A 57,671-nucleotide genomic window follows, 5' to 3' on the forward strand; every position below is an offset into this window, starting at 1 on the left:
CCAAATGATCCTAAGACCATTATCTAGGAATATCTCGGAACGTCCAAGTCGATTGACATAAAAGCAGGTTAATAAGTAAGGAATTAATGGGCGGAAAGTAACGCCTAAACATAATATACGAGGAGGATCTGTATGAAAATTATGAAGTTTGAATCGTGGGTAGTGAAGCGAGATGAGCAGTTTTTTGATCAAAGTCGAACGGGTAATAGCCAAATGCCTTGGGATATTGTTGTTATCAAAATTACAACAGACACTGGTACAGAAGGAGTAGGTACGGCGCTCGCTGCTAGATCAGGGACGATTACGGAAGCGTATTTGCAAGAAACGATTGCTCCTGTTGTATTAGGAAGAGATCCGTATGAGCGAGAAGTGATTTGGCATGAACTATGGAATTTGGATCGTCACCTTACTTTTTTTCCGATTTATGTATGTGGTCCAGTCGATGTATCATTATGGGATATAGCAGCGAAAGAAGCGAATTTGCCACTTTACAAATATATGGGAGCTTACCGCAATCAATTACCTGTGTATGCAAGCGGGTTATTTCATAGCGGAGTAGATGACTATGTCAAAGAAGCGTTACACTACAAGTCGTTAGGTATTCAAGCGTACAAAGCACATCCACCTGGACCATATCGGCTAGATATGCAAATACATGAAGCATTGCGAGCAGCCGTTGGTGACAAATTTGTACTAATGAGTGATCCGGTAGCGGAATATAGTTTGGATGAAGCGATTAAAGTAGGTAGACATTTGGAAAAGTTGCAGTTCCTTTGGTTCGAAGAGCCGTTTCGAGATTTTGAATTGTACAAGTATGAGGAATTGTGTCGAACGCTTGATATTCCGATAGCAGCAACAGAAACGACAAGAGGATGTCATTGGGGAGTAGCACAAGCGATTCATCAAAAAGCAGCGGATATCGTTAGAGCAGATGTGTCGTGGAAAAATGGGATTACGGGGACGTTGAAAATTGCTCATTTGGCAGAAGCGTTTGGTTTGCGCTGTGAAATTCATACGACGACGATGAACTATATGGATATTGTTAATTTACATGTTTCTTGTGCCATTCGTAATTGTGAGTACTTTGAATATTTTGTGCCGGAGCATAACTTTCAATTTCCAATGATTGAGCAATTACCGATTGACGAATTTGGCATGATTACCGTACCGGAGCAGCCAGGGATTGGTGTGGAACTAGACTGGGAGCGGATCAAAGAGCAGTGTACTTCTTATCAAATAAAAAGTTTGTAATAAGTAGACACATAAGAACAGATTAATTGGCAAATACTAGTTGCATAATAAGATATAGTTTGGAGGTTCTTATAGTGCAGCAAAATAAAAAGGTATCTAAATTACTGTTCGTTTGTATGAGTATGGCGCTGAGTGTAACGTTACTGTTCGAGAGTGGAGTAGTTAATGGTGCAAGCAATATAACGAACGAATTAGAATTAAGCGACCAGTCAAAGCGAGCACCGGTAGATGGTGAAATACAGCTTCCCGCTGGTGTTACTGTTATTAAAGTATTGGAAGATGTTACGCTACAGCATCAGTTGCGCAAACGAGAAGAATTACTTTCAGATGGCGGAAAACGTGTGATGATTACGAGAAATAACGGTACTGTTATTGTGTATTATATTGAGTATGAAGGGCTGATTACTGCTGTCAACGGCAGACAGGTAACGGTGCAAGTAAAATACGGACCTCCACAAACGATAACGATACCAGATCAAATCATCATAGAAGATGACGATCAGTTAGGGCTCAAACCAGGCGTGCAGATCGAATGGGAAATTGATCGGTTTGGTCAACTTATTAGTGTGGAGTTGGACGACTAAGTATTACTATTTCAAATAGAAAATAATTAGTATAGTATGAACATCATAAAAAAATCGAAAATATTCTAAATCGAGAGAAAGCTCTCGATTTTTTCTTTGCAATCGTAACTTCAAATCGTGTATATGGCAGAACTTGGTAAAGAAACGATGCCAATGCCTCGTGTATCTCATGCTTAATCGTTGAAAACTGGCAAGGATAATCGTACGTTCAGAAAAATGTCAAACTTTTGTTACATGCTTGCTCATATTTGTATAGCCAAACCGGATTTGTTTCTATATAATAGCTAAAGAAGTTACTTACAAAATAATAGCAACAAACAAAAAACAATGAATCGGGAGATATTATAATGAACGTTTTAGTAGTAAAAGCAAACAACCGTCCGGCAGATCAGGCTATCTCAAGCAAAATGTATGAAACATTTATGGAAAACTTTACAGGAGTAGAGCCAGTTGTTTATGACTTGTTCGCTGAAGACACACCATACTTTGGTCAACAATACATGGAAGTATTCGGTAAGCTAGCAACAGGTGGAGTGTTAAACGAAGAAGAGCAACGTCTAATGGCTGCTAAGCAAAAAGCAATGGATGTTATATCAGCAGCAGATTTGATCGTCTTCGCATTTCCACTATGGAATTTATCGATTCCAGCAAAATTACAAACTTTTATTGACTACATTTATCAATCAGGATTTACATTTAAATATAATGAACAAGGGCAACAAGTTAGTCTTATGAACGATAAAAAAGTTATTTTGCTTAATGCACGTGGTGGTATTTATTCTACGCCAGAAGGCGCTGGTTTAGAAATGGCAGTAAACTATATGCGTAACGTAGTAACAGGTGTATTCGGTATGCAAATTGTGGATGAAGTTATTATCGAAGGTCACAATGCAATGCCAGCACAAGCAGCTGATCTGATTGCTGCAGGACTGGAAAAAGTAAAAGAAGTAGCAATTCGACATTCCAAAGCGCTTGTGACACAGTAAGAAAAAAAGTGCAGTAGCAGCAAATAAGTACAAACAGCTAAAATAGAAGCGATATTACGATCGATCATACGATTGTAATTTCGCTTTTTTTAATAATTATAAAAATTCGTACTAAAAACTAGGAATTGGTTGTGGTTTCGTCTATAATATCATTTAAATCGCTTTCAAAATAATGTTAAAACAGCACAGGAGAATCATGGAGAAATAAAAAAGTGGGGGACTAAGGACATTTGTGGTATCTAGGCATATGATGTGTTATCACGTAATGGAAGGATTGACCTCTATGTATTATGTACCGTCTTATTACAACTATTACTATGCGCCGAATATGGCATCTCGCAGTGGCTGTGGCGGCTGTCGTTCGCAAGGAAACAGTTATTATGTTAACTACCCAAATTACTTTAGCTACCCATTTACATTGCCATCTTTAACCTCTGCTTACTCTTATTATTCAACACCTATGGCAACTGATTATTATAATGAAATACAATTTGACACGCCTCATTTGGCTGAAGAGAGAACGGATGAGTTGGAAGAAGCGCGCGTTATACTACAGGACTATGGACCTCAACCGTTAGTGATTGATATAGAAGATGCTACAGAAGATAACAGAAATTATAGAACGACACTGTGGACGGGGAAACATTTTCAAGTAACATTAATGAGTATTCCGGTTGGTGGTGACATTGGGCTGGAACTTCATCCAACGAATGATCAGTTTATTCGAATCGAAGAAGGAAAAGCATTAGTACAAATGGGACCACAGCAGCATCAACTGAACTATGAGCGGCAGGCAGATGATGGAGATGCCATTATTGTACCAGCGGGCACATGGCATAATGTTATCAATATCGGGCACAAACCACTCAAAGTATATGTCATCTACGCTCCACCTCACCATCCACACGGCACAGTACACCGCACCAAAGCAGAAGCAATGGCGGCTGAAGCGTAATGCTATTATAAGATAAGTAAATTAAGGCAATAAGTCAAAATTAGTAAAACACATACAAGGTTGGATGAAACTGTAGTAGGCTGTTACAAGCTGCTACAGTTTTTTTGAGTTGAGTGTCGCTTGCGTGCAAGGTATAATTTGAGCAGAGACGTTGGCTGACGATAGGTCGTCGACAAGAATGGAGCGGGTAGTGTGAAAGATAAACAAACTGCAAAGGCACATATTGCAAAAACGAGAAGTACGGAAAAGCATGAAGGGAAACAAAAAACGAAAGCAGGCAAAGTTGCAGCTTCTATAGAAGGAACAAGGCGTTCACATACAAAAACAAATACGAATACCTATCCACAAAAGCAGTCAAATAGTAAAGCTGGTGGACAAGTAGATGCGGAAACTATTCGCAGTGGCGACCGAGTTGTTATTACGATCAAACGGATTGGTATCAACGGCGAAGGTGTAGGCTATTACAAACGAAAAGCTATTTTTATTAATGGGACATTGCCCGGTGAAGTAGTTAAAGCTGTTATTACCCAAGTAGCGGCGACTTATTTGCAAGCAGAGCTTTTGGAAATAGAGAAACCGTCGAAAGAGCGTCAAACCCCGCCATGCCCGGTCTACGAAAAATGTGGTGGCTGTCAGTTGCAGCATATGACTTATAAAGCGCAATTGCAAGCGAAAGAAGAGATGGTAAAAGAAGCGTTTCGTCGCTATACCGGTATGGAACAGCTACCTATTCTACCGATTATCGGGATGGATGATCCGTGGCATTATCGCAACAAAGCGCAATTACAGCTGGGACAGCAAGGAAATCAAGTGATAGCAGGGCTTTATGAAGCGGAATCACGTACATTAGTCGATATTGGCGACTGTCCCATTCAACATCCGATAGTTAACGAGGTTATTAATAAAGTTAAAGAAATATTAATGCAGTTAAATATACCGGTCTATCATACGAGGACGCGCAAAGGAATCGTAAAAACCGTTGTTGCACGAGTCGGATATGATAGTGGACAAGTCCAGTTAACGTTAGTGACAGTGGAAGAGAAATTACCTGCTGTGAAGCAATTAATAGAAGCGATTCGTGAGCAATTACCGATGGTTGTGACGATAGCACAAAATATAAATACAGGATCTACTCCGCTAATATTTGGTCCAAAAACGAAAATATTGTGGGGCGAAGAGCGCTTGTCAGAACGATTAGGCGAACTACATTTTTCATTGTCTCCAAGAGCGTTTTTTCAACTAAATCCGAAGCAAACGGTCAAATTATACGATGCGGCTCTACAAGCTGCTCAATTGACAGGTAAAGAGCTAGTTATTGACGGTTATTGTGGCACTGGAACGATAGGACTGTGGATGGCTCCTTATGCGAAAGAAGTGCGTGGCATAGAAATTATCGAAGAAGCGGTACATGACGCTAGAGAAAATGCCAAAACGAGCGGTATAACGAATGCATCTTTTCATACTGGACGGGCAGAAAAACTATTGCCTGAATGGGTAGCGTCTGGAGTGAAACCAGATGTAGTCGTAGTCGATCCACCACGTACTGGCTGCGATATGCCACTACTACAAGCTATCGCAAAAGCGAAGCCGAAGCGAGTCGTTTATGTCTCCTGCAATCCATCAACACTTGCGAAAGACTGCAAATATTTGCTGGACAATGGATATAGCTTGAAATCTGTGCAACCAGTGGATATGTTTGCGCAGACGGGGCACGTGGAGGTTGTAGTAGGGCTTGAAAGAAAAAAGACAGCCGGTTAGAGTGTAGTTTAGTTAGTGGTGTAAAGATTGGAATGGTTATAGTTAATATTAATCCTTTCACTTTCGAACACTTCGATTGTGTGGACTAATCTATGTAGGAATTGTTTCATTATTTGCTTGTCGCTGGAGTCAAGTGTAATGAAACGTGCTACTTTTTTTTATACGTACAGTTGTTGGTCGAAACTCTGTTTCGATTTCAACGCAAATATTGTCTCTACTCAAACACTGTAAAACCATATTCCTTGGTGATATTTTTCGCTAAGGCTATTTGGTTTGGTAAGCAGTTTTTCTGTTCTTCTCTCTTTGTGCTAACTCGTGGGTATATTGCGCATTTGATTGGTTAGTTGCTTCTTCCGAATAAAAAGGAAGGGGATGTTCGTAACTATCGGGAATCAAGCTGCCAATTTAAAGGCATTGGTGACGGCGGAAACAAAGATAGATCAAAGGGGACTTTATCCAATAGAAATGAGTTATAATAAGCAAAAATATGAATGGGATAATAAGGAGGTGAGATATAGATTATAGTAAATATTTTGGCAGGATGAGAAGGTTAGATTGTGTGCAATACATGCAGAAGATTGGGAACGACATTATATAAATCGATTGATTCTCTTGTTAGATAAGAAGTAGAATTACCGCATACTATTACAGTGAAAATTTGGTTGGGCATAATGGGGGGATTAATTTAAACAGCATTGACGAGAGGAGAATAAACCAAGAGTTTTACCAGCCCCACATAGATTCGCAGTGTGTGCATCGGATGATATGCTGATTAAGTCATATTATCAAGGGGTATTTAACGAAGTATTTATATATTTTTATCCCTTCATAAGACCCAAATCAATAGACTATGAACTGTTTGAGCCAGAAACGTACCCAGGTAAAAATGAAATGATTGAAAAGTGTGAATTAGTTACTTGGAAAGATTTTTTATGCATATCCGGTATAGAGAGCTATCATAAACTAGATGTAGGGTTACGCACGCGGATTTTAGGATTGAAGAAACAATATGCCGATGAACTTACAGCCCGATTAATCCAAGATGTTTGCGAAAAAAATAATCGTACCGACTGAAGGTTTTTCCCAGAGTTACTAATCAATAAAAATTCTAATGTGCATGAAACAGCAAGGTGATGATTGGATTTGGTGTGGCGATGAATTTTGTTCAGAACGCAAGCTGGAATACATTGAGGATATAATCAAGCTTTGCGTAATCAACACCTTAATTTATTTACCTACGACAACAGACTCCTACTGTCCACTCATTGGGATAGTCACTTTTCCTTGTTATGTTCAAATAAAGAAACAGTGGAACAAATCGTTCAGTCCTGTGACCTTGAAGGATTTTACTGCAATGATGAAACCGAGATTTTTTTGGAGTTTGCAAAAAAATAAACCGGAGATATGATACGGACTGATATTAATCAGATGAAGTGAGAAACTTATTGAAGAGTTGCTTTGAAGAATATGGGTTCAGTTTCAATGGAGAGAATAACAAGAAGTTCAGAAAGAACTAGTTAACTATGCTTTTAATTTTATTGAAATAACAGTAAGTTATGTTCACAAGTAAGATAATTAGGAGGATGACGATTTGGCTATTGTACGATTAGCAACATTAGATGATATAGATGAACTTATTCAGATGCGTTGGGACTTTTCTACAGAGGATTATGGGGATAGTACGGTTAGTTATGAGGAACTCCATCAAGTTTGTGGCGATTTTTTGAATAAAGCAATTGAAAGTGGAAATTGTTATGTTTGGGTGGCAGAAGTGCAAAGAAGTATCGTTTCACATATGTATTTACAGTTGATACATAAAGTACCTAGACCAGGTAAAATACGAGACCCTTATTACGGATATGTTACCAATGTCTATACTCGTCCAGCATTTAGAAGTCAAGGTATAGGAACCGAGATTTATGTCGCCATGGAAAAATGGTCAAAAGAAAATGAAGTTGAATTTCTTATCCTGTGGCCGAGTAGAACCAGTGTCCAGTTTTATGAGAAAAATGGATTTGCTCAATAGCTGGTTGGCCACGCACGAAAGGAAAGGTGGAAACGCAAATGAAAATCCTAGATGAAATCCACGCCTACCAAGGGAAGTTCAGCTTACCTGAGCTACAACATGACATCCAAAGGTTGTGCGATCGTGTCAATCAATCGTTCCATCAAGGAACGGGGAAAATCCCTATACTCGCGCTAGAAAAAGAAAAGAACTCCTTACACCCATTACCAACGGAGCGTGTAAGAAGTTCCTATCGCATAGCTCATAAACCTGTAAAGATCCATGCATCCAACATGATCTCCTACCAATCCTTGATACTCAGTACCAGCTGGGTATCAAGGAAAAACAGTAGGCACACAAGTCTATGATCATCATCTGTATGTGTATTATAACACGAAACTTCTCGTACGACATCCAATTAGTCATGCCATGTTAAACTATATGGAAGAGCATTATCGGGAAAATATCAGTTTGTCTATGCCTAGGAAGATTTAGGAAATTTAGTTATTTCACTCTAAACGAGGTAGCGGGTAAAAAACAAGATCTAATTACATTAACTGATTTAAGAACCATCGTGTTACATTCATTAGGTTATTTGTGCTTAATCGAGTATTTTATGAAAGTAGTACTGCTTTTGTTTTGAATGTAGTAAAATCTTATGTTATGGTAGAGTTAATAGTGGATTAAATTGCGCAAACCGCATTTTAAAAAAATGCTGAAGCACCACAATGTTCCAAAGTTTATCTCAGAAATTAACACAGCCTCCCTTCACCAGAAGATACAATCTTTGAGATAGATAAAGGTCTATAGACTCGGTTAGATTGGGAGAGAAAATATTTACTGAGAAGAATAATGAAGTTATAGCAGAGATCAATTTTGGCGACTAATCTATTAATGATGGATGAATTGTTATAAAAGGATCATATTATCTGTCAAATGTATTGAAAAGGAATGAAATATATTGAACGGTGCAATTTTATCATTAGATAAATATGGGCAATGGTTTGAAAATATAAAAAAAAATAAAGAAAATTTAATGTATGTTAATTATTGGACAAAAAATTGGATACCCGACAAAGTTAGACTTAGAGAGGGAGATCTAATTTACTTTAGAATGCACGGATTTGATGTAGCAGAGGGTAAATACTATACATCAAAAAAGTGTGCTATAGAAAAAGCATTTATTGAATTTGGATTATCAAATGGGTTGAAAAACAGTTCAGCTAGTTTAAACGAGTTTATATATCTAATCAATCAATCAGTTAATGAAGTTAATATTGACACGAAAATTGGATGTATACTAGTGAGAGATATTATTATCTATAATGATCCTAAAAAGACGCTTCTACCTAATAAAACAGGAGCTAGAATTGTTTATTTATAAGATTAAAATTAGTTAGTAGTAATTTTATTTAATATGTATATAGTGAGAGGAGAGGTGAATTGAATATCTTAATTGCTCATTTAATTAGAGAAATTAGGAGTCAAATATCTACGAAACAGTTTGAGAAATCACAATGTCTTAAATGGAATAAAAGTAATAATTTAATTAACAGATACCATAGGTAATAATATACAAGAATGGTTAGTTCAATGGTTTACTGCTAATAATATATATTTTAGATTTCCAGATAACGTCCAAAATTTACTTGATATCATTTATCTACAAGTATTACTGCAGTTTGCTGGAAATTAAATAATATTTTGCTTCTCGAAGGCAGGCCTGCTTTTGATGTAACTAACTTTAATTCTTATTGGAAACGAAGAAAAAAATTATTGCAGCACTCGTTCAACCGACGGATATATTTCAGAAGATTATATACTGGGATATGTTTCCTAAATTCGAACATTTATCCGGCTATTAAGGCAGGTAAAAGGAATGATTCGATTTTCGGTAAGCATCAAGAGTCAAACAGATAGTAATGTTTATAAATTGCTACAAGATGATTTGTTTCAATTGGCTATTGAAAAGTTGACCGCCTTTCCTGTCGATAAGCTAGGTTTTAAAGTCAATCAGTCAGTTGTACATGAAACAGATGTTTTAGGAGCAGTTACGGAAAGAGAAATTATATAAGCCAGCTGAGGATAGCATTCTGTTCAACTCAGCAAATATCGGATATTAATAACCAAATAATTGATTACTATCGGAATTGCCGTTTGACGATGCCCTAGACTGTACAACTAATTCAATCTATTAAAAGTTAAAGTTTTATGATAGGGTATTATTGTTTTCAACTTTAAGAGTATAGAATCTTATATTTGCTGGGGGGGGAGGGATACAAGTGATTAAATTAGGATCATTATTAGATATTGAAGTAAATGATCATGTTGATAAAATCGATCCTTTGATTGCTTTTCAAAAAAACAATTTTAAAGAGTGGAAAGAGCCTCAAAACAAAAATAGTTTCGAACGGGAGTTCATTATTTCACTAATCTATTATAAGAATAATAAATGGCTCTTTGCTGGTGTTTATAAAAGCAATGAGTGTCAGAAAAATGGGGAAAAGTATTTATATGAAACTGAGTTAACGAATATTCAAAACGATATGTTAGGAAGGATTATTATTGATCTTACGAAGGGATTTAGGCATTCTTATTCTTTTGGGGAGAATTATATAGACCATCTTTATGTTTCTGAGATTTTCGAAAAACCCTTGATGATTGAAGACTTCCCAGAATACAATAATGTGAATGCTGAATTCGAAAAGTTAAAGTTGATAGTAGAAGCAGAAATAGATACATGGAAGAGTGCCTTGTCAATCACTAAAGGTGTGTATTTAATAGTAGACCAAATTAGTGGTAAGCAGTATGTAGGAAGTGCTACAGGGGATAATGCATTTGGAGTCGTTGATCAGAATATATTTATAATGGGCATGGAGGAAATATAGCTCTTAAAAGAACATTTAAAGAATATGGCTTAGAATATGTGAAAGATTTTAAATTCTCAATTTTATAGACAGCAGGAATGAGTTCCTTATATGAAACAATTCTCTAAAGAGAAGCATTTTGGAAAGATATTTTATTGCCAAGAGAATTTGGATACAACAAGAACTAGACTTAGAAAAATGCTTAGCCTATACCTATTCGGTAAAGGTTTTTTTGTGTGTTCGCAATCCAATATGCAATTAACAAAAACACTAATCTTACAATGTCTAAATGAACACAATTAAGCTGCATAAACCAAACAATCCCATTCAAACTAATACAATTTCTAACTGATTTATAGATACATTGTTATCAAAAACATACAATTAAGTTTGCAAATATAAAAAGGAAAAGTTATCGTTGCTTCCGAATTTGTAAGTATCCAGCAGACCATAAGGAGAGATAACCGATGACCTACCCTCATTTCAATGGAAATTTAGAACAGTGCTATTGCAATTTATGTCTGAGCAGAATCCGATGTTGTCGATGCTTCAGTGGCTTTGTGAGCAAGCCGAAGTACAAGATCAAAAATCAGAGCGTACCGACCAGCCATGAAGCCTATTGTTCAGGCTATCCTGTAATATTGGTAGATGCTTTGTACGAAAAGACTCTTGATGGACATCACGTCGTTAACATGGCGGTAGAGGTAGTGATTGGTATGGATCTAGAAGGAAAACGTAAGATTTTAGCAATTGAGCCCATGCTTGAAGAATCGGAAGCGACCTACAAAACGTTGTTTGAGGGATTAAAATCTAGAGGCCTTCAAGACGTTTGGCTTGTCATAAACGATGCTCACAAATGGCTTGTTAAAGCGAATCGTGAATCCCTTCTTGGCTGCTCCTGGCAACTTTGTAAGGTTCATATGATGCGAAATGTACTGGCACATATTCCAAGTCGTGACAAAGAGGGATTTGCTGCTAGACTCAAACAGATCTGGCTGCAACCTGACTACCAATCGGCTCTATCTTATGCCGAACACTTCATGGATATCGAAGAAAAACAGCATCCTGCTGCGATTCAAACGCTAGAAGAATGGCTTGAGGATACCCTTCAATTCTTCCACTTGAAGAGATGGATAAGATATCCTCTATGAACCTACTTGAACGCTTAAACAAAGAGATACGAAGATGTACTCGTGTAGTAGGTGTATTCCCTAATCAGGACTCTTACATCCGTCTATTCACCAGCTATCTCATCGAGTATAACGAGGAATGGTATAGTGGACGTTGATGTTTCAAAATAATTTGCTCAATTTATAGTAGCCATCAGGGAAGCCACGATGGAGTGGTTCTAAGAACAGACCACGCAATTTCTTCAAATGCTCTCATAAAAAAGAAGGTGTTTCGAAATTGATCACTCATATACGTTCATTGGTTTTAGGGGAACTTGAATTAAAGATTTGACTTTTCAAGAATGCTAATATATCCTAATAATAGATTAGACTGAAAGGAAATTCTTTTATGCAGAAAACTGAAAATGCAATATCTTGGGGTGGATTTCGTAATGGTGCAGGAAGAAAATCTCTATTAAACAAGAAAAAGGCAGCTCAGGTGTATCTTGACCCTGACTTAAAAGAAATAATAGATTCCATTGAAATTGATGAATATATCAGCTTTTCACAAAAATGTGCTTATCTTATAGAGAAAGGGTTAGAATCGATGTCCAATACCGTTATTACAAAACCTAATGATATATCAAAATTAAATAATAATATAAATACTTTAACAACAAAAGTTAGATTTATCGATCTATTTGCCGGTTTAGGGGGAATGAGAATTGGATTTCAAAGCGCCCTCAAAAATATGGGGCTAGAAGGGGAATCTGTATTTGTTTCAGAGATAAAAAAACACGCTATCGAATCTTATTCTAAAAACTTCACTGATAATCAAATTTATGGGGATATTACAATAATAGATGCTAAAGACATTCCGGATTTCGATTTTTTACTAGGGGGGTTTCCCTGCCAAGCTTTTTCTTCTGCAGGAATTGGTTTAGGATTTGAAGATACTAGAGGTACTTTGTTTTTTGATATAGCAAGAATTATTAAGGAAAAACAACCAAAAGGATTTCTATTAGAAAATGTTGAGGGTTTGGTTACACATGATAAAGGAAAAACATTTACTGTTATTATCAACACACTGGAAGAATTAGGTTACCAAGTTTCTTATAGAGTTTTGGATGGAAAAGATTTTGGTTTAGCGCAATCTCGTAAACGTATTTATATAGTTGGAACAAAGAATGGAGTTGTTGATTTAGAAAACTTCCCTATTAAAAATCAACAACTAGATTCGATTATTGAAAAAGATGTCCCGCCAGAAAACTCAGACTTTGCAAAAAAACTATTGACTCATTATTCTTTAGGGGAAGTTATTGGCAAACAAATCAAAGATAAACGTGGTGGAAATAATAATATCCATAGTTGGGACTTTGAATTAAAAGGCGAAATTTCTGAAGAACAAAAAGTATTGCTAGAGTTATTATTAAAACAACGTAGAAATAAAAAATGGGCCTCACTCATTGGAATTGAATGGATGGATGGAATGCCGTTAACTGTAGAAATGATAAAGACATTTTATAGTCATGTGAATTTAGAGGAAATGCTCAATGATTTAGTAACTAAAGGCTATCTAGTTTACGAATATCCAAAGCAAAAGGTAGGAAATCGTAGATTACACGATGAAACATTAGAAAAAGGATATAATATTGTTACTGGAAAGTTATCATTTAAATATAGTAAAATATTAGATCCAAATGATGTTGCACCTACTTTAGTAGCAACTGATATTTCGAGATTAGCTATTCCTGTTCAGAATGGAATCCGTTCTTTAACAATTCGAGAAGGTTTACGTCTTTTTGGTTTTCCAAAAGATTATCAATTAAATCATATCGATACATCTAAAGCGTATGATTTACTTGGAAACACTGTATGTGTGCCAGTAATTGAAGCAATTACCGAAAGATTATTAGAATCATCTGATATTTAAAATAGTCTTCACAACTGTAGAAGTTTTATCTAAAGTTTGATACTCTTAATATAATTTGAAATTAGGAGTTATTAAAATGAAAAAAAAGAAACTTAATTCACTTGAGGATGTTTTTGATTTCGCTATTAATAACATAAAAGACCAAATGGGGCATATAACTATTGCCATAGGTGGCATACCAAAAATTAGTAGTTCAAACGATATTATTGGTAACTGTATCCAAGAGTGGATTCCCCAATGGTTAGAAGATAATGGTTTGGAAATGATAGCGAATCCCAATTCACAACAATTTCCAGACTTTATAGCTACTCTAGATGGTAAAGAATACGCCATGGAAGTAAAATGTTGGAATGGTGAAAATTCGCCGGCTTTTGATTTAGCTAACTTTGACGGGTTTTATAGAGCTGTATATGATAATCCGGAAATGTTAAATGCTAAATATTTAATATTCAGTTATAAACCAACTACCCATGGATTTCAAATTACGAATATATTTCTGAAAAATGTTTGGGAAATAACAAAAGCTTCAAAAAATTATCCGATTGGTCTTCAAGTAAAACAAGGGAGTCCTTATGCTATTAGGCCATTTCCTTTTCATAAGCACCCGTCCACTTCCTTTTCAAGTAGGAGAGAATTTGTAGAAGCAATCCAATCTACCAGGGAAATGTTTCCGTTGGATAATATGATCGATCCAATTGAATGGTTAATAAACATTGAAGAAAGATTTGAAATCCTTACTGGCGAAATATTATAAGTGATTAAAGATAACCTCACTGCTTTATATAAACTGTAATCTGAAGGATGGGCGCTTTGTAAAAAGTGTCTCTATTCAGCTACAGTTCTTTGACGGATGCTGCTTTTATATTTAACATCTCTTTCGCAATACTAAAAAAGCTGAAAATTGGTGTAATACACATTCAGGGGGCGGATTAGGATGATCCCCCACATGTGTGAATAATTTAGTTTGCTTCTTCAGGTGAGGGAAATGCGGTGCAAAAAGGATGTTAGCTTAGGAATGAATTCTTCTTTATTTTGCTTAACGACATTACAAAACAGCTGCTTTACTTGGTCATCTTCGGCACGGTGAACCGCACTATAAGTTAAACCAACTACAAGTTTTGCAATGGTTAAGTTTGTAAACACCACTACATCATATATCTGCCATCACCACTCAAGCCATGTATAGGCTATAGTATTGATACATAGTGGAGATAATAATCGAAAATACTTAAATCAATTTCTAAACCTGAATTTTATTAAAAATAGCTCATGCTGATTAGCGTGGGCTATTTTTAATAACTTGCAGTTTTATATTAGCAAAAATGGTCAAATGAAAAATTATTGCATCTGCTATTCTAAGATCAAAGGAGGTTGTGAGATGCATAGTGAAGATTCTATCCAACGCGCTATTCAATATATGGAGAATCGACTAGCTTATAAAATGACTTTGGAGGAGATTGCAGCTCATGTTGGATTTTCTCCCTTTCATTTTCATCGTCTGTTTCGTAGTAGAGTCGGTATGAATATTGCAGATTATTTGAGAAGTCGTCGCTTATGCCAAGCCTCTCGAATGCTTTTGCATACAGAGGAATCCATCCTTCATATATCATTGGATTGTCACTTTGAAAGTCAGGAAGCTTTTACGCGAGCATTCAAAAAAATGTATGGGATGCCGCCGGGACGATACCGCAATGTTTTTCGTCTACACAATGACATTATAAAAGGAGAGAAAGTTATGAATACAGGTTCACCTATAAAGGATTGGTTTTTGAGTGGCAGCCATCCTCATGAGTATGAAATAGGTATTGATCGAGACAATGTTCATCTAGGCAATGCTTCTGGTTTTTTGAGAGCTATATGCCCGCAAGATGTGGATTCATTTGCTACGTTAATGCAGCAATTCAACGCAGAAAAATTTAGAGGACGTAGAATGAAATTCTCTGGTTTTGTGAGGACAAGCGATGTAACGGAGTTTTGTGGTCTTTGGATGCGTGTGGATAATAATCATTCTGATGTGCTTCAGTTTGATAATATGAATAATCGAAAAATTATTGGTGATACGAATTGGAATCACTATGCGATTGTGCTGGATATTCCTGAGCAAAGCGCAACTATTTCTATTGGAGTTTTATTAATGGGATTCGGAAAAGTATGGGTAGATAGTCTTCAATTTGAAGAAGTTGATGAGAGTGTTCCTACAACTAACTTGGAGTTTGATTATAAAATACTTGACGAACCATCGAACTTGTCATTTGAAGAATAGAAGTTAGAAAGGGGATAGGTGGGTGAATCACTATATGAAAGCAGTGCTTGGAGGCATCGTTATAGCCCTTATTGTAACAGGGGGTAATGTATTTGTAGGTATGCTTTTAAAATGGTTAAACGGAAATCCTATCGATCAATTCACTCAATTGGTTTCAATAAAACATTTGTTCTCATTTTTGATTATCCTCCTGTTATCTGCTGGTTATTTATCTATTAGAGAAACGGATGGAGACTGAAATCAGTTATATATGCTAGGTGATTTATAACATGGAGGAAGTATTCAATAATGGACGTGAAAATAAATGAGTTGTTTGCTCTTTAATAGAGTGGATAACTTTTTTCATGTATAAACCCTTGCAACCGTATTTAAAAATGTAATTTCTTAAAATTAACGAATCAATTGTTTGCATTTTGAAAATAGTTTGATACGATGCAAGTAATATTAGAAAGTTAACTTTAGAATGGCACGGATTTAGCTGGTAAAATAATAAAAAGTGACAATGTTCTTAGATTTTGGTGTAAAATACACTGGATAATGTAACTAAGCTATGGTTTCCTGGATTTACTGAGGTCTGGAAACGGTGTAGACTAGAACACTTGCAACAACAGAAGAAAGCATTGTTTCAATAAATGTTTGTTTGACGGGAGGATAAAGTTATGGTATTAGAAAACAAGTTAGCGATTACCGATTCTTTGGAGCTTGCTCGTGTTGAGGAAAAAATGAGTAAGAAAAAAGCTCTTGAAATGTTTGAAACGGGTTTGTTAGATACATTTGAAGTCGGAACATTTAAAGCATTGTCTGACATTCATAAGTGTTTGTTTGCAGAAATATATAGTTTCGCTGGAAAAGTGCGTAATGTAAATATTGCAAAGGGCGGTTTTCGTTTCGTACCCGTTATGTACCTTGAAGCTGCGCTTGATAATATCGCGAAAATGCCGCAATCAACTTTCAACGAAATCATAGAAAAATATGTCGAGATGAATGTAGCACATCCTTTCAGAGAAGGTAATGGAAGAAGCAGTAGAATATGGCTTGATACTATATTAAAAAAAGAAATAAGACGAGTTGTTGATTGGAGCAAGGTTGACAAAGAGGATTATCTCCTCGCAATGGAAAGAAGTCCTGTGAAGGATGTTGAAATTAAAGTTCTTCTTAAAGAGGCGCTTACAGATAAGATCAATGACCGAGAAGTATATATGAAAGGTATCGATGCGAGCTATCATTATGAGGGCTACAATGTATACAAGACCGAAAATATCAACAACGAGAAGTGAAAATAGCATAACTACATTAAATAAATATCTAAGAGCAAAATTGCATTGTACTTAAAAATAAGCACTCTATCTATAATGTTATCATCTTTATAAATTTAAATGAATGATGTTTAATTGTTGAGCGATGGGAAAGACTATCCAGCATAAATTTACTATATTATTCTTATAGTACAGGAGGAAAAAACGGCAGTTAAGTACTCGCAATCCGAGCCCTAACTGCCGTTTTTTTTATTTTGTCATCCATTCCGGTTTTGAGAAGCCTTGGAATTGCTCGTCCATCGTTTTCTCGAATGCTGCGGATGCAATAACTTCTTTCAGATCCTTTGCCAGTTGGCTTTCAGCATCTTTTGTTCTAACAGCTGCTACAACGTTACGATAATTTTCTGCCATGTTTTCAAGCTGCAAAGCAGTTGTTAGATCCATACCCGCTGCAAGGGCAAAGTTACCAGCAACAACGGATAGATCAGAGCTATCCAGTGTCCGCGGAAGTTGGGCAGCTTCAAGTGATGTTATTTTAAGATTTTTCACATTTGTCTCTATATCCTTATCGGAGATTGTAGCTGGATCTGCATCCGCTTTGATTGTAACAAGCCCGATATCTTGAAGTAGCAACAGTGAGCGTGCTAGGTTGGCAGGGTCATTGGCAATTGTAAGTGTACTACCTTCTTTAATATCATCAATGGATTTGATTGTATTCGAGTAAAGACCCATAGGTGCCGTTGGAACGCTGCTAACAGCACTTAGCTCAAGCTTGTTATCCTCAGAAAACTTGTTCAAATAAATAATATGTTGGAATAGATTGGCATCAATCGATCCGTTATCAAGCGATTTGTTCGGCTGAACATAGTCGTTGAACTCAATAATCTCGATCTTGTAGCCTTTCTCTTCCATCAAAGGTTTGATCGCTTTGTTCACCATGTCACTATATGGACCAGCAGTTGCTCCAATTTTTATCGACTTGTTCTGCTCATCATTTCCTTTGTTAGTACCGGTTCCTTCTTCTGTTTTGCCACCGCATGCGGCTAGTAGTGACATCAACACGATGCACAGCATAACGATCATTACTTGCTTTTTCATTACAATAATCCCCTTTTTTATGTTCAATACATTATTTATCTTAACGTTTATCTACTTTTCGAGATGCCCACGTGATCGACGCCAACGACATTGCCTTTATTCGTTTTGTACACTTTGTGTAAATCAATGAGTTTAATCAATCTAGACCCTCCTGATGCAATAGTTGCCTAGTGCAAATCTATCTCTCTATATATGAAGCTATTTATTTCCGAGTAAATAAATACGAATTAGTAAAGCAAATAATTTAGAGGCATGACAAGCTATATTTTCATTTTAAATTAGGTAATAATTACTTGTATCCATTTACTTTCTATTTGTTTCTTTTCGTTTTAAGAAGTAGATCGTTTGATGTTCAATTAATAATTTCAAAATAACTGGATAAGTCCAGTGTTAGTGATGATTGATGCACATTTATTAAAAAAGAGTGGAATACGACACGTTGAATATCATTAAAGGAAAAAGAACTTGACACTAAAGTAACGCTGCTGTATGTTATAAATAACAAAATGTTAATTGTTAATTATTATTTGGAAACGAAGTGAATGGAATGTCTAATGAACAAGCACTAGCACAATATGATGTTAAAAAGTATCGAACACCAGATGGCTATACTGCTGATATTGCAGTCTTTACGATCCTTTCGACAAAAGAGGAAGAGTATAAACCGCCGACAATGGCATTGAAAATTATGTTAATCAGACGTAGTTTAATCGATAGTGAAGGTCGTCCCAACCTTGAAGCTGGAAAGTGGGCATTACCGGGCGGGTTTGTTGATCCGAAGGAGACTGCATTCCAAGCTGCACAGCGTGAATTGAAAGAAGAAACGGGAGTAGGCAGTCTTCATTTGCAACATTTCGGGGTGTATGATGCTCCTGGTCGTGATCCGCGCGGTTGGATTATTACCAATGCTCATTATGCAATCGTACCGGAGTATCTTTTGGCGGATCGTCAAGCAAACGATGATGCTGTGGAAGTAGCGTTATTTTCCATAGACGAGGCATTGAAACTGGAACTTGCATTTGATCATTTTGAAATAATTAGCGATGCGATTGCGGTCATTACGAAACAGCTTTTGGAAACAACAGTAGCCAAAGAGTTTCTTCCAGAGGAATTTACCTATTCTGAATTGCAGTCCGTATTACTTACGATAACGAACGATTCCGCTATTGCTAGTGGTCCTTCTTTCGCTAGAAAAATAAAAACATTACCTTTTATAGAAGAAGTGGAAGGGAAGAAAACGACAAGAACATCGAAAAAACCTACACAGTTGTATCGTTTTATCGAAACGAATTTAAGCACATCTATTTATACTTCAAGCTATTAAATAGTTTACACTCGATGCCGAATTCTAATTGTAAAGTTAGGATATATTTTTTCAAGATTAATAATTAACAATTATTTAATTGTTATAAATAAGAGGAGGAGTTTTCAATGCAAGAAAAAAGAGCATTAATAAACGTAGATTACACAAATGATTTTGTCGCAGATAATGGGGCATTAACATGTGGTGTTCCCGGGCAAGAAATTGAAGGAGCAATTACAGCTATTACAAAAGAATTTATCGCAAATGGGGAATTTGTAATTTTCGCCATCGATATTCACCAAGCCGGAGATACGTTACATCCCGAAACAAAGTTGTTTCCACCACATAATATTGCTGGTACAGCAGGTCGTGAACTATATGGGGAACTAGCGGAAGTTTTTCAAGAGCATAAAAATAAGGAACAAGTATATTGGATGGATAAAACTCGCTACTCTGTATTTGCTGGAACTGATCTGGAAATGAAACTGCGGGCGAGAGGAATTACTGAGCTGCATTTGGTCGGAGTTTGTACTGATATTTGCGTACTTCATACAGCTGTAGATGCTTACAATAAAGGTTTCAACATTGTCATTCACGAACAAGCAGTAGCAAGTTTTGATGCACAGGGGCATGAATGGGCGCTCCGTCATTTTAAAAATACACTTGGGGCAACAATTGTCTAAAGAGGAGGGGTAACAGATGATAGATAAACAATATATAGACGATGGGTTAGCACTTCATACGGATAAATATCAAATAAATATGGCGCAAGTATATTGGGCAGACAATATGCACAACAGAAAGGCAGTATTTGAAATGTACTTTCGGAAAATGCCATTCGGCAATGGCTACGCCATTTTTGCAGGGCTGGAGCGGGTCGTTCAATATTTGCAGCAATTCCGGTTTACCGATAGCGATTTGGACTTTTTGAAAAGTGAAGGATATAGTGCAGATTATCTTGCTTTTCTTAAAGACTTGCGTTTTACCGGCACGGTGACATCGATGAAGGAAGGCGAATTGGTATTTGCTAATGAAGGAATGATGCAAATCGAAGCTCCGCTCGTCGAAGGACAATTAATTGAAACAGCGTTACTTAATATCGTTAACTATCAAACGTTAATTGCGACGAAAGCAGCCCGAATTAAACAGGTTATTGGCGATGATGTGGCGATGGAATTTGGTACGAGACGAGCGCAGGAAATGGATGCAGCCATTTGGGGAACACGAGCAGCATATATTGCCGGATTTGCCGGGACTTCTAATGTTAGAGCGGGGAAGTTGTTCGGAATACCTACGGTAGGAACTCACGCCCATTCCATGGTTCAAGCCTATCGAGATGAATATACGGCATTTTCTAAATATGCTAGTGAGCATAAAGATTGTGTATTTCTTGTCGATACCTATGACACATTACGATCAGGTGTACCAACTGCCATTAAAGTAGCGCAAGCGTTTGGAGAAAAAATCAACTTCAAAGGGATACGATTAGATAGTGGAGATCTTGCTTACTTTTCAAAAGAAGCTAGAAAAATGCTGGATGCAGCTGGATTTACAGAGACTAAAATTTACGCAACGAATGATTTGGATGAAAACACGATTATGAACTTGAAAGCACAAGGAGCTAAAATCGATAATTGGGGCATTGGTACAAAGCTAATTACCGCATACGATCAACCAGCCTTAGGTGCAGTTTATAAGCTAATATCTATTGAAGATGAACATGGACAGATGGTAGATACAATCAAAATTAGTTCTAACCCTGAGAAAATATCGACACCGGGATTGAAGCGAGTCTACCGCATTATTAATAGAGAAAACCAAAAAGCCGAAGGCGATTATATTACGCTGAAAGATGAAGTGCCCGAGAACGAGCAACGATTAAAGATGTTCCACCCTGTTCATACTCATATCGCTAAATTTGTAACTAACTTCGAAGCAAGAAATTTGCATCATACTATTTTTGAAAATGGTCAGCTTGTCTATGATCTTCCGAATATAAATGAAATTCAAGCGGATGTGACAGAAAATTTGGAGCTGTTATGGGATGAGTATAAACGAATTTTGAACCCGGTAGAGTATCCTGTCGATTTAAGCCAAGCTTGCTGGGATAATAAAATGAAAATGATTCATGACATTATGGACAAAGTACAACGCGAGGAAGGTGCTTGAAATGGCTAAAATCGGTATATACGGTTCTTCTTTTGACCCGATTACAGATGCACATTTATTCACAGCCAATACGGTAGCAAAGCGGTGTAAGTTGGACAAAGTAATATTTCTACCCTGTTCAAGTAAACGGCAAGACAAAAAACTGTATGCATCCGATGAACAACGCGTGAAGATGATTGAATTAGCGATAGAGGATAATGAAAAATTTGAAATTAGTGACTATGAGCTAAACCAGCTTGCTTGGGAAATCGCAACGTATAAGACGATGAAATATTTTCGCCAGCAATATCGGGAAGATGAAGTGTATTTTATTATGGGAGCTGATTTATTAGTTGATATTGGTGCGGGAAAATGGCAAAGAGCCGATGAATTGATTCAAGAAAACAAGTTTATCGTGATGGCTCGGGATGGGATTGATATGTTAACAGCAATTAGCAGGTCTCCTATTCTTCGAAACGCCGATGATGGGCAAACCTTTCACCTTATAGACAAAGGGATTGCGCTGGAAATCAGCTCTACATTTATACGGGAGGAATTCCACGTGGGCGGCGATCCGAGGTATTTGCTTCCGAATGCAGCTTACAATTATATCAAAGAGAATGATTTGTATGGTTACAATAGGAAGAAGTAGGTAGCAACAAAGTTAATGATGAGACGTAGATATTTATGTAATATAACACTGAGCAAGCTTAACCTATGTTGACTGAAACAGGAGGAGGGGATGAACGATGAATTTGCAACAGGAAATAATCAAAGAGTTGCATGTGAAACCTGTGATTGAACCGGCAATTGAAATTCGGAATCGCATGAACTTCCTCAAAAATTATTGCAAACAAACATCAGCTAAGGGGTTTGTACTTGGTATAAGTGGTGGTATAGATTCGACGCTTGCTGGTCGGTTAAGTCAGATGGCGGTTGAAGAGCTGCGGGCGGAAGGATATGAAGCGAAATTTATTTCCGTACGATTACCTTATGCCACGCAAAAGGATGAAGCAGACGCTCAAGCAGCATTAGATTTTATCCGTCCTGATGAAACGGTAGTTTTTAATATCGAACAGGTAGTCAACGGCTTTACCGACACATACAACGGGCAGCTCCAAGAGAAATTAACCGATTTTAATAAAGGAAATGTGAAAGCTCGAGTTAGAATGATGGCGCAATATGCACTCGCTGGACAATATGGATGCCTTGTCGTTGGTGCTGATCATGCCGCCGAAGCAGTTACTGGTTTCTTCACCAAATTTGGTGATGGCGGAGTAGATATACTGCCGCTTGCAGGTTTAACGAAACGTCAAGTGCGTCAGCTACTCATTAGCTTACATGCCCCAAAACAGCTTTATCTTAAAATCCCGACTGCCGATCTCCTAGACGAAAAACCAGCGCAATCCGATGAAGTGGAGCTGGGCATGTCTTACGACGTTATCGATGATTTCCTAGAAGGTAAACCAGTAGCTGCTGCCGCAAAGGAAGCGATTATACATCGATACAATCTTACAGAACATAAGCGAAAACCTCCTGTAACAGTGCATGATGAATGGTGGACATGAGGCACATAGAAAAGAGAGTGTGAGAAGAGCAGAGTTAACAAGGAGACAGCAATAATGATAAAAAATATTTATGTTGTGCGACATTGCGAAGCTAATGGACAGGAACCAGAAGCTAGTCTAACTGAATTAGGTATGCAACAAGCTGGAAAACTTGCTAATTTTCTCTTAGATAAAGATATAGATTTTATCATTTCAAGTCCTTTTGAAAGGGCTTACCAGACTATAGCTTCATTGGCTGAACAAATAAGTATAGAAGTTGTTATTGATGATAGATTGGCGGAGCGGATTTTATCAAGTGAGAAACATCCGGATTGGCGCGAGATGCTGAGTAAGACGTACGATGATTTAGATATATGTTTTGCGGGTGGAGAATCCAGTAATATGGCGATGAGTCGTGCCAGTAGTGTCGTTATGGAAGTTCTGAATAGTGAGTACAAAAACATTGTGTTAGTTTCTCATGGAAATTTGATATCATTACTTCTTAAATATTTTGATAACCGATTTGGATTTAAAGAATGGGAAACTTTGTCCAATCCAGATGTATTTCTCCTCGTATTCTCTGTAGGGAATCAGCCTAACATACATCGAATATGGACGGAGTCAATTTATAATTAGAGTGAATCTAGAGAATATTGTGCAGATTATTGTATGATAGATATTAAAGAGACTACTTTAATAGATAGTTATTACTATAGAATAAGGTGGAGTACATGTCCTGGAGTAAATTGAAACAAACTTTGGAGAGTTTTCTTTGTCCTGATTTATATGGAAGGGTCGGATACAGTGCCAGCAGCTATCGTTATTTACCTGATAAAGCGGGAACTTGTTATATTACGGTAGATAAAAAGAACGTACTTAATATGAGAGATGTAACTAGTTTAGTGAGATGGTATCAGACGGAGCAAGAGATTAAGAGTGATCCGGATATTCGAATCCCGATTAGTGATGAAACAATTGAAGCAGTTAGAAAAGAAACAAAAGGGGCGGTTCCAGAGGATCGACTTAAAGTAATTGCCAGAAGTAGAAAGATAACAGTGTATGCAAAAGAGATTTTATTGGCACAGACAGCACTAAGCAAATCAAACTTTATTGTTGCAGCTAATACGTTTTTATCGACTTCGATAGAAAAGAGTATGGAAAGCGATGAAATTTTATTAAATATTTTGGCATTGGTAGATAGACGGGTTGGAAAGAAGCGAATTTTAAACATGTCCGAGAAAATGAAGTTAAAACATCCAATTGTACAATATTTTTATGAACTACGGCGCAATACGTTGTGAGAACAGGAAGAATAAAAGCATTGGAACTAGCTGTTCAAGCGATGGACGATTATAGTAATGCATAACTTATAAGGAGTGGGATGAAATGGACGATTTTACTAAGAAGCGAATTATAAAAGTGATGGGCAACTACACAGAGAATAAGATACCAGAACACATTCGAAACCAAGTTAGAATGAATTACAAGATGCGAGGAAATAACGTTACCTTAGTGGAAGAAAGACCGGCATTTAGGAGTGATGAATGGGTAGAAATTAATATTGCGCAGTTTCGATTAACAGAAGGAATGTGGAACGTCTATTGGAATGATAGTAAAGGAAAATGGCACTATGTTGAAGAAATAGAACCAGCAGAAGATTTTGAACAACAATTAAAGAAAGTGGATCAAAATAATACCGGGATATTTTGGGGTTAATGAATGTTACATTCCTAATGCAAGAGAGTGTCTTTTAGTAGATGCTCTTTTTTTATTTGGGTAGGTTGTGTGCAATATGCCTCGAGGGCTAGAACAAATTGATGACGCATGCTAGAATGGCATGGAGAGGAGGTATCGTTCATGGCGATCCAAATTAATGTGCAAGAGACACCGAATCCGAATGCGGTTAAAATTAATACAAGTGAGTCTATATTCACAGGCTCCGCGAGCATCTCGCTTAAGAAGGGTGCTACTACAGACCATCCATTAGCTCAAGCCCTGCTAAATATAGAAGGGGTTGATAATATTTTTGGAATTAATAATTTTGTGACAATTACCAAAGAAGCCAACGCCGATTGGGACCAAATCCTTCCTGCTGTGGAAGCAGCGTTTGAAGCCGTATAAATGTAAGACAACACAAGCAACTTAAGTAGTAAGATTTGGAAGGCTACCAAATAAGCTAGTGAAATCTAACTTATGGCAGCCTTTTTACCCCTAATGCTTTTCAATGATTGAACGCAAGAGAGTGTCCTTTAGTGGATGCTCTCTTTTTATGTGGATACTCTGCGAAAGTCTATGTTGGTAGCGAAAGTTAGGTCGTGATATATTGAAGTTACGATTATAATTGATCAGATTTTGTCTAGCAATGATGAGATAGGCTGGAGTAGTCATTACTATCAGGAGGCTTAACGATGAGAAGGAATATAAGCTTGATTGCAGTGATTACTATACTATTTGCGATTGTCTTTTTTCTTGGTAATCAAAACTATTTTCATAAAGAACGTAACTCCGTTGTCCACCATGGTATTGTCACCATTGATAGTGAACAATTAGATAAGCAGTCCATTATAAAGTTGGATGGAGAGTGGGCATTTTATCCGAATGTGTTGATTCCGCCGAGCAGAGCAGTGAGTGAGTTTGAAGAACAACGAATAGCTATAGAAGTACCATCTAAGTGGAATAGTTTTGTTAAACCAAATGAGGAAGGGCTGTCTGTTGGAACGTATCATCTCGTTGTCGAAGTACCTGTTGAAGGACAATACGGCTTATACATTCGTACGATACGGCAAGCCAATCGTATATTTATAAATGGAGAAGAAGTCGGTGCAAAAGGAAATCCAAGTCATACGTTTGAAACGTTTCGTGTGGAAAACGCCGATAAGTACACTGTTTTTTCAGCAAGTGAAAATAAGTTACTTGATATCGTTATTCATGTAGCCAATTACAATTATTCAAAGGCAGGTATTCTGTTTCAAATAGATTTTGGTACAAAGAGCTCCATCGACAATCATTATCATAAGAAACTATTATTGGATGCATTAGTATCTATCGGCTATATGATATTTGGTCTTATTTATTTAATTTCATATAATCAAAATCGAAAACGAAAAGAAGAATTATTTTTTGGACTATTCATTTTGTTGTTAGGTCTCTACATGTCATTTATTAATCAGAAAATATTTTTTCAATTTATGCCTTTTCTAAGGGTTTCAGAGCAAATACGTTTACAACTAGGCATTATCCCTCTTGTAGCTGCTAGCTTAACCTACTTTGTCCATGCGATGTATCCTGAATTTATGAAGAAGCGCGCAATCATTAGAATTAGCGTTTTACTGGGCATTGTTTTCTTTCTATATGCGATTACAGATCCGTTTAGCAATAATGGAACGGGAGCTGTCGTATTATTTCAGATCATTTATGTAAGTGCCATTATTCCGGTAGTACTCTATAATTTATTTGTTTTATTTCGTGTACTTATGAAAGAAGTAGAGGGTGCGCATTATATTTTAATATTTTTAGTATCGCTTTGTTGCTACTCTATTTTAATGGTTGGTAAATTTTTATTAGATCTGCCTATGGATTATAGTGAATTATTGTTATTTGTACTTGTACTTTATAGTTTTGCGTCACTACTTAGCTTCAGAGCAAATGCCTCCTATAGTAAAACACAAAAATTATCAGAAGAATTATACATAAATAGTAAATTAAAAGATGAGTTTTTAGTAAAAACATCACATGAGCTACGGACACCGTTGAACAGAATATTACATGTATCGAAATCTTTGATGGAAGGCACGAAGGGTCCGTTAAAGCGTGAGCAACAAGAAAATATCATCGCTATTCATAATGACATGCAACGTTTAGGTTTTTTAGTGGAAGATTTGTTGTTCTCATCCAATCAGATGGCTAGTGAAGTGAGTGTTACACCACGTGCTGTGCCAGTCGCAGTTATTCATGAAGTCATTGATGAAATCAGAAGCTTGCAGTCAGATCAAATGTCGATAAAACTGATTAGTGTTGTTGATGATCCATTGCCAGCGATGTATACAGATGAATTGCGTTTCAAGCAGGTGCTTTATAATTTATTATATAATGCACTGCAACATACTACGGAAGGGTTTATTAAAGTCACTGCAGAGGTTCGTGAAGCACAGATGGTCATTCAAGTTAGCGACACAGGAACGGGGATACCTTCGCAAGAACTAGAATATATTTTCGACTCGTTTTATAGAGTGAGGAATGAAAGTGAGGGCTTTGGATTAGGGCTTAGTATTGCCAAAAATATCGTTGAAAAGCTAAACGGTCAGATCGAAGTTACAAGTACAATTGGAGTCGGTTCCATCTTCACCTTTACGATGCCGCTTGCCAAAAGTGATGAGATGATTGATTCTACAACAGACAGCACAGTAGATATTCTCGAACTACCTCTCTTTTATAAGGGGAATGAACAGACTATTTTAGTAGTGGATGATGATCATGCCAGTATTAAGCTGCTTGCAGACGCTTTAACCGAAAGTGGATATACGTTTATTGTAGTTGATAATGGTTATGAGGCGTTAGAAATTTTAAAGACGCATAAGGTAGACTGTATGTTAATCGACTACATGATGTCAGGTATGTCGGGCTATGAGTTATGTAAGAAGGTACGAAAGCATCACGATATTTTGGAGCTACCAATTATTGTGTTAACGTCGATTATGCAGCATTCAGACTTGATGTTGTCTTTGCATAGTGGAGCAAATGATTATTTGTTAAAACCGATAGTGATCGAGGATTTGTTAGTACGTATTCAGTCATTACTGGCTGTTCGTCAATCATCTATTGATGCGATAGAGGAGGAAATGAATTATTTATACGCTCAAGTAACACCTCATTTCGTATACAATACACTCAATACAATTATTGCGTTAAGTTATAAAGATATTAAAAATACGAGAAATGCACTCTACTATTTGTCTACTTATTTTCGTGCCAAATTAAACGTTCACTATCGTGACAGTATGGTTTCTATTTCCGAGGAGATGGAACTTGTGAAAGCATATCTCAATATAGAAAAAATGCGTTTAGATGATCGACTGACTGTTATTTATGATATCGATGAATCTATTGCTCTACAAATTCCAGCCTTGTCCCTGCAGCCATTAGTTGAAAATGCTGTCTTTCATGGCATATCCAAGAGAAAAGAAGGAGGAACGGTTGAAATTAGTGTGAAGCGAGATGGACAGCTCATCCGTATTAAAATTGATGATAATGGCATAGGGATTCCCAAAAATAAATTGCAGCAAATAGAAGGTGGAGAACATTCTCGCATTGGTTTAAAAAACCCATTGAAAAAGTTCAAGCTAATCAAAAACGCAAGTTTACGTTTATATAGCGAAGAGGGTAAAGGCACGACGGTCATTATTTTATTGCCAGGAGATGATCGAATTGAACGTAGTCATCATTGATGATGAAAAGCTAGCCATTGATGTATTGGCGATTGTATTAGAAGAGTTAACACCATTCTCGATTTGTATAAAAGGGACTTTTACTGATGCGATGGATGCATTTGAGCTTTTGGCACGGGAACAGATAGATCTTGTTTTTCTAGATATGGAGATGCTTGATGTTCATGGATTACAGATTGCAAAATTAATACTAACACAATATCCGCACATACAGCTTATTTTTGTAACGGCACATTCTCAGTTTGCGGTGGATGCGTTTGACGTTGCAGCTACCGATTATTTGTTAAAACCGGTGCAAGCACAGCGATTAGAAAAGGCGATGTTCAAAGCACAGCAAGTCTATGATTCGCGTAAGGAATTACGGACAGATGATAAACAGGCTAATCTTTATGTTCGTGTATTTGGCGGGTTTCAATTAGTAGATGCGGAGCAAAAAACGGTGAAGTGGCGTACGAAAAAAGTAAAAGAGTTGTTTTTATATCTATGGCTACATCAGAAAAAACCATTATTAAATGTCGTTCTTATGGAAAACTTATGGCCAGATGTGGAACCGGACAAGGCGAGTGTAAACCTGCATACAGCAATCTATCAATTAAGAAAAACACTCAAACAGTGTGGCATTGACCATCCGATTCTACTCGCTAATAACCACTACCAGCTGACTGTGAAATTGGATAGCGATTATGAGGAATTATTAGCATTGTTAGAGTGTGAGCGGCATGATGAACAGTCGATGCAACAAATTTTAAATTATTATGAAGATGATTTTCTAGCAGCCGAAGAATACTCGTGGGCTATTAGAATAAGACTTCGTTTAAAACAATCTGTCGTAAATTTACTAGAGACCTATGTAACGACTACGAACGAAATAAGTTCACTATTAAAATTAAGTTGTTTACAAAAGATGGTGGAGCTAGAGGAATACAATGAGCAGTATATGTTTCTGCTTCTACAATTTCTGATGGAGAAAAATAAAAAACAAGCATGCTCGCAATTTTATGAAACGATACAAGAAAAATTACAGCAAGAGCTAAACATTCCGGTTCCCGATAGGATTAATGAGTTATATAAGCAGTATATGGCAAGGGCATAAACTTTCTAAGTTGAAAATGTTGAAAATGGGAGAGGCAGCTAATATCAGTCCATATTTTTAATTACATCTGTTCAGTATTTGTCTATTGTTATTGATTAAGCTACTTATCATATTAGATATGTATTATGCGGAGGTGGCACTTAGTAACAATGAACAGCAGAATAATTAGAAGTAGAGAAGAGATGGAGGCTGCCATGAAGAAAATAGGGACGTTGTTGCTTGTTATGGCATTACTATTAGTACCGTTTAATAATATGCCTGTGTATGCAGATGATCTTAGTGGTGATTTTTATTATATTGAAAATGCTGATACTACAAGCGTAACAATAACAGGATATACAGAGACTGCCCCGAGAAATCATGTCGTTATTCCGCAGATGATTAATGGAAAAAAGGTAACGGCAATTGGTGACGAAGCTTTTCAAAATAAATCGATCCAAAGTTTGGAGCTTCCAGATGGATTAGTTTCTATTGGTAAAAGAGCGTTCTTGAACAACCTTTTTACTATGCTAGAAGTACCGGGGAGTATAAAAAGTATTGACGAAGAAGCATTCCAAAGTAATGGTTTAACAAGTGTAACGATTCATGATGGTGTAGAGAAGATAGGTAGAAGTTCGTTTGCTAAAAATAAGCTAACTACTCTAAGCATTCCCAATAGTGTAATTGAAATCGAAGCGGGTGCATTTCAAGGTAATTTAATAGCAAGTTTAGCACTGCCTAATAATTTGGTAGAGATTAGTGATAGTTCTTTTTTGAATAACAAATTAACTTCTATTGTTATTCCAGCTAGTGTGAAAATCATTGGTAGTTCAGCATTTAGTGGCAATCGGATAGCGGAATTAGTCATCCCAGCAACGGTAACCACGTTAAAAGACAGCGCGTTTTACTATAACGCATTAACGTTGGTGACTTTTTTGGGAATGCCAACGCTTGATAATAATACTGTTTTTGGAAATCAGTATTTAAATGGGGCAAATACAGATATAGTTGACTGGTTTACTGACATGGAATTAACGCAAGTTTGGAATAACACAGTCACTGCTCCAATGAATATTTATGGGGCGTGGAAGTTGAATATCATAACTTTTAACACAAATGGTGGATCGAAAGTTGACAATCAATCTGTAAAATTTGCCGAAAAGGGAAAAAAGGTCACACTATTACCAACAAAAGTAGGGCATACTTTTGCAGGTTGGTATAAGGAAGCGGAACTTTCCAATCCGTGGAATTTTGATATGGATATTGTCATTAGAGACATAATGTTGTATGCGAAGTGGACTACGAATACGCATACGGTAAGTTTTCAGTCGAATGGTGGATCAGGTGAAACGGCTCAAACGATAGCTTACGATAGCAAAGTCACACAGCCAGCAAACCCAAGCAAAGCAGGTCATACATTCGCCGGTTGGTACACAGATTCTAGTTTAACGACGGCATGGAACTTTGGTACAGATCTAGTAAAAGGAAATATGACGCTGTATGCGAAATGGACTGCTAACACGTATACGGTAAGTTTTCAGTCGAATGGTGGATCAGGTGAAACGGCTCAAACGATAGCTTACGATAACAAAGTAATACAGCCAGCGAACCCAAGTAAAGCAGGTCATGTTTTCGCTGGTTGGTATACGGATGCTAGTTTAACGACGGCATGGAATTTTGGTACAGGTCTAGTGAAAGGAAATATGACACTGTATGCGAAATGGACTACCAATACGTATACGGTAAGTTTTCAGTCGAACGGTGGATCGAGTGTAACAGAGCAAGAGTTAGCTTACGACAACAAAGTTACAGAGCCAGCAAACCCAAGCAAAGCAGGCCATGCTTTCGCAGGCTGGTATACGGATGCTAGTTTAACGACGGCATGGAATTTTGGTACAGGTCTAGTGAAAGGAAACATAACACTGTATGCAAAATGGATTGCCAATAACCATACGGTAAGTTTTCAGTCGAACGGTGGATCGGGGGTAACAGAGCAAGTAATAGACTATGATGACAAAGTCACACAGCCAGCACCCCCAAGCCAAGTAGGTCATACTTTTGTGGGTTGGTATTCGGATGCTAGTTTAACGACGGCTTGGGACTTTGGTACAGGTCTAGTAAAAGGTAATATGACGCTATATGCGAAATGGACTGCTAACACGTATACGGTAAGTTTTCAGTCGAACGGTGGATCAGGTGAAACTGCTCAAACGATAGCTTACGATAGCAAAGTCGCAGAGCCAGCAAACCCAAGCAAAGCAGGTCATGCATTCGCCGGTTGGTACACAGATTCTAGTTTAACGACGGCATGGAACTTTGGTACAGGTCTAGTAAAAGCAAATATGACGTTGTATGCGAAATGGACTGCTAACACGTATACGGTAAGTTTTCAGTCGAACGGTGGATCAGGTGAAACTGCTCAAACGATAGTTTACGATAGCAAAGTTACAGAGCCAGCAAACCCAAGCAAAGCAGGTCATGCATTCGCAGGCTGGTATGCAGATTCTAGTTTCGTAACGGAATGGAACTTTGGTACAATTCCAGTAAAAGGAAATATGACGTTGTATGCAAAATGGACTGCCAACACCTATACGGTAAGTTTTCAGTCGAACGGTGGGACAGGTGTCGCAGAGCAAGTGGTGGCTTACGATGACAAAGTTATACAGCCAGCCATCCCAAGCAAAGCAGGTCATACTTTTGTTGAATGGTATACAAATGAGGATTTAACGAAGACTTGGATGTTTGACACGGATGTCATTACAGATAACATGATACTTTACGCTGGATGGGACAAAGAAATCTATACAGTCAGTTTCGAAACATCGGGAGGTTCACAAATAACTGATCAACGAATTACATTAGAAGAAAATGTAGTTATACCCACAGATCCTAAAAAGTCGGGCTATACTTTCGCCAGTTGGTTTAAGGATGAAGAGTTAACACTCGCCTGGAATTTTACAACAGATGTCGTCATATCCGATATAATTCTTTACGCGAAATGGTCGAAAACTAATTATCCTCCTTATATACCATCTGAACCTATACTAGAGCCAGAACTAGAAGTAGAAGAAGAGATAGTAGAAGAAGAGGAAAAACCAAAGGGATGCTCTACAAAATTCACGGATATATCGGAAAACTGGGCGCGAAATGCTATAACAGATATTGCTAGTCGTTGCATTATAATAGGATATCCAGACGGAGAATTTAAACCAAATGATCCTATCATTAGGGCGCACGTTGCGGTAATGTTTGCAAGAGCATTGGAGTTACCAGCAAAGCGTCCGTCGAATACTTTTCATGATGTCTCAAGTGATACACCGAATTACGAGGCTATCTTGAAAGTTTCACAAGCAGGTATTTTCGAAGGGTCGAATGGATACTTTTATCCAGATCAGCAACTTACACGAGCAGAAGTGGCTAAGATACTTGTACTCGCCTTCAAATTGCCGTTAGGCGGAAAAAGCACTTTTCAAGATGTGCCTAAAACACATTGGAGCTCTTCCTATATTGCTACATTAGAGTCTTACGGCTTAGCATTCGGTGAGGATGGTTATTATAAACCCGAAGAACCAGTTACTCGCGCAGAGTTTGTAGCATTTATGTACCGGGCACTTCGTTTGTAAGCAGACGTATATTTCATATATGCAATAAAAGTGAAGGAGAAGGCCGTCCATATTATTGGATAGCCTTCTCTTAAATGTTTTTCTGTTGGGATAAGCGGCAATATTGAGCCGGATGGACTAGCTAGATAATTTTTGAATAAATGACCATTGTACCAGGTATGGCAATTGCCATAATACAAAAAAGTAACATAAGTACTTGCGTTGCATCTAATGTTAACAATCCTAATGAACCAGTTGCTAAAAACAATACAAGTATTGAAACAAAAAGAACAAAGTAGTTCAAAGTCATAGATTTTCCAATAATTTCTTTTGCACGTTCATCTTTCGGAAAAATATGCGGTGATATGTATGCCAGTAATAACTGATTAATTCCCGCAGCTAGCAACATAATGGTATCGGGAAACTCACCTTTCATTATGTTTTCGTAGTTTGAATAAATACCAACAGCAGTCAATAAAATTCCTAAACATAAATAGATGATTTGATTTTGCTTTGATTTCTTAAAAGAAGCCATATATTTATCCCTCCTCATAAATAAAGATATCTTCAATTTGACAATTAAAAACACGTGCAAGTTTGAAGGCAAGTGTAATAGATGGATTGTATCGTTCCTTTTCAATTGAAATAATCGTTTGTCTTGACACCTCTAACCGTTCAGCTAATTCATCCTGAGTTAAATTATATTTTGCACGCATATTTTTAATATTATTTTTCACTTTATCACCTACTCAAAGTAAAGTCTGCTTTACGTTAAGTATACTTTACAATTATCATTTATTTATGTCAAGTTAACTTTACAATTTATCAACGAAAGAGTACTTCACATAGAACATTTTCTTTGCAAAAGGTATGAATTAAAAGGAATAGAGTTCACGGTCATGGTTCTTCATTATCAAAAAAATGGTGGGGAAATTATTTTAAGATTAATGTGCTTAGAGAGATATTTATTGACTAAAATAAAAGTTACAAAAATGGAATGGTTTACAGGTAGATGATGGTACAATAGGCAAAACAATAGAATTAGGCAAACTCCCCTATTAGCAATTACGTCGCAGTAGCTGTGACTGGGAAACATCTGTTATAGCTCGGATGTTTACTTTTACAGTATTAAAAAATACAAATGTACGAGGGAGTTAGTATGATGACTGAGAAGCAATTATGGAATGCGTATTTAAGTACACTCACTGATGAACAAGCTTTTGCGATGCGTTATACTGCATGGCATTTTGATGATAATGAAACGAGTGCTAATGCGCTAGCAGAATTGGTATTGTTAGGCGAAAAGAGGGCTACTGCATCTAGCTTATGGGTTTACGAAAAAGAAAGTGCTCCACTTCCATAGGTAGGTGAAATATCGGTTATTTTGGATTGGTATCGAAATGCGAAGTGCATTATTCAATCAGTTAAAATTAGTATTGTAAGTTATAGTGATGTAACAGAATTCGCTGCATTAGAAGGCGAAGGAGATAAAAGTCTTGCTTATTGAAAGTCTGTACATGAACCATTCTTTCATAGAGAATGTGGTCGTGTGGGACTGGAATTCAATGAATTTATGCCGGTTGTTTGTGAGTCATTTGATGTTATATATAAATAATATTAAGTGCATAGATGTGTTGAACACATGAAATGTTATGGTAATTAAAGCAGATTCTTAAAGGAGTTGAATTCATTATGGAACAATCTGAATCAATAAAGAACCTTATACAAAAAGGAGAATTAGATCGTATTCAATTACTATTACAATCAGGATTAAATCCTAATCAATCTGTAAGTTGTTATGATTCTTTTTTGGAGTGTGCTTTTGATTATGAACAAATTGAAATAGCAAAATTGTTCATTGAAAACGGAGCAATACTCCCTCAAGATGTGATGGTTGATGCATCTAGATGTGCGGATCGTAATTTATTCGAATATTTGCTTTCAAAGGGAGCAGATATAAATGCAATTAATCGTGTTGGGTACTCTGCCTTTAGCAGAGCTCTTGCCTCTAATAATGAAATAGGTGCTTATGCACTTATTGATTTAGGAATTGATATTAGTATTACTGGTGAAAGCACGCTTATAGAGTGTGCATATGATGGAAGAAATCATTTTGTAGAACTTCTTCTAAATAAGGGTGTCGATATTAATTATTTTATACCGAGTAGCAATGTATTCTCACATGGCATTACACCGCTTATTGCTGCTGTTAAAGGTAATCAGTTGAAAACGGTAATATACTTAATTCAACACGGTGCTGACACTACAATAACAGATCAATTGGGATGCCGTGCATATAACTATGCTAGATTTTATAAACATTTCCAAATTGAGAAATATCTCAAATCACATGATCGTACAGAATTTCACGATTATCGAAAACGAGTAGAACAATTAATAAATGATGGCTTACCTATGGTAGTTATAAAGGAACTAGGGGTTAATGAGAAACGAATTGACTATGAATCCAACAATTACAGTAGTTATTTAGTTTTAGGAACGGTTTTTGATGTTGTATATTTCGAATTCCACCAGTTTAAATTGTATAATCTCCTGTTGGAGTTAGATAATTTCGAAGGATTTGGGTTTATAAGTTGGTGTCCAAGTTTGAATAAGTTTGTAAGCGTGGACATTGAACACGAGTTGTTTTATATCTTACACGATATGAGTTGGAAAAGCTTTTTAAGTAATCCAGGCATATACGTTGATCGCATAATTGATTTTGAGTATGATTCTGAGATCGAAACACAATAAAAGTTAGTGCTATGAATATAGAAGATCAGGTTGGATAGTAAGTAACTAGAAGGCGACGTTAACATCCGATAATACCATATTCACGTATCGATCCATTCGGATTTAGGTCCTCAGAAGCGATCCCAAGAAGTATAGGCTACGGACAATTCCATTTGTCTAAGACAAGAACTATTTAAGAGGAATGGATGTCGTGAATACAAGAACGTTATATGTATTATCTTTAAGACCATGTTAAGTGAAAAGTTACTCTTGGAATTTCCCTGGTGGGGGAATTGAAACATAAATAAGAACTATCTAAGCTGATGCGAGTTCGTGAATGCACAGACGTTATAAAACATAATTGAAAAGACGAGAGGAGTTAACATGATGGGTATGTCAGAATACTACAAAAACCTTAGAGAGAAAATCGGAAATCAACTTATCTTTATGCCATCGGTTGTAGGGATAATTAGAAATGAAAATAAGGAAATTTTGTTTGGAAGAAAGCATAATGAAGAGAATTGGGGACTTATTGCTGGAGCGATTGAACTGAGTGAGACTCCTGCACAAGCGATAATAAGGGAAGTTCAAGAAGAGACGGGATTAATAATACTTCCTGAACGAATAATAGGAGTTTATGGTGGTGAAGGAGGTCGATTTACATATTCTAATGGACATCAGGTTGAATACCTAAGTATTGTTTTTGATTGTAAGATTATAGGTGGAGAGTTGAATCCTGACAATGAAGAAATGAAGGAGTTAAAATATTTTTCTGAATTTCAAATACCATCTATCACAAACAATTATCCAAAGTATATTTTTAATTCACACCAACAAGAAAGAGCAGACTTTGAGGTTTGATTCAAAGATGCCAGTTACGTTGTAGAACACACTATCTTGGTTCAAAAAGAGTCACAATAGAATAACCCAAAGTGACGAATACGAACGGAGACGATACCTGTATAAAACTGCTTGCAGCAGTTAATCCCCACATTCAACTCCACGTAGTTTTTTTCATCAAAAAACATACTAACATTGGCATCCTAAACAAACTTCGGTCAGGTTGACCAATGCTAGTATTTATTATTTGAATATTTAAACGAACATTTACCACATGTAAGGTTATCTATGGTCTACTTATTTCCTAACAACAGGAATCCACATTTCACCGAATACTAAACCGTTTCTTTGTCCCATTTCAACGGATGCATTTGGCCCACCGACATAGGCAATGTCCGTTACTTCCGATAAGACTTGACCAAAGGCAATGCCAGTAAGCATATTGCTTAGTTCCTCCGATGTCGCTGCTTCTCCTTTTATAATGAGATATTCCCCTTTAGGAAATTGAATATCCCTAGATTCTACTGCTACGGAGGCGTCTGTCATGACACCAGCATAATGCATCATTTTGTTGTTTATCGCTTCGTTCACAGTAAAAATGTATTTATTTGTCGCTATAGATTTTAAAGTGTCAAGTGTGCCATCTTGGCGAACGCGCTGCCAAAAATCAGCTTTTTCCTTGTTTATGCCAGCATAATCGGTATAACTGCTTTTAAGTTCAACTCCAATACCTAAAACAGTGAAGTTATCTTTTTCTTCAATAGTATAATTAGCCATGTGCAAAATCATCCTCTTCATTGAATTTATCAAATGTTTAGTTTTTCACTTGATAGGTTTATAATACCCTTAAATGATGTCAAATAATGATACTGTTTAGGGGGAGCCGATGAAAAAAGTTGAACGGATCAATATTATTATGAGGTATATCAACAATGGCGCCCATTTTACTGTTTCTGAAATTATGCAAGAATTCAACATCTCTCGCTCGACTGCCATTAGAGATATTAGAGAAATTGAAGCTATGGGGATGCCGCTTGTCGCTGAAGTAGGGAGAAATGGTGGTTATTTTGTTATGAATAATTCTATTTTGCCCACTGTTCATTTTACTGATGCTGAAATTAAAGCTCTGTTTATCGCCTTTATGGCTACAAGAAACCAACAGCTTCCTTATCTAAAGAGCCGTCAGTCACTTGCTGAAAAATTACTTGGACTTATTTCACAAAACCAGCAGGACGACCTTGTTTTTTTAAATCAAATATTGCTTTTTGAAGGGACCAATCCTCATAATCCTGATCTGCTTGATTTGTCAGACTTGCCTCACCCGATGTTAGAAAAGCTCATAAAAATGCTTCTTTTGGATAGTTACTTATCGGTTTTCGTAGAAGAAGATAGGGAAATTAAATCTTACTCCATTTATCTTTTACATCTTTATCGCGAAAAAAACGTATGGCAAATGGAATGTTTCGATTTGGAGGAAGAAAAGAGGCTGATTATTGCTGTTGACAATCTCACTGATGTCCAAGCCTTCCCCGAGAAAAGAAGAGTAAGTAAAAAAAAGATTTTAGAGCAACTAAGTAAGCAAGAAGAAGTGATCAATCTTATCATTGAACTTGGTCCAAGGGCGATTGCTCAGTTCAAAAAGTATCATCCTTTACAATTTTCCATTTCGTATACAAATTCTTACCAAACTACAGCTATACTAAAGACTTTTATCAACGTTACTCATGCAGAAGAATTGACTGAAATAACAAATTGGCTACTCTTCTTAGGCGGAGATATCAAGGTCAGGGAAGTGCCAGAAGAAGTTTTGGAAGCTATGCAGGAGAGACTATGTTTGTTGGGATAATAAAATGAAAATGATTCGCCAAAATTTTAAGATCAAGCCAAATTACAAGAAATGGGTTAATAAGATTATTTCTTTAATATCAACTGAGTGTAGATTGTACAAGAAAAGGAATAGAAATTCTTCAAAGACTAGTAAATGAGGTTGAACACTTGAAAGGAGCCAACATACAATAACGAGCCTGATTAGAAAAATGAAACTTTTTATAAGCGTATCCCATTCGCTCTACAGGAATGCTGAGCGAATGGGATATCAAAGTAATAGGAAAAAGTAATGATAGATTCACTGGACAAGTGTGATTTTTTGTAAAAAAATGCGAATAAAATGAAATTAAACAACCAGTTGTCGATGTTTAGTTGACAACTGGTTGTTTAATTTAATTTGCTTACAGTTTGCATAGTAACCCTAGCTGACCATTGCTCCTGCTGTATTTTAAAGGATTGGTTTGTAAAACCTATCCTTATATCAGTATTACCAAAATATTTTTCAAAAAATTTATTGACTTTCCCCCTTACTAAAGGGTTTATACTTTGATCAAATAAAAAAATTGGAGGAGTTAAGATGTTTAAAATAGGTGATTTTTCTATGTTAAGTAAAGTTCCCGTAAAAACGTTACGATATTACGACCAAATTGAATTATTAAAGCCCCAGAAAACAGATCGAGATACAGGGTATCGATATTATTCGGCAGAGCAACTGCTTGAAGTAAATCGGATCTTTTTATACAAAGAATTAGGTTTTACCTTAAAGCAAATAGCGCAGCTTCTGCATGAAAAAATTTCTGTAGAACAAATTCAAGGCATGTTTAAGCTGAAAGAGAGTGAAATTCAACAGTTGCTGGAGAAAGAACAAGAAAAATTAGTCCGTATTAAAGAACGCATGCAGTTAATCGGACGGGAAGGAAGTGCTGAAAGAGAGCAAGAGGTTATTATAAAAGCAGTTGAAAGTAAGCGACTTATTTCATTTCATTCTTATGGATCAGTAGAAGATATTCCTTTTCTCTTTCAGAAATTCAATCATTTATTGGATAAATATAATCGAGAATGGCTAACTGAACCTCAAATCGTACTATGGAGGGAATCAGCAGAAAAAGAAAGCGACTTTGAATTTGAAGTAGGGTATTCTATCAAAGGCGAAGTGGCATCTTTGCCTAAGGAATTATATATCCGTTCTCTTCCAGCTGAAACAATGATGGCTACGCTACTATTTCGTTCGAAATCAACTTTTGCACAAACAGCTTGTGTTGATTTGGCTACATGGATAGAAAAAAATGGATATCGAGTGAAGCAAGATCAACCAGGTAGAGAAATTTATTATCCGTTTGCAAAAAATGAAGAAGATAGATTAATTGAAATTCAAATCCCAATTGAACGATAATATAAGATTTCTGATGAATTTTAGCATAATTTGTTGCACGAAGGAGAAATATTTTGACGAAAAATAAAACAGTCATTTATTTGCTTGCCTTAGCAGTCTTTTTAATAGGAACGATTGAATATATTATTACAGGTATTATTGAAATGGTAGCAACTGACTTAAGTGTAACTACATCTGTTGCTGGGTTATTGGTCACTTCATTCGCACTTTCAGCGGCTATTGGTGCACCTATTGTCATTGCTCTCACCATTAATTTTGACCGCAAAAAAATATTGTTATTAATGCTTACCATTTTCATTTTGAGTAATTTTCTCACTTTCTTTAGTCATTCCTTTGAGATGGTTCTTTTTACACGAATTTTGCAAGGAGTAAGTGGTGGAATTGCTACTGTTGTAGCAATGGCTGTTGCTACTCGCCTTGTCGAGCATGAAAAAAGGGGAAGTGCTATTGGGATCATTTTGATGGGTTTAAGTAGCTCCTTAGTTTTTGGGGTACCACTGGGCACATTTCTCAGTGAGATCATGGGATGGAGGGCATTATTCGTATTCATTGGATTAATAACAGTTATTCCACTACTCGTTGTTTATAAGAGTGTTCCTACTATTAAAGAACAAGAACCAGTTACGATTGGTATGCAATTAGCCATATTAAAAGACAAAAGGATTGTGTTAGCAGTTGCAGTGACGTTATTTTATGTAGGTGGTTATTCCACATTATTCACCTATTTAACACCATTCTTACAAGCTTCAGCAAATCTCACCACTGCAAAAATTAGTAGTATTTTATTACTTGCAGGAATCTGTAGCTTCATTGGCTCCAGTATTGGAGGAATAGCTGCGGATAAAAAAGGTCCCAAGTTTACGATTTTTACTGGATTAATACTACAAATATTTATGTTGATTTTACTCGCAATAACTGGAGAAAGTTTGGTCGGTGTTATTGCTATTATTATGGTTTGGATGGTAGCTACGTGGAGTACTTCACCAGCACAGCAATTATATTTAGTTACGTTGGTACCAAAATCTCCTGATGTCGCCTTAAGTGTGAACACTTCGTTCATTCAATTTGGATTCGCCCTAGGATCAGGATTAGGTGGTCTTGTCATAAGTGGTACGTCTGTATTGAATCTTAGTTGGGTCAGTGCCGGCATTGTAGTTCTCGCTTTAGTAATGATTATAATGCTAGTTGCTTTTGAGCGAATTTCTAGTAATAAGACAGTGATGGAAAAATGTTAGGAACAAAATTGAATGCAAGATAACCTGTTTGATAATAGATGTTCAACCTCTTCCTTTGATAGGAAGGGGTTTTCATTTTTTTGTGGAATATTTATGTAAAGTGAGATTCTAGCAATGTCCCCTTCGATACAGAAGAAAATAACAAGGAGGCGAACGTATGGCAATTATACGATTAGCTACATTAAACGATGTTGATGAACTTGTTCAAATGCGTTGGGACTTCTCGAAAGAGGACTATTGCAATAGTTCGGACAGTTTTGAGGAGTTTTACAAGATTTGTAGTGAATTTTTGGTTAAAGCAATTGAAGGTGTGGATTTCCAATTGCTATGGAAAACGCAATAATTGAACTGAAAAATTGTGCAAAACACATTACCGAATCCAATGATAATGACGGTGTTGCTGTTGCACTCGAGAAATTTGTGGTGCAATCAATTGCTAATAATGATTTTGTTAGCAAATAGACGAGCCAAGTTACCTTTTGGGTGCATCACCCTTAGAGACACAGTGTATTTTTATAAAACCTCAAGAAAGTTTGGCCAAATTGAGTTGCTAATCCTACCCTTGACAAGTAAGGTTTACTGCAATAAACTTAACGTATATGAGGTTTATTATGATAAACTTGTCGAAAAGGGGATTAGAATGGAAAATTATAAATTGTTTGATGCTGAATATAAATTTGCATGTTTGGTTTGGGATAATGAGCCTATTAATTCTACGGAACTTGTGAAGCTAAGTCAGGCAAAGCTAGGTTGGAAAAAATCCACGACTTACACTGTTTTAAGAAAACTATGTGAGCGGGGAATTCTTCAGAACGAGGATGCAATGGTTACTTCCATTGTGAAGAAAGCAGAAGCACTGAAATACGAAAGCCAAACTATTGTTGAAAGAAATTTCAATGGGTCTTTGCCGCAATTTTTAACTGCTTTTCTGAATGAAAAGAAATTATCTGAGAAGGAAGCTACAGAGTTGAAACGGATTATTGAGGAGGCAACTAGATGACGAAGTTGTTTCTATTCATCGTCAATATGAGCATTACAGCAAGCTACGTAGCACTAGCAGTTATCATCATAAGATTGCTTTTGAAGCGGGCTCCTAAAATATTTTCTTATCTTCTATGGTTAGTCGTAGCTATCCGATTGCTTCTCCCCATCAGCTTTACTTCAAATTTAAGTATATTACGACTCTTACAGCCTAAGATTACAACGGACACTGGATATATAGAGTTTATTCCTCAAGAAATTGATATGTTCAAAAATCCTATTCTGGACGTTGGAATTAGTCAAGTAAGCCGTTTTTTTAGTACGTCTTTTCCAGCCGCTACACCGATGGCAAGCACAGATCTTGTAAAATTGATGTTGTGGATGGGAAGCATAGTTTGGATATTGGGAGTAATATATCTACTTCTTCACAGCATTATTTCGTATTTAAAAGTAAGGGCTAACGTTCGATTTGCAACGCTTGTGAAAGATAACATCTTCGAGATGGATTATATTTCAACACCTTTTGTTTCTGGCTTTTTTAAGCCGAAAATATATATTCCAATTGGCATTAATGAGCGTGAATTTTCTTATATTTTGCTACATGAACAAACTCATATTAGAAGACGAGATTATTTGATCAAACCTTTTGCGTTTATTCTGCTTATTATTCATTGGTTTAATCCACTTATATGGCTGTCATATGCTCTCATGAGCAAAGATATGGAGATGTCCTGTGATGAACATGTCATAGACAAGATGGGTAACCATATTAAAGGCAGCTATTCGACTGCTTTACTTTCTCTCTCTATCAACAGAAATATGTTTTCAACCGGAAGTCCTCTTGCTTTTGGAGAGAGTCATGTAAAGGCTAGAATTAAAAATATTCTCTCCTATCGTCAACCTTCTTCTTGGATGGTGGTGGGATATATGTTCGTTATCGCAGTCTTGGTAATAGGATGTACAGCCAATCCTAAACCTTTGCCGCAATCATTGCAACAAACGTCCCAATCGTCCTATTTCGGATATAATGTGGAAAAATTTATGGACAATAAAACACTTTATGTAGGTAACCATACGAAGGTAGGCGGTCTCGTTAGTGGAATGCCCTCGCCAACAGGTTTTGAAGTAACTATGCTAGAGCTTCAAACGAAAGCTCAACCTTATGGAGCAATCATCCATTATATGATAAGTGACGATGCGGATACAATCATAGATGAGACAATAGACAGTGAAGCTTTTTACCGTAACTCTATAATGCTATTAAGTCTAATTGATAACGTTGATTATATAACTTTTTTGATCATGGAGAACACAGGACAATATGATGGAGCAACCTATAGCATTACAGTCAAGAGGGATCAAGTCGACAAAATGTTTGGAGAGGATGTCCGGCATTATGCATCAGACGAAACCAGCATGAGGCAACTTATTGATCGTTTATACAATGTAACTGCAACGGATTCTAATATTGGTGAAATTACTGAAATAATCTAGACTAGTGAAGATATAAACAAATTAAAAAATATGAATGGAGATGAGAATTTGTCAAACCACGTATACATAATAACCGGAGCTTCAAGTGGGCTTGGAGCTGAACTCACAAGACAATTGCTATTAGAGCAAAACACTGTTTTCTGCTTATCCCGAACAGAAAATGACGATATCAAAAGACAAGCTGTAGGGTATAGATATAAATTTTATTCAATTGATCTTAGTTATGCGGAGAGAGTAGCTCTTATTATGCAGGATATTTTGGCAACAATTGATCCGATTAATATTAATTCGATTACCCTTATCAACAATGCGGCGTCAGTATCCCCCATTAAAGATATTCAGTATTGCACGCAAGAAGAGATCATTTCAAATGTACAATTAAATCTAACGACGCCCATTATACTTACCTCGAACTTTATGAGACTAACATCTGAATGGAAAATTAATCGTAGGATTGTAAACATATCTTCTGCATCAGCGCAATATCCAGCTCAAAGCATGAGTCTTTACTGTTCCACTAAATCGGCATTGAATATGTTTTCCAAATGTATAGGGCTTGAGCAAGATGGAAAACCAAACTCAGTTCAAATCTTTACTGTTGATCCTGGAATGATGGATACGAATTTGCAACACATTGCACGAACTTCTGATTTCGAATTATCTGACTTGTTTTCAAAACATAAATCGGAGGGTCACCTTTCTGAACCTGCCGATGTAGCATTGAATTTAATATCTTTAATTGAATCTTCAGTAAAAAAGAACAGCGATATTATTAGACTATATTAATCCGATTGGCGTTATAATGTAACGGAAAATACTGAACTTTTAGAGTGAGGATTTATGCGATGGTATTACTTTTGTTAAATCAACTGTTACACGACATTTATACGCTTGTGTAAAATTTTGTGAAATAATTTTTTATATCATCGGCTTGCTACAAAGCTAGACTAGTTTTAGTGATGTAGCAAGCATTGCAAGTTGCTTCCAATATAATGTTTACATTTTCAGCATGACCAATAAATTCGAAAGAACTATCTCCATATTCTTTTTTTATTTTTATTGGTAACCCATTGAAGTCAAATCCTAACATGGATACAACTTATTTCTTACAATAACTTGAATCATATCAGGATATAAAGCTTTATGTATCGTCTTGCATAATAATGCTAGCTTTTTCGACGATTACTTCTTGTGTTATTTTGGTTTCCTCCATCTTCTGTCTTCGTTCAACTGCCAATCTCTTTTCGTTTTCTTTTTCATAAACTGTTTTTTGAGCAGTTAAATCTGAATTTTAAGGGCGACTTTTAACAAGTAGTCAAGGTAGCTGAGACCAAAAGTACAAGTAGGTTTACTTTGAGATAATAATAAGTTAAACTAACATAGATAATGATTATCTATGTTATATTAATTTGTTTAACAAAGATGTGTGATGTATAAGTAGGTAGTAAAAATAAGGTGGTGATGATAAATGCAGATGAAAACTGGGGTGGAACAGTCCGTATATGCGATTCTTATGTTGAATATGCTACCAGATAAAGCGGTATTACCTGGGGAGGCAATCAGTCAACAATTGGGAGCTTCACCGACGTATTTTCAAAAATTGTTGCGAAAGTTAGTAAGTGCAGATTTGATTACTTCAGTGCCGGGGGTTAAGGGAGGATTCCGACTGCGAAAGAAGCCGGAAGATATTCGTATTTATGATGTTTATCTTGCTATAGAAGGACAACAATCGCTTTATTCATCTAGTGGTGTGCTGCATGGCATTCTTGATTTGGAGGATGAAGGGTGTTGTTTATTGACAGAATTAATGGAGGAAGCGGAGTCATCATGGAAATCTGTGCTGAAGCGCGAAACAATTGCTTCATTATATGAAGAAATAAAAGAAAACTATCAATCGAAAGTTCAAGAACTGCAAGATTGGATACAAGAAAAAATGGTGCTGTAATAGAAATGCGTTATGGTTTGGTGGGAGGAATATGGAAGAATTTCAATCGCATAATGGTTTTGCATAATATGCATATACAAATGCAACATACTATCAATTAAAAGCAAAGGAAGAGAAATGATGATAAAAAATTTAGAGCGGATAAATGCCTTAGCGAAAAAACAGCGTGAAGAAGGTTTGACAAATGCGGAATGGGTGGAGCAACAAGTATTGCGTGAAGATTATTTGCGAGAAATTCGTGGACAAGTGGTTAATACTTTTGCAGGGTTAACTGTGCTTGACGCACTTGGTAATGAAGTAACTCCGGACAAATTGCGTAAAGAGAAAGAAGCGAATGCAGCGAAAGAAAAAGCTCATTAGGAAGGATGAAATTTCGATGAAACTAAGTATTTTGGATCAAGCCCCAATTACAAGAGAGAATAAGGCTGCTGATGCGTTGCAATATGCTGCAGAGCTAGCTATTTTAGGAGATGAATTGGGCTACAAGCGAATGTGGATGGCAGAGCATCATGCAACTACTATATTTGCAAGCTCAGCACCTGAAGTGACGGCAGCTCACTTGGCTGCTAAAACAAAAAATATTCGGATTGGTACTGGTGGAGTGATGATGATGCATTACTCTCCATTGAAATTGGCGGAAGTGTTCAAGACGTTAAGCGCATTTTCGCCGGGACGGATTGATTTTGGTGTAGGTCGAGCTCCCGGAGGGGATCGCCACTCTATTTATGCTTTATCTGAAGGACGCCACCCGATGTTAGATAATATGTATGAAAAATTCGAAATCGCACTGCAACTGATAAACGACGTAGTACCAGTTGATGACTTATATAAAAATACAATTGCCACACCTAGCCAGATTGTTCTGCCAGAAGCTTGGCTGCTCGGTTCTAGTGGAAATAGTGCTGTGCAAGCTGGTCGCATGGGTGTTGGTTATTCTTTTGCCCAATTTTTTAATGGTCAGATGAGTAAGGAAATTTTGGACGTCTATAAAAACAATTTTCAACCTTCAGCCTTTATGGAGAAACCAGAAATCAATGTTACCTATATGGTGACAACAGCCGAAACAAAAGAGGAAGCGGAGTATGAGGCGATGCCGCAAGATATTTGGCGCTTAATGTTTATGAGGGGCAAGGTAGGACAAATTTTGACACCTGCAGAAGCGCAGGATTACCCGTTGACGGAAATTGATCGGATGACTATAAAAGAAAATCGGAAAATTCATTTAGTCGGATCGGCGAAAGAAATTGCAAGCCTATTACAGGAGGAGCAAGCACAATACGGTTTTGACGAAGCGATGATTTGTAGCATTCCTCATTCCCAAGCGAAGCGCCTTGATGTTTATCGATTACTTGCAAAAGAATTATTTTGAGATGAAATGTAGTAGGAGAGCAACTAAAATCTATTGTAAAAATGATAAAGTGCTGCTAGAAAGTCAATATTTATTGATTTTCTTGTAGTGCTTTTTTTAATAGTAATAATGTATGAGTTAATAAAAAAAGTAAACATAGGTATATTCCGAATGAGTATAGTAAGTCTGGAGGGTTTTTAAATAGATATGCACATCTTACTATACATTGCGAATTACTATGGAAAATTTATCTGAAGAAAAGAGTTATTGTTTACGTCCTACAGTTACTCAAAATCGTATTTTTTTGGAACCACTAGAAATTCTGATGCAAGAATTAGATGGTAATGAAAATGATTATGCGGTTTTTTTATGTGTGTTATGAGTACGCAGATTTGAGATCATAAAATAATGCATTGTAGACAAGGAAGATTGCTATTTATTAATATTGAGCAGATCTATAATTTTTGTAAATAAAGTAAAACATAATGTTAATGTTACTTTACATTATGTTTTACTTATGTTACTTTATAGATGGAAGGAGACTTAATAATATGTTTTATTTTGGAACGATAAGCAACCAAATCTATATGCTTCGTGCAGAACGGAGGTGGACGCAAAGTGATTTAGCTGAAAAATTAGATGTGACGAGACAAACGATAGCGGCAATCGAGAATAATAAATATATTCCTTCACTTGAACTAGCATTTGCATTATCTTACGTTTTTGAAAAGAATATTAATGAGATTTTTTTATTTGAGCCTGATGAAGATGATGAGGAGGAAGGGAGTTAACAAATGCATATGATATTAGGTTGGTTTATTACACTTGGCTTGATTTTTAATGTTGTATTTATGATTAGAGAAGGAAAAGATGAAAGGGGAAGAAAAATTTTATTTTTCCCACTACTTTATTCATTCTGTTTATTATTTTTAGGCTACAGTGTTCTAAATCTGGTAGTTAAATATTGGACATTAGAAATAGCTATATATCAGCTTTATTTAGATTACATATTTGCTGGATCATTGTTAGTTTATTTACTTCTTTTATTCTTTGAGAAGAGAAAGAAAGCTTAGTAAAATAGGACTTATCTCATTTGTAAGCTATCCTTTTTATCTAATATAATTGCTAGTAGTTTATTTACAATTTCAGTTACTGGCAGACAACCATCGATAATCGCATCTGAATTTGGTTTTACAGTTTGCAGCATTTCCATATAGGCTACTCTGCTGCGAGCAATATAGTTACAAGCGTCAGCTCTTACGTGATCTATTGGGCGGTTTGTATAATCTCTGAGCAATCGACGAGCCATAGCAACATCTAGGGGAGTATCTATAAATATAGTAAAATCAATCAGGCTACTCATTTCGTTGTGCAAATAGGAGAAAGGATAGTCAAGTAGTATATAATCGGCAGATTGTTGCTCTGCTGCTAATAAACTATTTAGGTCATTTACTATGGGTGTAAGTATCCAGTCATGAACATTAGCCCCTTTCTCAACCCATTCGCAAATATCATCAGGACCATCAAAATTATAATTATCAAAATATAGAGCGTTAGAATTAACGAGTATTTTTTTTAATTCTGTTACTATAGTTGTTTTTCCTCCACCTGAAACAGCCGAAATGGATACGACAAAAGGTTTTTTATTACTGCTCATTACGCTCCTCCTGTTGGTGAATGTATTTCCATTGCTTGAGCGGCAACATAAAGACTTCTTTATGTGCTATCCATTCAAATCCGATGTTGGAGTAAAGGGTACGAGCAGGAATATTGTCAGTATCTGTTTCTAGTTGCAGTCGATGAGCGCCAAAATTATTAGCAATTTCTATGGTATGGTTGATAAGCGTTTTGGCAATACCAAGTTTACGATAGCTCGGTAAAGTGAAAACATCTTGAATTTTTAATATCGGTAATCCCTTTGTCATGGAAAACCCCCAATGGAAGGTTAGGAATCCCAAGCAACTCCCTTCATGTTGAGCAAGTAAACAGAAAACTTGGTTTAACTTTAATAAACATAATAATGTCGCTTTACATTCTTCCTGTTTCTGATTATCCCAATCACTTTCAAATCGATAAGCGGCTAATAGTAGACTTGCTTCATCGATGAAAGAATCGCTCAATTCAATAACTTTGATCTCCATTATTTCACTCTCCTATAGTAAGATAATGAGATTATTACATGTTTTTTAACAAAAATATAGACTTATAAATGAGAATTTGTTATGATGTTGAGTAAGGTTTATTCGAAATACTAGACTCATTTTAATTAAGGTTGTTAACGGCTATATCCTCGTTGTCATATGAGGATATAACGATTAACAACCTTTTTAGTAGTTTGGTTTGGGTGAGATAAGAGTTGGAAATAAATTGTCGATTAAATGATATATTGAAAGATAAAGTAGTACTAACGATTCTAGTTGCTAATTCTAAATGAGCATATTTTCTAAGAGATGAAAAATCAGAAAAAATCATATATGGCTTGTGAAATTTCAAACTAAAATTCTACATTAGCTACCGGAAGTTACAATGCTGATTAAAACTAGTGTTACATCAGTGAATTATAGGAGGAAATATGATTAGAAAATTTGAAATTATTGAACTAGACGCAGTTATGAAAATATGGCTTGAAACGAATAGTACTGCTCATGATTTTATAGATAAAAGTTACTGGCAAGGGAATTATGAACGAGTTAAAGAGATGCTGCCTAATGCAACTATATTCGTTTACGAAAGTAACAATATAATACAGGGATTTATTGGATTAATGGGAAGCTATATTGCTGGAATATTTGTAAATGCAGCTAGTCAATCCAAAGGCGTTGGCAAGCTTTTACTTGAGTATGTCAAGGAAAACAATGCTGAATTATCATTACAAGTTTATAAAAAGAATGCTCGTGCGATTACATTTTATTTGCGAGAAGATTTTGTGATTTCGAATGAGAAAATGGATGAAGATACTGGTGAGCTAGAACTGGAAATGAATTGGAGCAAGTAGTGTGAATTTGTTGCACCTTAATTCTTATTATAAATACGGTTCATAATCCCTTTCATACGATACTTTTGTTTCTTCATATGTTGGAGTTTCCAATAACTCTACTTCTTCAATGTTCATATGCAAGAAATTTTTTGCAAGTATTTTCACTATATTCTCAATACTTTGTATATCCCAATCTTTTGACAGCTTTGACCAAACATAGATATAAACAGGTTTGTGCTGTTTCTCATTCATTGGAGCAAAATGCTCTACTTGATAAGAGATGTCATCTTCATTCCTCGGGTAGATATAGCTATAGTCGATATCCTTCTTATCTTTGATGAATCCTTCAATTTCATCCCAGTATTCTTTATCAGCAACTTTATCAAGATCATTGCTTAGTAGATTCTCGAGGCAGGATTGAGTCAACAAATCAAAATACGCTAGAAACTTATTTTTTTCTTTATCCAAATAAAGTGTAATTTCATCATTACAACTTTTGTTGCAAAATCCATATACTCCATACCAAAATAGCCAATGTCGGACATGTACATAAATGGTATTTGTAATAATCCTTCAACCTCCATTTGAATTGATAGTTCATACTTAAACTTAGTATAACGTAGATTGATACGATAGTTTAGTTAAAAAAAATGTTTACAACAGAAGATACGGAGCTATTATTAGAGAACAAGAAAGGAAGAGGAAACTAATGATTCAATCACTCATTTTTGATATGGATGGAACGCTTTTTCAAACGGATAAAATTTTAGAGATATCACTTGAAGATGCATTTAATCGTTTGAGGTTACGAAATGAATGGGATAAAGAAACTCCTATTGATAAATATCGTGAAATTATGGGTGTACCTTTGCCAAAAGTATGGGAAGCTTTGTTGCCCGATCATTCTATTGATGTAAGAGAACAAACGGATGCTTATTTTTTGGAAAGATTAATTGCAAATATAAGAAGTGGGAAAGGTGCTTTATATCCTAATGTAAAGAAAGTTTTCGATTATTTAAAAGAGAATAATTGTGCGATTTATATAGCAAGTAATGGATTAATAGATTATTTGGCAGCAATCGTAGATTATTATAAGTTGGATAAATGGGTTACCGAAACATGTAGTATCCAGCAAATTGATTCGTTGAACAAGTCTGAATTAGTGAAGAATATAGTAGAAAAGTATGGCATTACTAATGGAGCAGTAATTGGCGATCGTCTTTCGGACATAAATGCCGCCAAAGATAATGGCTTAGTTGCAATCGGCTGTAATTTTGATTTTGCAAAAGAAGATGAACTTTCACAGGCTGATATTGTTATAGATGATTTAATTGAACTAAAATCAATAGTATCAGTTAAAGGATGAAGCTAATTAGAAGCTGGAGAAATTGTTAAAGTATACAGGAAATACTATTCACGCAAGTATACGCACTTGTTGATGATATGAAAAATGCTATACAATCTATTCTATCGAAGTCAATTAGTTGAGAGGTGTCATATGGAATTTACACTACATTATAATGAAGCAGAGTTTAGTCATATTAGTTTGGATGGTTTGAAGGAACTTTTTCAGCGATTGGAAGATGAGGATTACATCATATTAATACCAAGCGAACCGATAGCGCAGTCCGTTTTTTTACAAGTGAAACACGAGCAAAGTAATAATTATCATGTGGAAATTCGTTTGGAATATGAAGGTGAAAATCAATTTAAACAGTATGCGATAGATACGATGGATGTAAGCGAATGTGAGCAATGGTTTACAAATTATTTTGCAGGAGAGTTGCCTAATGTAGCGAACTGGCATGATCTGACGGATTATTTGAAAACTTATTATTACGATGCTGAAATTGGTTTAAGCAAGGAACAAGTTCATCCGAATTTCGCCAAAATATGTACCGATGATTTTTATTATTCTATATCTGACTATCATTCTCCCTTTGGTAACGATCAAGGATTTGATGCGATGAACGATACAGAATCATTTTTGAAAATGGAAGAAGAAAATATGTATTATATTATTCATTTAATTGCAGAAGAGTTGCTGGATAGTGAAGATGTAGTCGAGCAAACACTTCAGATTCAAAAAGTAATTAGCGCTGGATTTTGCAGTGTCAAAGTGAATGGTTTTATTATGCGGGATACAAAAGAACATGTGGAAGAAGCTTTATTGAAAATGAATAGACTACAACCACATTCTAATTATAAAACAATGTTAGTCGACTTGCAAAAAGTAGAGATGTTTGATTATGGAAGTTGAAAAAATACTTCCAATAAAGTCGCGCAAACAGACTTGAAAAGTTTATAAGGAATACGAGAGCGAATAAAATGTATGGGGAGTGGCATGATCAGGGAAGGTTGCTGGATTATATTCATTTAAAAACATAAGAGGTGATCGTATGGAATTTTCACTAGTCTGTAATGATCAAGAATATAGCAATATTAGTGTGGCTGCTGTGTTAGAACAATTCCGACGTTTGGAATACGAAGATTTTATAGTATTAGTACCAAATGAACCAGTAGCAAACTCTGTTTTTTTGCAAATTATGTTTGAAGCAGAAAATCAATATATTGTGGAAATACGTTTTGAGTATGGATCAGTAAAAAAATTCAAACAATACGCCATTGGTTCTCATGAAGTTGAGGAATGTGAACGTTGGCTAATAGATTACTATTCTGGGAAATTACCTGATGTAACAGATTGGGAAGATATCACAAAATTTTTGCAATAAAATAATGGTGACTACGGATGATCCGAAAAGGGAGAAGCGAATGAGCATACTGGATAAATTAGCAACGACATTGCAATGTCAAGATGAAGTGCCTAATCAGGAGCTAGCGCAATACATCGCTGAACAGGAAGACGAAGAAGCGGTGCGAGAACTAATGGATCATTTGCAACACAAAAATAAAAGTATCCAAAGTGATTGTATTAAGGTGTTGTATGAAATAGGAGATATAAAACCTGCTTTAATTGCTAACTATAGTGATACATTTCTACAACTATTAGATGGACCAAATAATCGACTCGTTTGGGGAGCGATGACAGCACTTGATGCGATTGTGTTTGAAAGACCCCAAGTTATTTTTGCAGCACTTTCCAAAATTATAGCAGCGACTAATCAAGGATCAGTCATTACGAAAAATCATGGTATAAATATTTTAATAAAACTTGCTTCAATGTCAGAATATGCGGATCAGGCATTCAACTTGTTAATGGAACAACTGAAACACTGTCCAACTAATCAGCTTCCGAAGTATGTGGAAAACGCAGTTTCCATTCTTCAGGACAACAATAAAGCATTATTTGTTAGTATAGTTTCAGCGAGATTGGTAGAGATTGAAAAAGAAACAAAGCGTAAACGGGTGGAAAAGGTACTTCGTAAATTAGTGTAATTCAGAAACCAAACGTAACTCTTATGGAGTATGTTTGGTCTTTTTATTCCTTAACAATGATAAAATCTTACTAATCATAAACTCTGAAAGATACACATACAGAAAGTTAGATACTAAAATTTTTAAGCATAGTGCGATAGTAAGAGTATCAAGGTATACTATAAATGTGCAGAACTAGGAGATGAGTTTATGAATCGAAAGATAGTATTATATATTGCAGTAAGTCTCGACGGATATATTGCAAGGGAAAATGGAGCAGTGGACTGGTTGGGTGGTCATGGAGATGACCCGAATGCGGACGCGGGATTTGATACATTTTACAGTGATGTAGATACGGTTATTATGGGCAGAACGACATATGAACAAGTTATTAATGAATTGTCCCCTGGTGTTTGGGTTTATGAAGGAAAGCAATGTTATGTAGCAACAACTAAAACATTAGAACCAAATGAAAAGGTCGAGTATATATCGGAAGATATTACTGGCTTTATTACGAAGCTAAAACAGCAGCAGGGCAAAGATATTTGGCTTGTTGGCGGTGGGAAGTTAATAGAGCAATTTGTTAAACAAGATTTGATCGATAAATATAGGATCACGATAATACCAACCATTTTGGGCGAGGGAATCCCACTTTTCTTAGGGGAAAATCCAGAAATCAAACTTAAACTAATGGAAACTAAAACGACGGATGGGATGGTCGAACTTGTTTATATGAGAAGATAATATGTGATAACGACAGTCGGAGTTTACTATAAATGATTTGCCGCATGAAAATCGGAGGATATGATGGAACACTATATAGATGGCAAGAAATATACGTTTGATAATAATATAAGAGATAACAAAGAGGTACGGCTAAGCTTTGACGAATTATCTCAAAAAACATTTGATCTATCTTTTGAACAATGGTATCAAAGTGGGTATTGGGTGGACAAATATATACCTTATGTTCTTTTGGATGGTGAGCGTGTCGTGTCCAATGTATCTGTAAATATTATCGAGTTTATGTGGGAAAGTGAAAGAAAAAGATATGTTCAGTTAGGAACAGTTATGACAGATAGTGAGTACAGGGGCAAAGGACTGTCTCGCGTACTTATGGAGAGGGTGTTGGAAGAATGGGAAGCTAAGTGTGATGCGATCTATTTGTTTGCAAATGATACGGTTCTTGATTTTTATGCTAAGTTTGGTTTTGTAAAAGCGAATGAATACGAACATCATATGTCCATAACTGCTAAAAATAAAGCGGCAAGAAAACTTGATATGTTAAATAAAGCTGATAGAGAATTGTTAGTTGATAGGTATAAATATTCCAATCCATTCTCTGCTTTACCCATGATGGATAATATAGGGTTACTTATGTTCTACTGTTTACAGTTTATGAAAGATAATATTTACTATGTGGAAGATTGTGAAGCAGTTGTAATCGCAGAGCAAGATAATGATACGTTAATTTGCTTTGATATTTTCTGCGATAATAAATATGACATAGCGGATATATTGTCTATTGTCGCAAGCAAGCAAACAACCGATATTGTTCTAGGATTTACACCTAAAGAAGTGATAAATTGTCGAATAACTCTTTTGCAGCAAGAAGATACTACATTATTTGTATTGTCTAATAAGGATAATATTTTTAAAGACAATCAATTGATGTTTCCGTTGCTTTCTCATGCCTAAGAGGTGTTCATCTAAATTAGATGAGATTGGTTTATGGCAGTATAGCTAATTAAATAATAATAATTATATGAACTAATGTGGAAAGACTTTCTTTAGCAAGCTCCATTGAATATTTTCCTGATCCAGCACCGTTATCCAGCACATTTCCTGTTTTAGGCATATATTTTTTTATATAATGCCAGTTCACTTGAAATCAATCGGTTCTCGATTTAGTCTTCCCCAATTATCAAATTGACTAAAGTATTTAATTATCTCATTCATAATTCCACTTTCTAAGTTTGGTTACTTTAAGTGAACGGACTATTATTTGTATCTGGTAAAGGCCCGACTGGCAATCCTAAAGGTAAACTAGGCAAGGACTTTACAACAGAAGAAGGCTATGAGTTCGCTCGCCAAACAGGGATTGAAATACTTGCTGTACTGAAATCAGCATTAGGTTCTTTGGAAAAAGTTAATAAAGTGGTTAAAATTCAAGGTTTCGTAAATGCAGAGCCAACATTTGAAGAACGTCATAAGGTGCTGAATGGTTGTTCTGATTTAATGTTGGATGTTTTTGGCGAAAAGGGTATTCATACTCGTGCTGTGTATAGATAGTACTGCGAAATAATAGAAAAACGGACAAATGTTTTTTATTCGCTATTATAGTATACAGCTTCACTTAACGTATAATTGTAAAAATATGCTTCCAATACTATAGGGGGAGAGGATGAACAGGTATGACAAAGATTATCCAAACGACAAGTATTATACTTCTCCTGCTTCTTGTGTTAGCAGCTTGTAGTAAATTACCTGATGTGCCAACAGCAGATGAAGTATTGTCGGATGTTGAAGTATTAGCAGCCAACATGCTTTTAGGTGAAACAAAGGGCAGCGAGGAAAAGTTCTCCTTAACGCCTTTGATTATTGAAGAAATGGACGTGACATGGATAAGAGGAGAAGAGACCATGAATACGGAGATAAGCGCTTTTTTTGGTGATGAAAAATGGAAATCTGAAGTGAAACAGATGGTTACAGTTCATTATGTATTAAATGCGTCCAAACAATGGGAAGCTCAGGGTGTGAATGTAAATAATCCCGTCATTTCTATGATTCCAAGGCAATAAGAGTTGTTTACTTTATTTCTATTCCAACAATTCACCCACGTTGAAGTTTCATTAGTGGGCTGATGATTTTACGTAGCGGAGTGGGAAAGCCTTTAAGATCATCTTGTCGAATAACTCGTAGCACAATTAGCAAGACCGGATAGAGAGTAGCTACTACTGCGCCAACTATACAGCATGTTAGGAAAAAGGCGATGCGGTCAGCAAAAACCGACACCATTTGTATTCCTGCTTGGTTTAGACTATAGCCTATTCCTGAAAGAACGATGACTGTCACTAAGAAGCCAACCCAGCGTTTGCCCATAATAGAGAATGGGACAATTTTTTTGATCATTCGCAAGTTTAAAATAGTAATAATGAAAAAACATAGTCCAGTTGCAGTGATAATGCCGTAGATTCCCCATAAATAGGATAGAACGTAGCTACCTATTATTTTCGCTACAATTCCAATCCCTACATGTATCATCGAATAATTTGGTTTGCCTATACTAAGTAAAATGGAATTACTAGTCATCATCGTTACTTGGAAAATAGTCATCAATGTTAAAAGACCAACGATGCTACTGCCGTCCAAACTTTTAAATAACAACCCATTAACAGAATAAGCAGTTGTACTTAGTGCAATTACAATCGGCATACTTGTCAGAATAGAAATTCGCATAGCTAACGTCACTTGACTGCGCAGATGCGAGACATCATTTCGAGTAAAAGCAGCAGAAATAACAGGTATAAGCGATGTACTGAGTGCTATTGCTAGAATAGGTGGAATTCCTGCGATCATTTGTGCACGTGAAGTAAGATAGGCTAGTGATTGCTCGGCTAACACTTCTCCAATTTTCCCACTCAACAGTAATTTTACAATCGAGCCATCAATAAAGTTAACAGCAGTAACCGCAAGAGAAGTAAGTACAATAGGTACGGAGAGTTTAAAAATATCCGTGTAGATCTTTTTATAAGGTATAGTGCTTTCTTCGTAAAGAGATGCAGCTAAAGGAGCTGATCGGTCTTCTTTTTTTCTTTTCACTAAATAATATAGCATAGCTCCAAAAGCACCAATACTGCCCAAAACGCCGCCAAAAGAAGCACCCGCAGCTAACCATTGATCAGAATATCCCATATGTAACATCATAAAAGCTAACCCAATCGCTGTAACGACACGTAAAATTTGTTCTACAATCTGAGAAATGGCAGGAGCTGTCATATTTCCTCGTCCTTGAAAGTAGCCACGGATCATTGCTGTAGCAGGAAATAAAAGTAAGGCAGGCGCTAATGCTCGAATCGCTAAAGATGCTTCCGGCACTTTGGCAATATGTTCTGCATAGAACGGTGCAACCAAATATAGAAAGACTGTCATTACTACGCCAGATATGGCGGAAAAAATTAAAGCGGCACGAAATATCCGATGGACTTCATGCGGCTTATTTAGTGCATAGCGCTCGGACACCATCTTACTTAAAGTACTAGGGATTCCTGCCGAAGCAACGGTTAACAACATTAAATAAACATTAGTGGCAAGTCCGTAAGCGGCGTTACCAATATCTCCA

Annotated in this window: 62 protein-coding genes and 2 pseudogenes (1 of these 64 running past the window's edge); 55 read left to right on the forward strand and 9 right to left on the reverse strand. The window is 36.3% G+C overall.

The window, feature by feature from the left end:
- Positions 1-132 precede the first annotated feature (132 nt).
- The 17 genes and pseudogenes from ACFSTH_RS05345 (at position 133) to fic (ending at position 16,988) form a co-directional block, all read left to right on the forward strand.
- Entirely contained in the window at positions 133-1,251 is a 1,119-nt protein-coding gene (locus ACFSTH_RS05345) for an enolase C-terminal domain-like protein (RefSeq protein WP_377770260.1), read from the forward strand.
- A 74-nt stretch (positions 1,252-1,325) separates the two neighbouring features.
- Positions 1,326-1,835, forward strand: coding sequence for a hypothetical protein (locus tag ACFSTH_RS05350; RefSeq protein ID WP_377770259.1), 510 nt, complete (start codon positions 1,326-1,328; stop codon positions 1,833-1,835).
- A gap of 347 nt (positions 1,836-2,182) precedes the next feature.
- Positions 2,183-2,821 (forward strand): FMN-dependent NADH-azoreductase, encoded by a 639-nt coding sequence (locus tag ACFSTH_RS05355; protein ID WP_377770258.1) that lies wholly within the window; start codon positions 2,183-2,185, stop codon positions 2,819-2,821.
- A 283-nt stretch (positions 2,822-3,104) separates the two neighbouring features.
- Complete coding sequence (locus ACFSTH_RS05360; RefSeq protein ID WP_377770257.1) at positions 3,105-3,776, forward strand: cupin domain-containing protein; 672 nt, start codon at positions 3,105-3,107, stop codon at positions 3,774-3,776.
- A gap of 192 nt (positions 3,777-3,968) precedes the next feature.
- Positions 3,969-5,534, forward strand: a complete 1,566-nt coding sequence (rlmD, locus tag ACFSTH_RS05365; protein ID WP_377770256.1) for a 23S rRNA (uracil(1939)-C(5))-methyltransferase RlmD — start codon at positions 3,969-3,971, stop codon at positions 5,532-5,534.
- A 765-nt stretch (positions 5,535-6,299) separates the two neighbouring features.
- Positions 6,300-6,608: a DUF2711 family protein gene (locus tag ACFSTH_RS05370; RefSeq protein ID WP_377770255.1), complete on the forward strand. Its 309-nt coding sequence runs from the start codon at positions 6,300-6,302 to the stop codon at positions 6,606-6,608.
- A gap of 517 nt (positions 6,609-7,125) precedes the next feature.
- Positions 7,126-7,560, forward strand: a complete 435-nt coding sequence (locus tag ACFSTH_RS05375; RefSeq protein WP_377770254.1) for a GNAT family N-acetyltransferase — start codon at positions 7,126-7,128, stop codon at positions 7,558-7,560.
- A pseudogene (locus ACFSTH_RS05380) lies at positions 7,557-8,034 on the forward strand (Mu transposase domain-containing protein); the annotation flags it as partial. The gene ACFSTH_RS05375 and the pseudogene ACFSTH_RS05380, both read left to right, overlap by 4 nt.
- A gap of 466 nt (positions 8,035-8,500) precedes the next feature.
- A complete protein-coding gene (locus ACFSTH_RS05385) occupies positions 8,501-8,923 on the forward strand; it encodes a hypothetical protein (protein ID WP_377770253.1) in 423 nt (140 codons plus the stop codon).
- A gap of 495 nt (positions 8,924-9,418) precedes the next feature.
- Positions 9,419-9,613, forward strand: coding sequence for a hypothetical protein (locus ACFSTH_RS05390; protein WP_377770252.1), 195 nt, complete (start codon positions 9,419-9,421; stop codon positions 9,611-9,613).
- 208 nt (positions 9,614-9,821) lie between these two features.
- Positions 9,822-10,427 (forward strand): hypothetical protein, encoded by a 606-nt coding sequence (locus ACFSTH_RS05395; protein WP_377770251.1) that lies wholly within the window; start codon positions 9,822-9,824, stop codon positions 10,425-10,427.
- A 608-nt stretch (positions 10,428-11,035) separates the two neighbouring features.
- A pseudogene (locus ACFSTH_RS05400) lies at positions 11,036-11,694 on the forward strand (IS256 family transposase); the annotation flags it as partial.
- A gap of 230 nt (positions 11,695-11,924) precedes the next feature.
- Positions 11,925-13,448, forward strand: a complete 1,524-nt coding sequence (gene dcm, locus ACFSTH_RS05405; RefSeq protein WP_377770250.1) for a DNA (cytosine-5-)-methyltransferase — start codon at positions 11,925-11,927, stop codon at positions 13,446-13,448.
- Positions 13,449-13,524: 76 nt separating this feature from the next.
- Positions 13,525-14,202, forward strand: coding sequence for an NgoBV family restriction endonuclease (locus ACFSTH_RS05410; protein WP_377770249.1), 678 nt, complete (start codon positions 13,525-13,527; stop codon positions 14,200-14,202).
- A 624-nt stretch (positions 14,203-14,826) separates the two neighbouring features.
- Entirely contained in the window at positions 14,827-15,711 is an 885-nt protein-coding gene (locus tag ACFSTH_RS05415; protein ID WP_377770248.1) for a helix-turn-helix domain-containing protein, read from the forward strand.
- Positions 15,712-15,745: 34 nt separating this feature from the next.
- On the forward strand, positions 15,746-15,949 hold the full coding sequence (locus ACFSTH_RS05420) for a hypothetical protein (RefSeq protein WP_377770247.1): 204 nt from the start codon (positions 15,746-15,748) through the stop codon (positions 15,947-15,949).
- Between the two features lie 421 nt (positions 15,950-16,370).
- Positions 16,371-16,988, forward strand: a complete 618-nt coding sequence (fic, locus tag ACFSTH_RS05425; RefSeq protein ID WP_377770246.1) for a protein adenylyltransferase Fic — start codon at positions 16,371-16,373, stop codon at positions 16,986-16,988.
- Between the two features lie 228 nt (positions 16,989-17,216).
- Here the strand turns inward: fic and ACFSTH_RS05430 are convergent, their stop codons facing one another.
- Positions 17,217-18,065, reverse strand: coding sequence for a MetQ/NlpA family ABC transporter substrate-binding protein (locus ACFSTH_RS05430; RefSeq protein ID WP_377770245.1), 849 nt, complete (start codon positions 18,063-18,065; stop codon positions 17,217-17,219).
- 547 nt (positions 18,066-18,612) lie between these two features.
- On the opposite strand from ACFSTH_RS05430, the gene ACFSTH_RS05435 reads away from it, so the two are divergent.
- The 12 genes from ACFSTH_RS05435 to ACFSTH_RS05490 all read left to right on the forward strand — a co-directional run bounded on the left by ACFSTH_RS05435 (position 18,613) and on the right by ACFSTH_RS05490 (position 33,202).
- Positions 18,613-19,389 (forward strand): NUDIX domain-containing protein, encoded by a 777-nt coding sequence (locus tag ACFSTH_RS05435; RefSeq protein WP_377770244.1) that lies wholly within the window; start codon positions 18,613-18,615, stop codon positions 19,387-19,389.
- Between the two features lie 107 nt (positions 19,390-19,496).
- Positions 19,497-20,051, forward strand: coding sequence for a cysteine hydrolase family protein (locus ACFSTH_RS05440; protein WP_377770243.1), 555 nt, complete (start codon positions 19,497-19,499; stop codon positions 20,049-20,051).
- Between the two features lie 16 nt (positions 20,052-20,067).
- Complete coding sequence (locus tag ACFSTH_RS05445) at positions 20,068-21,537, forward strand: nicotinate phosphoribosyltransferase (RefSeq protein WP_377770242.1); 1,470 nt, start codon at positions 20,068-20,070, stop codon at positions 21,535-21,537.
- 1 nt (position 21,538) lies between these two features.
- Complete coding sequence (gene nadD / locus ACFSTH_RS05450) at positions 21,539-22,168, forward strand: nicotinate (nicotinamide) nucleotide adenylyltransferase (RefSeq protein ID WP_377770241.1); 630 nt, start codon at positions 21,539-21,541, stop codon at positions 22,166-22,168.
- Positions 22,169-22,265: 97 nt separating this feature from the next.
- Positions 22,266-23,084 carry an ammonia-dependent NAD(+) synthetase gene (gene nadE / locus ACFSTH_RS05455; RefSeq protein WP_377770240.1) on the forward strand — a complete coding sequence of 273 codons (819 nt, stop codon included), beginning with the start codon at positions 22,266-22,268 and terminating at the stop codon, positions 23,082-23,084.
- 57 nt (positions 23,085-23,141) lie between these two features.
- Positions 23,142-23,699 carry a histidine phosphatase family protein gene (locus ACFSTH_RS05460; protein ID WP_377770268.1) on the forward strand — a complete coding sequence of 186 codons (558 nt, stop codon included), beginning with the start codon at positions 23,142-23,144 and terminating at the stop codon, positions 23,697-23,699.
- Positions 23,700-23,794: 95 nt separating this feature from the next.
- Positions 23,795-24,364: an SF0329 family protein gene (locus ACFSTH_RS05465; protein WP_377770239.1), complete on the forward strand. Its 570-nt coding sequence runs from the start codon at positions 23,795-23,797 to the stop codon at positions 24,362-24,364.
- 85 nt (positions 24,365-24,449) lie between these two features.
- Positions 24,450-24,779: a DUF3024 domain-containing protein gene (locus ACFSTH_RS05470; protein WP_377770238.1), complete on the forward strand. Its 330-nt coding sequence runs from the start codon at positions 24,450-24,452 to the stop codon at positions 24,777-24,779.
- Between the two features lie 141 nt (positions 24,780-24,920).
- Positions 24,921-25,184 carry a NifU N-terminal domain-containing protein gene (locus tag ACFSTH_RS05475; protein ID WP_377770237.1) on the forward strand — a complete coding sequence of 88 codons (264 nt, stop codon included), beginning with the start codon at positions 24,921-24,923 and terminating at the stop codon, positions 25,182-25,184.
- Between the two features lie 287 nt (positions 25,185-25,471).
- Positions 25,472-28,507: an ATP-binding protein gene (locus ACFSTH_RS05480; RefSeq protein ID WP_377770236.1), complete on the forward strand. Its 3,036-nt coding sequence runs from the start codon at positions 25,472-25,474 to the stop codon at positions 28,505-28,507.
- Positions 28,488-29,600 carry a response regulator gene (locus ACFSTH_RS05485; RefSeq protein ID WP_377770235.1) on the forward strand — a complete coding sequence of 371 codons (1,113 nt, stop codon included), beginning with the start codon at positions 28,488-28,490 and terminating at the stop codon, positions 29,598-29,600. Before ACFSTH_RS05480 ends, ACFSTH_RS05485 begins: the two co-directional genes overlap by 20 nt.
- Before the next feature lie 149 nt (positions 29,601-29,749).
- Positions 29,750-33,202, forward strand: a complete 3,453-nt coding sequence (locus ACFSTH_RS05490; RefSeq protein WP_377770234.1) for an InlB B-repeat-containing protein — start codon at positions 29,750-29,752, stop codon at positions 33,200-33,202.
- A gap of 121 nt (positions 33,203-33,323) precedes the next feature.
- On the opposite strand, the gene ACFSTH_RS05495 is transcribed toward ACFSTH_RS05490, so the two are convergent.
- Together ACFSTH_RS05495 and ACFSTH_RS05500 are read right to left on the reverse strand one after the other, a co-directional pair.
- On the reverse strand, positions 33,324-33,716 hold the full coding sequence (locus ACFSTH_RS05495) for a hypothetical protein (RefSeq protein ID WP_377770233.1): 393 nt from the start codon (positions 33,714-33,716) through the stop codon (positions 33,324-33,326).
- A 4-nt stretch (positions 33,717-33,720) separates the two neighbouring features.
- Positions 33,721-33,918, reverse strand: coding sequence for a helix-turn-helix transcriptional regulator (locus ACFSTH_RS05500; protein WP_377770232.1), 198 nt, complete (start codon positions 33,916-33,918; stop codon positions 33,721-33,723).
- Positions 33,919-34,340: 422 nt separating this feature from the next.
- Here ACFSTH_RS05500 and ACFSTH_RS05505 point away from each other — a divergent pair, with 422 nt between their 5' ends.
- The 4 genes from ACFSTH_RS05505 to ACFSTH_RS05520 all read left to right on the forward strand — a co-directional run bounded on the left by ACFSTH_RS05505 (position 34,341) and on the right by ACFSTH_RS05520 (position 36,775).
- Positions 34,341-34,544, forward strand: a complete 204-nt coding sequence (locus tag ACFSTH_RS05505) for a hypothetical protein (protein ID WP_377770231.1) — start codon at positions 34,341-34,343, stop codon at positions 34,542-34,544.
- Between the two features lie 21 nt (positions 34,545-34,565).
- Positions 34,566-34,688: a hypothetical protein gene (locus ACFSTH_RS05510; RefSeq protein ID WP_377770230.1), complete on the forward strand. Its 123-nt coding sequence runs from the start codon at positions 34,566-34,568 to the stop codon at positions 34,686-34,688.
- A 185-nt stretch (positions 34,689-34,873) separates the two neighbouring features.
- The gene (locus ACFSTH_RS05515; RefSeq protein ID WP_377770229.1) at positions 34,874-35,935 is read left to right on the forward strand and encodes an ankyrin repeat domain-containing protein; all 1,062 of its coding nucleotides are present in this window, start codon (positions 34,874-34,876) and stop codon (positions 35,933-35,935) included.
- A gap of 366 nt (positions 35,936-36,301) precedes the next feature.
- Entirely contained in the window at positions 36,302-36,775 is a 474-nt protein-coding gene (locus ACFSTH_RS05520) for an NUDIX domain-containing protein (protein WP_377770267.1), read from the forward strand.
- A 276-nt stretch (positions 36,776-37,051) separates the two neighbouring features.
- Here the strand turns inward: ACFSTH_RS05520 and ACFSTH_RS05525 are convergent, their stop codons facing one another.
- A complete protein-coding gene (locus ACFSTH_RS05525; RefSeq protein ID WP_377770228.1) occupies positions 37,052-37,531 on the reverse strand; it encodes a GyrI-like domain-containing protein in 480 nt (159 codons plus the stop codon).
- A gap of 109 nt (positions 37,532-37,640) precedes the next feature.
- Between ACFSTH_RS05525 and ACFSTH_RS05530 the strand changes: the two genes are divergently transcribed.
- From ACFSTH_RS05530 to ACFSTH_RS05565, 8 genes are all read left to right on the forward strand, one after another.
- A complete protein-coding gene (locus ACFSTH_RS05530; protein WP_377770227.1) occupies positions 37,641-38,600 on the forward strand; it encodes a helix-turn-helix transcriptional regulator in 960 nt (319 codons plus the stop codon).
- Positions 38,601-39,158: 558 nt separating this feature from the next.
- Positions 39,159-39,974, forward strand: coding sequence for a MerR family transcriptional regulator (locus tag ACFSTH_RS05535; protein ID WP_377770226.1), 816 nt, complete (start codon positions 39,159-39,161; stop codon positions 39,972-39,974).
- Positions 39,975-40,027: 53 nt separating this feature from the next.
- Positions 40,028-41,209 (forward strand): MFS transporter, encoded by a 1,182-nt coding sequence (locus ACFSTH_RS05540; RefSeq protein WP_377770225.1) that lies wholly within the window; start codon positions 40,028-40,030, stop codon positions 41,207-41,209.
- A 157-nt stretch (positions 41,210-41,366) separates the two neighbouring features.
- Positions 41,367-41,552 carry a hypothetical protein gene (locus tag ACFSTH_RS05545; RefSeq protein WP_377770224.1) on the forward strand — a complete coding sequence of 62 codons (186 nt, stop codon included), beginning with the start codon at positions 41,367-41,369 and terminating at the stop codon, positions 41,550-41,552.
- On the forward strand, positions 41,537-41,671 hold the full coding sequence (locus ACFSTH_RS05550; RefSeq protein WP_377770223.1) for an HAD hydrolase family protein: 135 nt from the start codon (positions 41,537-41,539) through the stop codon (positions 41,669-41,671). The genes ACFSTH_RS05545 and ACFSTH_RS05550 overlap by 16 nt, the downstream gene beginning before the upstream one ends.
- A 178-nt stretch (positions 41,672-41,849) precedes the next feature.
- The gene (locus ACFSTH_RS05555; RefSeq protein WP_377770222.1) at positions 41,850-42,209 is read left to right on the forward strand and encodes a BlaI/MecI/CopY family transcriptional regulator; all 360 of its coding nucleotides are present in this window, start codon (positions 41,850-41,852) and stop codon (positions 42,207-42,209) included.
- Positions 42,206-43,684 (forward strand): M56 family metallopeptidase, encoded by a 1,479-nt coding sequence (locus ACFSTH_RS05560; RefSeq protein ID WP_377770221.1) that lies wholly within the window; start codon positions 42,206-42,208, stop codon positions 43,682-43,684. The genes ACFSTH_RS05555 and ACFSTH_RS05560 overlap by 4 nt, the downstream gene beginning before the upstream one ends.
- Positions 43,685-43,732: 48 nt before the next feature.
- Positions 43,733-44,470: an SDR family NAD(P)-dependent oxidoreductase gene (locus ACFSTH_RS05565; RefSeq protein ID WP_377770220.1), complete on the forward strand. Its 738-nt coding sequence runs from the start codon at positions 43,733-43,735 to the stop codon at positions 44,468-44,470.
- A 148-nt stretch (positions 44,471-44,618) separates the two neighbouring features.
- Here ACFSTH_RS05565 and ACFSTH_RS05570 read toward each other — a convergent pair whose 3' ends face one another.
- Entirely contained in the window at positions 44,619-44,774 is a 156-nt protein-coding gene (locus ACFSTH_RS05570) for a hypothetical protein (protein ID WP_377770219.1), read from the reverse strand.
- Between the two features lie 378 nt (positions 44,775-45,152).
- On the opposite strand from ACFSTH_RS05570, the gene ACFSTH_RS05575 reads away from it, so the two are divergent.
- From ACFSTH_RS05575 to ACFSTH_RS05595, 5 genes are all read left to right on the forward strand, one after another.
- Complete coding sequence (locus ACFSTH_RS05575) at positions 45,153-45,629, forward strand: RrF2 family transcriptional regulator (RefSeq protein ID WP_377770218.1); 477 nt, start codon at positions 45,153-45,155, stop codon at positions 45,627-45,629.
- 117 nt (positions 45,630-45,746) lie between these two features.
- Entirely contained in the window at positions 45,747-45,989 is a 243-nt protein-coding gene (locus tag ACFSTH_RS05580) for a DUF896 domain-containing protein (RefSeq protein ID WP_377770217.1), read from the forward strand.
- 16 nt (positions 45,990-46,005) lie between these two features.
- A complete protein-coding gene (locus tag ACFSTH_RS05585) occupies positions 46,006-46,998 on the forward strand; it encodes an LLM class flavin-dependent oxidoreductase (RefSeq protein WP_377770216.1) in 993 nt (330 codons plus the stop codon).
- 530 nt (positions 46,999-47,528) lie between these two features.
- On the forward strand, positions 47,529-47,768 hold the full coding sequence (locus ACFSTH_RS05590) for a helix-turn-helix transcriptional regulator (protein WP_377770215.1): 240 nt from the start codon (positions 47,529-47,531) through the stop codon (positions 47,766-47,768).
- Positions 47,769-47,771: 3 nt separating this feature from the next.
- Entirely contained in the window at positions 47,772-48,050 is a 279-nt protein-coding gene (locus ACFSTH_RS05595; RefSeq protein WP_377770214.1) for a hypothetical protein, read from the forward strand.
- An 11-nt stretch (positions 48,051-48,061) separates the two neighbouring features.
- Here ACFSTH_RS05595 and ACFSTH_RS05600 read toward each other — a convergent pair whose 3' ends face one another.
- Both ACFSTH_RS05600 and ACFSTH_RS05605 read right to left on the reverse strand, forming a co-directional pair.
- Positions 48,062-48,634, reverse strand: a complete 573-nt coding sequence (locus ACFSTH_RS05600; protein ID WP_377770213.1) for a hypothetical protein — start codon at positions 48,632-48,634, stop codon at positions 48,062-48,064.
- Positions 48,624-49,118, reverse strand: a complete 495-nt coding sequence (locus ACFSTH_RS05605; protein ID WP_377770212.1) for a GNAT family N-acetyltransferase — start codon at positions 49,116-49,118, stop codon at positions 48,624-48,626. Before ACFSTH_RS05605 ends, ACFSTH_RS05600 begins: the two co-directional genes overlap by 11 nt.
- Positions 49,119-49,549: 431 nt before the next feature.
- Between ACFSTH_RS05605 and ACFSTH_RS05610 the strand changes: the two genes are divergently transcribed.
- On the forward strand, positions 49,550-49,972 hold the full coding sequence (locus ACFSTH_RS05610; RefSeq protein ID WP_377770211.1) for a GNAT family N-acetyltransferase: 423 nt from the start codon (positions 49,550-49,552) through the stop codon (positions 49,970-49,972).
- Positions 49,973-49,999: 27 nt separating this feature from the next.
- Here ACFSTH_RS05610 and ACFSTH_RS05615 read toward each other — a convergent pair whose 3' ends face one another.
- Positions 50,000-50,422: a hypothetical protein gene (locus ACFSTH_RS05615; protein ID WP_377770210.1), complete on the reverse strand. Its 423-nt coding sequence runs from the start codon at positions 50,420-50,422 to the stop codon at positions 50,000-50,002.
- Positions 50,423-50,663: 241 nt separating this feature from the next.
- Here ACFSTH_RS05615 and ACFSTH_RS05620 point away from each other — a divergent pair, with 241 nt between their 5' ends.
- From ACFSTH_RS05620 to ACFSTH_RS05655, 8 genes are all read left to right on the forward strand, one after another.
- Positions 50,664-51,320 (forward strand): HAD family hydrolase, encoded by a 657-nt coding sequence (locus ACFSTH_RS05620; protein ID WP_377770209.1) that lies wholly within the window; start codon positions 50,664-50,666, stop codon positions 51,318-51,320.
- Positions 51,321-51,452: 132 nt separating this feature from the next.
- Positions 51,453-52,214: a hypothetical protein gene (locus tag ACFSTH_RS05625; protein WP_377770208.1), complete on the forward strand. Its 762-nt coding sequence runs from the start codon at positions 51,453-51,455 to the stop codon at positions 52,212-52,214.
- 139 nt (positions 52,215-52,353) lie between these two features.
- Complete coding sequence (locus ACFSTH_RS05630; RefSeq protein WP_377770207.1) at positions 52,354-52,686, forward strand: hypothetical protein; 333 nt, start codon at positions 52,354-52,356, stop codon at positions 52,684-52,686.
- Between the two features lie 40 nt (positions 52,687-52,726).
- Positions 52,727-53,350, forward strand: coding sequence for a hypothetical protein (locus tag ACFSTH_RS05635; protein WP_377770206.1), 624 nt, complete (start codon positions 52,727-52,729; stop codon positions 53,348-53,350).
- 189 nt (positions 53,351-53,539) lie between these two features.
- Positions 53,540-54,073: a dihydrofolate reductase family protein gene (locus tag ACFSTH_RS05640; RefSeq protein ID WP_377770205.1), complete on the forward strand. Its 534-nt coding sequence runs from the start codon at positions 53,540-53,542 to the stop codon at positions 54,071-54,073.
- A 60-nt stretch (positions 54,074-54,133) separates the two neighbouring features.
- Positions 54,134-55,027, forward strand: a complete 894-nt coding sequence (locus tag ACFSTH_RS05645; protein ID WP_377770204.1) for a GNAT family N-acetyltransferase — start codon at positions 54,134-54,136, stop codon at positions 55,025-55,027.
- Between the two features lie 291 nt (positions 55,028-55,318).
- Complete coding sequence (locus ACFSTH_RS05650) at positions 55,319-55,621, forward strand: RidA family protein (protein ID WP_377770203.1); 303 nt, start codon at positions 55,319-55,321, stop codon at positions 55,619-55,621.
- Positions 55,622-55,743: 122 nt separating this feature from the next.
- On the forward strand, positions 55,744-56,130 hold the full coding sequence (locus tag ACFSTH_RS05655; RefSeq protein ID WP_377770202.1) for a hypothetical protein: 387 nt from the start codon (positions 55,744-55,746) through the stop codon (positions 56,128-56,130).
- Positions 56,131-56,161: 31 nt separating this feature from the next.
- On the opposite strand, the gene ACFSTH_RS05660 is transcribed toward ACFSTH_RS05655, so the two are convergent.
- Positions 56,162-57,671, reverse strand: partial view of a putative polysaccharide biosynthesis protein gene (locus ACFSTH_RS05660; RefSeq protein ID WP_377770201.1) — the 3' portion only. Its footprint extends 107 nt past the window's final position; 1,510 of the gene's 1,617 nt are visible here — the last part of the coding sequence; its start codon lies beyond the right edge, outside the window; the stop codon is at positions 56,162-56,164.

Origin of the sequence: Paenibacillus yanchengensis (assembly GCF_042684845.1) — a bacterium.
Taxonomy (GTDB): Bacteria; Bacillota; Bacilli; order Paenibacillales; family Paenibacillaceae; genus Pristimantibacillus; species Pristimantibacillus yanchengensis.

Coding starts and splice junctions, on each gene's coding strand:
- ACFSTH_RS05640 (WP_377770205.1), top strand. CDS start 53,540: ATGAATCGAAAGATAGTATTATATATTGCAGTAAGTCTCGACGGATAT.
- ACFSTH_RS05645 (WP_377770204.1), top strand. CDS start 54,134: ATGATGGAACACTATATAGATGGCAAGAAATATACGTTTGATAATAAT.
- ACFSTH_RS05595 (WP_377770214.1), top strand. CDS start 47,772: ATGCATATGATATTAGGTTGGTTTATTACACTTGGCTTGATTTTTAAT.
- ACFSTH_RS05545 (WP_377770224.1), top strand. CDS start 41,367: ATGGCAATTATACGATTAGCTACATTAAACGATGTTGATGAACTTGTT.
- ACFSTH_RS05430 (WP_377770245.1), bottom strand. CDS start 18,065: ATGAAAAAGCAAGTAATGATCGTTATGCTGTGCATCGTGTTGATGTCA.
- ACFSTH_RS05625 (WP_377770208.1), top strand. CDS start 51,453: ATGGAATTTACACTACATTATAATGAAGCAGAGTTTAGTCATATTAGT.
- ACFSTH_RS05530 (WP_377770227.1), top strand. CDS start 37,641: ATGAAAAAAGTTGAACGGATCAATATTATTATGAGGTATATCAACAAT.
- ACFSTH_RS05435 (WP_377770244.1), top strand. CDS start 18,613: ATGTCTAATGAACAAGCACTAGCACAATATGATGTTAAAAAGTATCGA.
- nadD (WP_377770241.1), top strand. CDS start 21,539: ATGGCTAAAATCGGTATATACGGTTCTTCTTTTGACCCGATTACAGAT.
- ACFSTH_RS05410 (WP_377770249.1), top strand. CDS start 13,525: ATGAAAAAAAAGAAACTTAATTCACTTGAGGATGTTTTTGATTTCGCT.
- ACFSTH_RS05585 (WP_377770216.1), top strand. CDS start 46,006: ATGAAACTAAGTATTTTGGATCAAGCCCCAATTACAAGAGAGAATAAG.
- ACFSTH_RS05525 (WP_377770228.1), bottom strand. CDS start 37,531: ATGGCTAATTATACTATTGAAGAAAAAGATAACTTCACTGTTTTAGGT.
- ACFSTH_RS05580 (WP_377770217.1), top strand. CDS start 45,747: ATGATGATAAAAAATTTAGAGCGGATAAATGCCTTAGCGAAAAAACAG.
- ACFSTH_RS05355 (WP_377770258.1), top strand. CDS start 2,183: ATGAACGTTTTAGTAGTAAAAGCAAACAACCGTCCGGCAGATCAGGCT.
- ACFSTH_RS05495 (WP_377770233.1), bottom strand. CDS start 33,716: ATGGCTTCTTTTAAGAAATCAAAGCAAAATCAAATCATCTATTTATGT.
- ACFSTH_RS05635 (WP_377770206.1), top strand. CDS start 52,727: ATGAGCATACTGGATAAATTAGCAACGACATTGCAATGTCAAGATGAA.
- ACFSTH_RS05520 (WP_377770267.1), top strand. CDS start 36,302: ATGGGTATGTCAGAATACTACAAAAACCTTAGAGAGAAAATCGGAAAT.
- ACFSTH_RS05570 (WP_377770219.1), bottom strand. CDS start 44,774: ATGTTAGGATTTGACTTCAATGGGTTACCAATAAAAATAAAAAAAGAA.
- ACFSTH_RS05370 (WP_377770255.1), top strand. CDS start 6,300: ATGCTGATTAAGTCATATTATCAAGGGGTATTTAACGAAGTATTTATA.
- ACFSTH_RS05360 (WP_377770257.1), top strand. CDS start 3,105: ATGTATTATGTACCGTCTTATTACAACTATTACTATGCGCCGAATATG.
- ACFSTH_RS05345 (WP_377770260.1), top strand. CDS start 133: ATGAAAATTATGAAGTTTGAATCGTGGGTAGTGAAGCGAGATGAGCAG.
- ACFSTH_RS05560 (WP_377770221.1), top strand. CDS start 42,206: ATGACGAAGTTGTTTCTATTCATCGTCAATATGAGCATTACAGCAAGC.
- nadE (WP_377770240.1), top strand. CDS start 22,266: ATGAATTTGCAACAGGAAATAATCAAAGAGTTGCATGTGAAACCTGTG.
- ACFSTH_RS05575 (WP_377770218.1), top strand. CDS start 45,153: ATGCAGATGAAAACTGGGGTGGAACAGTCCGTATATGCGATTCTTATG.
- ACFSTH_RS05440 (WP_377770243.1), top strand. CDS start 19,497: ATGCAAGAAAAAAGAGCATTAATAAACGTAGATTACACAAATGATTTT.
- ACFSTH_RS05470 (WP_377770238.1), top strand. CDS start 24,450: ATGGACGATTTTACTAAGAAGCGAATTATAAAAGTGATGGGCAACTAC.
- ACFSTH_RS05445 (WP_377770242.1), top strand. CDS start 20,068: ATGATAGATAAACAATATATAGACGATGGGTTAGCACTTCATACGGAT.
- ACFSTH_RS05515 (WP_377770229.1), top strand. CDS start 34,874: ATGGAACAATCTGAATCAATAAAGAACCTTATACAAAAAGGAGAATTA.
- ACFSTH_RS05420 (WP_377770247.1), top strand. CDS start 15,746: ATGAAAGCAGTGCTTGGAGGCATCGTTATAGCCCTTATTGTAACAGGG.
- ACFSTH_RS05535 (WP_377770226.1), top strand. CDS start 39,159: ATGTTTAAAATAGGTGATTTTTCTATGTTAAGTAAAGTTCCCGTAAAA.
- ACFSTH_RS05550 (WP_377770223.1), top strand. CDS start 41,537: ATGGAAAACGCAATAATTGAACTGAAAAATTGTGCAAAACACATTACC.
- ACFSTH_RS05475 (WP_377770237.1), top strand. CDS start 24,921: ATGGCGATCCAAATTAATGTGCAAGAGACACCGAATCCGAATGCGGTT.
- ACFSTH_RS05490 (WP_377770234.1), top strand. CDS start 29,750: ATGAACAGCAGAATAATTAGAAGTAGAGAAGAGATGGAGGCTGCCATG.
- ACFSTH_RS05600 (WP_377770213.1), bottom strand. CDS start 48,634: ATGAGCAGTAATAAAAAACCTTTTGTCGTATCCATTTCGGCTGTTTCA.
- ACFSTH_RS05590 (WP_377770215.1), top strand. CDS start 47,529: ATGTTTTATTTTGGAACGATAAGCAACCAAATCTATATGCTTCGTGCA.
- ACFSTH_RS05505 (WP_377770231.1), top strand. CDS start 34,341: ATGATGACTGAGAAGCAATTATGGAATGCGTATTTAAGTACACTCACT.
- dcm (WP_377770250.1), top strand. CDS start 11,925: ATGCAGAAAACTGAAAATGCAATATCTTGGGGTGGATTTCGTAATGGT.
- ACFSTH_RS05620 (WP_377770209.1), top strand. CDS start 50,664: ATGATTCAATCACTCATTTTTGATATGGATGGAACGCTTTTTCAAACG.
- ACFSTH_RS05605 (WP_377770212.1), bottom strand. CDS start 49,118: ATGGAGATCAAAGTTATTGAATTGAGCGATTCTTTCATCGATGAAGCA.
- ACFSTH_RS05390 (WP_377770252.1), top strand. CDS start 9,419: ATGATTCGATTTTCGGTAAGCATCAAGAGTCAAACAGATAGTAATGTT.
- ACFSTH_RS05610 (WP_377770211.1), top strand. CDS start 49,550: ATGATTAGAAAATTTGAAATTATTGAACTAGACGCAGTTATGAAAATA.
- fic (WP_377770246.1), top strand. CDS start 16,371: ATGGTATTAGAAAACAAGTTAGCGATTACCGATTCTTTGGAGCTTGCT.
- ACFSTH_RS05630 (WP_377770207.1), top strand. CDS start 52,354: ATGGAATTTTCACTAGTCTGTAATGATCAAGAATATAGCAATATTAGT.
- ACFSTH_RS05655 (WP_377770202.1), top strand. CDS start 55,744: ATGACAAAGATTATCCAAACGACAAGTATTATACTTCTCCTGCTTCTT.
- ACFSTH_RS05465 (WP_377770239.1), top strand. CDS start 23,795: ATGTCCTGGAGTAAATTGAAACAAACTTTGGAGAGTTTTCTTTGTCCT.
- ACFSTH_RS05480 (WP_377770236.1), top strand. CDS start 25,472: ATGAGAAGGAATATAAGCTTGATTGCAGTGATTACTATACTATTTGCG.
- ACFSTH_RS05555 (WP_377770222.1), top strand. CDS start 41,850: ATGGAAAATTATAAATTGTTTGATGCTGAATATAAATTTGCATGTTTG.
- ACFSTH_RS05415 (WP_377770248.1), top strand. CDS start 14,827: ATGCATAGTGAAGATTCTATCCAACGCGCTATTCAATATATGGAGAAT.